This is a genomic window from Rhodoferax sp. ZS1R25, assembly GCF_056521335.1.
The window spans coordinates 618,849-675,674 of the sequence record NZ_JBWMAZ010000001.1 but is presented as its reverse complement, the minus strand read 5'-3'; the positions used below and the strand labels follow the sequence as shown (position 1 = coordinate 675,674).

Genomic DNA, 56,826 nt, shown 5'->3' with positions numbered 1-56,826 from the left:
AAACTGCACTTGGGTGATCTGGTTGTTGTGGTCCAGCGTGAACCACGAGCCCAGCTGCAGCTCCTGCGCCCAAGCCAGCATGGCAGCGGTGGGTTTGGAGCCCCCATTGGCCACCACCTCCAGCGCAGAAGCGTCAATGCCCAGCATCATCTCGATGCTTTCGGCATCCAATGGCAAATCGCCCATGCCGTCCTCAGACACGAAGTCTTCCAGGTTGCCCAGGCGCTGCGCCATGGCATCGATCTTGGCCTGCGGAATGGCCTGGGTCTTGGACATGAAAGCGTCGGCCAAGGTATCGCTGATGCGTTTCACATGGCCTTCCTGCTCGCTGGGCGCCATCGCCAACAGCGTCATGCCAGAGCGCAGACGCAGCAGCAAATTGGGCAAGTCCTGAATCACCTTGGCACGGTCGGCGCGGTTGGGCTTGGCACTGGCCGCCCAGATCAGGTCAGTGGCCGATTTTTTCAGCACGAGCGTGTCGGCATGCTGCGGGCCCTTGCGCACGGCAGCCACGGCCAGCACCTCGGCCCAGACCTTGAACAGGAAATCACGGATTTCTTCGCGCACCGGCATGTCTTTCAACATGTTGCGCATTTCGATGGTGTACTGGATGGCCAGGGTCTCTTTTTGCTCGACCTGCTGCGCCACGCTCACCACCTTTTGGGTCGGACCCTTTTCCGTGAGGAACTTGGAGAGGAATTTCTGGAATTCCTCGAACACGATCTGGTAGACCTTTTTGCCGGTCTCGGGGTATTGCTCGATCACTTGCACAATGCGCTTGATCTCGGTCTCCATGGCCTTGCCCTGCACGCCTGCGGCGTCAAAGCCCATGACGCAGGAACCCATGCGGTCGATCAGCTGGCGTGCCGGGTGATCGGCGGTGCCAAAAAAGTCCGGGTCTTCCAGCGCCACACGCAGCACCGGCATTTGCAACCGCGCAAACCAGACCCGAATACCGGGGGGAATGCGCTCCTCGGCCAGAATGGCCTGGAACATCAGTGCCACGATTTCGATCGTGGCCTTCTCGCCCTTGGTTTCGGCTTTTTTCTTGAGCTCGGCCGACTTCTCGCGCAGGTCGCCAGCCACCCGGACCACGCCGGCCGGGCTGTAATCTTCATACAGTGTGCCACCCACGGCATAGCCCATGCCCCCACCGCCCTCCATGCGCGGCGCCATGGCCGCAGCCAGTGCGGGCGATGGGCTGTGGTGGGCGGTGCCCACAAAATCACCACCACCATGGCTGACAAACAGACGGCGGATCTGGCCGATCATGCCCTGCGCTCGGCTGCGGGCACGGGCAATGGGCGTGTTGGTGGTCAGCATACGCGTCTCTTCCGACGCGCCATACGCCTGGCCCGGCATGCTGTTGGAGCCTGAGGATTGGCGCCAGAACGGTGTAGGAGTCGAAGGTGTGACGCCTTGTGGACCCGTCGAAGCGGCCTGTGCAGGTCCAGCAGGTGCTGCGCTACCGCCACCGCCCCAGCCCAAGCGCCCGCCAAAAAAACCGCCGCCGGAGCGCGGCGCACCGCCTCCTGCAGGTCCTGGGCCAGCAGCATCAACGCCGGCAGGGCCGGCATGTCCTCGACCACCACCCTGGGACGACCCAGCGCCACTGCCACTTTGCATTCCGCTACCACCACCCTGGGAGCCACTATCTAAACCTGCGTGGCCCGTGGGTGCATAGGCTTGTTGGTACCCACCACCGCCCTGCGGGCCGCCGCCATAACCCCCCACGTCACCATAACCGCTCGGCCCCATTTCACCCGGCTGGGGGGGCTGCGGCTGCGCACCAGGTGCGGCGGGGCGGGGGCGGTTAGCCCCCATTTGGCGCACGGGCGCCTTGACGCGGTCTTTCAGCTCGATCGTAGGCATCACGCCCTTGCTGATCAATACGTCGTTCGCATTCTTGTAGGCAATCACCAGCCGTTCAATCAGCAGCTTCTGCACCACCTCATTCACCATGGACCAGGACTCGCCGGGCATGCCCGATTGCGCCCACTGCTCGACCATCAACAGCACCAGCACCTCAGGGCGCAGCAGGTCGTTGCCTTCCAGGTCTTCGGTGCCTTCGAGGTACTTGATGCGCACCCGCAGATCGTCCAGCTGGGGCAGCACTTTTTCATTAACGGCCAGCACCAGGCGCGACGCCAGAATCTTGTTCTCCACCACCTCGGTGCCCACCAACTCCAGGCCCGCACTTTCCAGCGATGCCGCTTTCTTCTGCTTCGCGGGCTCCAGACACTCGCGCCAGGCCTTCATTGTCCCGTCCAGCCACAGGGGGCGGCAGCGCTTGTAAGCCATCCAGGTGTCACGGCGCGTCTGCGCATCGCGGGCATTGGCCAGCTCGTCCATCAGCGTCGTCAAACGCTCCTGCACAGCACCGCTGATTTCCAGCGCGGCTTTGCCGGCTTCCGCCAAAAATCGCTCGCGCACCGCGCGGGCGAGTTGCAATCGGGGGGAAAGAGCAGGTCCGGTCGCCATGGGTTGTACCGCTTAAACGGTTGCGCCCGCGTTGGGGTCGTTGGGGTCGGTTTCCTTCTTGGGGCCGCCCTTGACCAAATCTTCGCGCTGGATACCCAGCCACATGGCGATGGCCGCAGCCACAAAGACCGAGGAGTAAATACCGAACAGAATCCCGATGGTCAGCGCCAGCGCAAAGTAATGCAGCGTGGCACCACCGAACAGCAGCATGGACAGCACCATCATTTGGGTCGCACCATGGGTGATGATAGTACGGCTGATGGTGGAGGTGATCGCGTTGTCGATGATCTCTTCGGTGTTCATCTTGCGGTAACGGCGGAAGTTTTCGCGAATCCGGTCAAAAATCACCACCGATTCGTTCACGGAGTAGCCCAGCACCGCCAGCACGGCGGCCAAAACAGGCAGTGAAAACTCCCATTGGAAGAAGGCGAAAAAACCCAGGATGATGACCACATCGTGCAAGTTGGCGATGATGGCAGCCACGGCGAACTTCCACTCGAAGCGCACCGCCAGATAAATCATGATGCCGGCCACTACAAAGGCCAGGGCCTTGAGGCCATCGGCCGCCAACTCATCCCCCACCTGGGGACCGACAAATTCGGTACGGCGCAGGGTGGCAGACGGATCACTGGCTTTCAGCGCCTCCAGTACCTTGTCACTTTGCTGGCTGGAGGTGCTGCCCTTTTGCACGGGCATGCGGATCAGCACGTCCTGGGCCGTGCCAAAGTTTTGCACCTGCACATCATTGATACCCAGCTTGTCCACGGCGCTGCGGATCGCATTGAGGTCGGCAGGCTGGGAGTAGCTCACCTCCATCAGGGTGCCGCCGGTGAACTCGACCGACAGATGCAGGTGGCGGGTAAAGAGGAAGAACACCGCTGCCACGAAAGTGATCAGCGAGACCAGATTGAATACCAAGGCATTCCGCATGAACGGAATGTCGCGGCGAATTTTGAAGAATTCCATGCCCGTTTCCCTTTAATTGGTCGTCACCTGATTGCCGGAATCAGGCCGCCACACCGTGCCAATGGACACAGTCTTGAGCTTCTTTTGCCGACCGTACCACAAATTGACCACGCCCCGGGAGAAGAACACCCCGGAGAACATGCTGGTCAAAATGCCCAGGCAGTGCACCACCGCAAAGCCGCGCACCGGGCCGGAACCAAAGGCCAACAAGGCGAGACCGGCGATCAGGGTGGTGACGTTGGAGTCGATGATGGTGGCCCAGGCGCGGTCGTAGCCGGCGTGGATGGCGGCCTGCGGCGAGGCCCCGTTGCGCAGCTCTTCGCGTACGCGCTCGTTGATCAGCACATTGGCGTCAATCGCCATACCCAGCACTAAGGCCATGGCAGCCATGCCAGGCAAGGTCAGCGTAGCCTGCAGCATGGACAGCACGGCCACCAGCAGCAACAGGTTGAATGCCAGCGCGACGCTGGAGATCACGCCAAACAGCATATAGTACACGCACATGAAGACCGTCACGGCCAAGAAGCCCCAGGTCACGCTATGGAAACCCTTGGCAATGTTCTCGGCACCCAGGCTGGGGCCAATCGTGCGCTCTTCGATGATTTCCATGGGCGCGGCCAGGGAGCCAGCGCGCAGCAACAGAGCCGTGTCGGCCGCTTCCACCGTGGTCATGCGGCCCGAGATTTGCACCCGACCGCCGCCGATTTCGGAGCGAATTACCGGCGCCGTCACCACTTCGCCCTTGCCTTTTTCAAACAAGAGGATGGCCATGCGCTTGCCGATGTTCTCACGCGTCACGTCACGAAAAATGCGCGAGCCCTTGGCGTCCAGCGACAGGTTGACCGTGGGTTCCTGGGTCTGGCTGTCAAAGCCAGGCTGGGCGTCGGTCAGGTTTTCACCCGTCAGGATGACCTGCTTCTTGACCACCACGCCCTGGCCATTGCGCTCCAGGTAGCGTTCCGAGCCAAACGGCACCGCGCCGGCGCCAGACTCGGCCACACGTGCCTCGGAGCCTTCATCCACCATGCGGATTTCCAGCGTGGCGGTGCGGCCCAAAATGTCTTTGGCCTTGGCCGTATCCTGCACGCCAGGCAGTTGCACCACGATGCGGTCCAGTCCCTGCTGCTGAATCACGGGCTCGGCCACGCCCAGTTCGTTGATCCGGTTGTGCAGGGTGGTGATGTTTTGTTTGAGCGCTTGGGTCTGCACGGCGCGGGCGGCCACGGGCTTGATGGAGGCGACCATCTTCACATCGGTGCCGTCGGCGGTTTCCACGGTGTCGAGGTCGGCAAACTGGTCCTGGATGATGCGCTTGGCGGCTTCCGCCGTCGCTGCATCGCGGAAACGGATTTCGATGGTCTGGGCGTTGCGCGTAATGCCACTGTGGCGCACATTCTTTTCACGCAAGGTGGTGCGGATGTCACCGGCCAGTGACTCGGCCTTTTTGGTCAACGCGGCCTGCATGTCCACCTGTAGCATGAAGTGCACGCCACCACGCAAGTCCAGCCCCAGGTACATGGGCGAGGCGCGCAGCGAGGTCAACCAGGCGGGCGAACGCGACAGCAGGTTCAGGGCCACCACATATGCGGGGTCGGCCGCATCGGGATTCAACGCCTTTTGCAGCGCGTCTTTGGCCTTGAGCTGGGCGTCGGTGTCGGCAAAACGGGCCTTGATGGAGGTGCCATCCAAGCTCAGCGCCTCGGGGACCAAACCAGCCGTCTTCAGAACCTCTTCCACCTTGGCCAGGGCCACGGTGTCGAGCTTGAGGCTGGCCTTGGCCACAGACACCTGCACGGCAGGGGATTCACCAAACACATTCGGCAGGGCGTACAAGCCCCCCACCACGAGCGCGATCAGGATGATCGCGTACTTCCACACCGGGTAACGGTTCATGATCGCGCGTCGCTTTGAGAAAAATTACTTGATGGAACCCTTGGGCAGCACTTGCACTACGGCGCTGCGCTGCACTTGCACTTCCACGCCATTGGCCACTTCCAGGCCAACGTAGCTGTCGCCCATCTTGCTGACTTTGCCGAGCACGCCACCAGCGGTCACGACTTCGTCGCCCTTGGCCAGCGCGTCAATCATGGCGCGGTGGTCTTTTTGCTTCTTCATTTGGGGGCGGATCATCACGAAATACAGCACCACAAACATCAGCACCAGAGGCAGCATGCTCATCAGGGTGGATTGCATGTCACCGCCAGCGGCGGCAGGGGCGGTTTGGGCAAAAGCAGAAGAAATAAACACAGGCAAACTCCACAAAAATGGACCAAATACAAAAGCGCTTTCGCCTCAGGGGCAGCCGCGCACGGCCATGCCGACCCAAGGCGGGCAGCCGGTCATTGTAAGCGGGGGAAAAGGCCCGCCCGGGTCGGGCGGGCAAGGCCCTAGGCGGCCTGGGTTTGCTTGACAGCGGGCGTCTGGCGGTACTTTTCCAGCAGCAGGTCCCACTGCTGGCGTGCAGCCTGCAGATGGCGCGCCTTGACGTGGCCAAAACCACGGATCTGTTCGGGTACACGGGCAAAGGCGGCAGCGGCATCGCGGTTGCCAGCGCCCAGCGTGGGCAGCAGCGTCTCAATCGCCTGGCGGTATTCCCCTGCCAAGGCGCGCTCCTCGCGGCGCTCGTGCGTGTAGCCAAACACATCCAGAGCCGTGCCGCGCAGCACCTTCAGCGGTGCCAGCAAGCCAAAAGCCACACGCATCCAGCTGCCAAAGCGCATCTTCTGCAGCTCGCCCAGGTCGTTCTTGCGGGCCAGCAGGGGCGGAGCCAGGTGGTAGGCCAGCTTGAAGTCACCCTCGAACATGCCCTCCACCTTGGCGCGGAAGGCCGTGTCGGTGTGCAGGCGGGCCACCTCGTACTCGTCTTTGTAGGCCATGAGCTTGAACAGGTAGCGGGCAACGGCCTCGGCCAGTGGCTGCTTGTCGCCGTCCACCGCCGATACCTCTGCCGCACGCACCTTGGCCACAAAGTCAGCGTAGCTCTGGGCGTAAGCCGCGTTCTGGTAACCGGTCAAAAACTCTACCCGCTTGCTCACCAGGGCATCCAGTGACTGGTGCTGGCGGGGGGTGAACGCAATCACCTGGCCGGGGTTGATGGCTCGCTGCACGGCAGGCCAGTCCACCGCGGCACGGCGGCCCCACTCGAAAGCTGCCTTGTTGTTGGCCACGGCCACGGCATTGAGCTCGATGGCGCGCATCAGCGACGCCAGGCCCAGCGGGATCCAGCCCTTTTGCCAGGCGTAGCCCAGCATCATGGGGTTGGTATAAATGCTGTCGCCCAACAGGTGGCTGGCCGCCGCATCTGCGTCAAACACGCCCACATTGCCTTCGCCCACGGTCTTGGCGATGTCAGCCACGCACTGATCGCCGGGGTTCGTCCAGTTGGCGTTTTTGACAAAGGCGGCCGTGGGTGCGCTGTTGGAATTCAGCGCCACATGGGTACGACCAGGGCGCATGCGCACCAGGGTTTCCTTGCCCGCCACCACGATGGGGTCGCAGCCCAGCACCAGGTCCGCCGAGGCTGTACCCACGCGGGTGGTGCGGATGGCGTTCTGGTTGGCGCCAATCAGCACATGGCTCCAGGTGGCACCGCCCTTTTGGGCCAGGCCGCCTGCGTCCTGCGTGACGATGCCCTTGCCCTCCAGGTGGGCAGCCACGCCCAGCAGTTGGCCAATGGTGATGACGCCCGTGCCGCCCACACCGGCGACGATGGTGCCCCAGACGCCGCCGGGCGCGGTGGCCACATCGGGAATCAGCGGATCGGGCAAGGCCGGCCAGGAGGCGACCTGCGACTCGCCCGCCTTGGGCTTGGCAGCCTTCTTCAAGCTACCACCCTCCACCGTGACAAAGCTGGGGCAAAAGCCCTTGACACAGGAGAAGTCCTTGTTGCAGGTGCTCTGGTTGATCTGGCGCTTGCGGCCGAACTCCGTCTCCAGCGGCTCCACGCTCATGCAGTTGCTTTGCACGCCGCAGTCGCCACAGCCTTCACACACCAACTCGTTGATGACCACGCGCTTGGCGGGGTCCACCAGCGTGCCGCGCTTGCGGCGGCGGCGCTTCTCGGTGGCGCAGGTCTGGTCGTAAATGATGACGGTGGTGCCCTGGATCTCGCGGAACTCGCGCTGGATGCGGTCCAACTCGTCGCGGTGTTCGATCGCAGTGCCTTCAGGCAGTCCCTGCACGTCATCGTACTTTTCGGGCTCGTCGGTCACAACTATGATTTTGATAGCGCCTTCCGCACGCATGCTCTGGGCTATCTGCACTACGGAGTGTCCTTCGGGCCGCTCACCCACCTGCTGGCCACCGGTCATGGCGACGGCGTCGTTGTACAGAATCTTGTAGGTGATGTTCACACCCGCGGCGATGCTCTGGCGCACGGCCAGCAGGCCGCTGTGGAAGTAGGTACCGTCACCCAGGTTGGCGAAGATGTGCTTCTCGTTGGTGAAGGGTTGCTGGCCCACCCAGGGCACGCCCTCGCCGCCCATCTGCGTGAAGCCGTCGGTGCTGCGGTCCATCCAGATGGTCATGAAGTGGCAGCCAATGCCGGCCATGGCGCGCGAGCCTTCGGGCACTTTGGTGGATGTGTTGTGGGGGCAGCCCGAGCAAAACCAGGGCTGGCGGTCCGCGCCCTTGGTGCCCGAGAGTTCGATCACGTGCATCGCACGTTCCTTCGCTTCCAGAATCGCCATTTGCGCATCGATGCGCGCACTCGTGTCCGCATCCAGCCCCAGCTTCTTGATGCGCTGGGCAATGGCGCGCGCAATGATGGCGGGCGACAGGTCGGCGTTGGCACGCAACAGCGTGTTGGCCATGGGGTTGGGCATGGACCATTCGCCGCCGGCGCCGTAGTGGTCGGGCGTTTCCACCTCGTTGAACTTGCCCAGCACCGTGGGCCGCACGTCGGCGCGCCAGTTGTACAGCTCTTCCTTCAGCTGGTATTCAATGACCTGGCGCTTCTCTTCCACCACCAGAATCTCTTGCAGCCCAGTGGCGAATTCGCGGGTGAGCTGCGCCTCCAGCGGCCAGACCACGCCCACCTTGTGCAGGCGGATGCCGATACGTTGGCAGGTCGCGTCGTCCAGCCCCAGGTCCAGCAGGGCCTGGCGCGTATCGTTGTAGGCCTTGCCGCTGGCGATGATGCCGAAGCGGTCGTGCGGGCCTTCGATGACGTTGTAGTTGAGGCGGTTGGCGCGGATGTAGGCCAGCGCCGCGTACCACTTGTAGTCCATCAGCCGGGCTTCTTGCTCCAGCGCATGGTCGGGCCAGCGGATGTGCAGGCCGCCGGGGGGGATTTCGAAGTCGGCGGGCACGCGGGTGATCACGCGGTCCGGGTCGATCATCACGGTGGAGCTGGACTCCACAATTTCCTGAATCGTCTTCATGCCCGCCCACACGCCCGAAAAACGGCTCATGGCAAAGGCATGGAGGCCCAGGTCCAAAATCTCCTGCACATTGGCCGGAAAGAACACGGGCGTGCCGCAGGCCTTGAAGATGTGGTCGCTCTGGTGCGCGGCGGTACTGCTCTTGGAGATGTGGTCGTCACCCGCCACTGCAATCACACCGCCCCAAGGGGTGGTGCCCGCCATGTTGGCGTGCTTGAAGACGTCGGAGCAGCGGTCCACGCCCGGACCCTTGCCGTACCAGATGCCAAACACACCGTCGTATTTGTTGCTGCCCGGGGGCGCAAAGCCCAGTTGCTGCGTGCCCCACAGCGCGGTGGCCGCCAGTTCTTCGTTGACGCCAGGCTGGAAGTGGATGTGGTGGGCCTTGAGGTATTTCTCGGCCTTGACCAGGGACTGGTCGTAGGTGCCCAGCGGCGAGCCGCGGTAGCCGCTGATGAAGCCGGCCGTGTTCTTGCCCACGCGCTGGTCGCGCACGCGCTGCAACATGGGCAGTTTGACCAGGGCTTGCACCCCGCTCATGAAGGCGCGGCCGTAGTCCAGCGCGTATTTGTCGTCCAGGGTGACCGTGTCCAGCGCCGTGCGGATGTGCTCGGGCAGGTCGCGGCTGAGGGGTGCATTCATAGTGCTTGTCTCCGTTATAGCTGCAGCAAAGTGTATGCCTGCAAGGCGGATATGTCTTTGCGTTCTTTGCCCTCATATGGGCTTTTAAAGAACGATTCTTTCTCCATAATGCTATTTATGGAAACACTTGACCGATTTGACCTCGCCATCCTGAACGAACTGCAAAACGATGGGCGCCTCAGCAACGCCGAACTCGCCAACCGCGTGGGCCTGAGTGCCGCGCCCTGCTGGCGCCGCGTGAAGGCGCTGGAGGACAGCGGCTTCATCACCGGCTACCGTGCCGAGATCAACCGCCAGAAAATGGGCCTGGGCGTGCTGGCCTTTGTGCGGCTGGACGCCAACCGCAACAGCGGCGACGTGCTGCACGCGCTGGAAGAGGCGATCCGCCAGATTCCCGAGGTCATCAGCTGCCACTACATCAGCGGCACCGGCACCTTCGAGCTGCAGGTGGTGAGCCGCGACCTGAACACCTTCAGCCAGTTTGCGCGCGAGGTGTTGATCAACCTGCCCAATGTCAAAGACGTGCACACCAGCTTCTCACTGGGCGAGGTGAAGGCCAGCAGCGCCCTGCCGCTAGGCCACCTGCAGCCCCAGCCCACCACTGCCACCCCACCCCGGAGCCGACCATGAACCGCCGCCACGCCCTGGTTTTTGCATCATTTTTGCTGCTAGCCCCCGTCGAATATGCGCAAGCAGCTCCTGATTCAATAGCAAACCCGGCGCCACTGCCGATGCGCAACCTGCTCATCGAGGTGCGCCAGGTGCAGTCCGACGACAGCCAGCGCAGTGGCGTGGAGCTGGGCAACCGGGGTGGCGTGCAGATGAACCAGTCGCGCAACAGCGGCTCGGCCACGCAGCAGGCGCTGGTGCTCAACGGCCGGCCCGTGCGCCTGGGCCTGCAGACCACCACCCCTATCCGCCTGCTGCAGGGCTTTGTGCGCAATGGCCGCGTGGTGACCACCGTGGGCACGGTGCTGCTGGAGGCCGGCACCGGCTTCAGCGCCACGCCGCGCTGGGACGGCGGCACACTGGTGGAGCTGGAACTGGCGGCGCAGCAGGCGCTGCGGTCCGGCAACGCGATCCCCGGCGCCGTGGCGTCCTCTAGCACCAGCAGCGTGCTGGCGTTGCCGCTGGACGAATGGACCACCGTGGGCGAGTCGGAGCAGAGCAGCCAGTCCAGCAACAGCGGACTGACTGGAGCGCAGCAGCAGAGTGGGCAAACCCACACCGAGGTGCAGGTGCGCGTTACGCTGCGCTAGCGATCCACTGCGCGTGGTAGGCGGGCAGGCCTGCCACTTGCGCAGCGTCTACCGGCACCAATGCGGAAGTCGCCGGGGCGCCCCAACGCGACAACAGCCAGGCACCACGCGCCGTGCCCTCCATCGCGTCGTGGCTAGCCAGGCAACGCGCTTGCGGCAGCAGGGCCTGTAGCAGCGCCAAGTACAGCGGGTTGTGCGCCAGAGGACCTTCCAGCACCACGGTGCGCGGCAAGGCCACGCCATTCCACAGCCGGTCTACCAACCAAGCCGTGGTCTGCGCGCAGTACAGCGCAGCCAAAGCGGCGCGCTGGCCGGACGGCAAGGCCTCCGACAAAGGCTGACCGCCACGCACGATCTGCCCTTGGCGCCCCATGAACGGGCCGCCGTGCTCCGCAAATGACGGCGTGGCCAGCGTGCCCGCATCCACCAGCGCCTGCACATCGGCCAGCGTGCCCGCATCAGGCGCGGCGCCGTCCAGCAGCGCGGCAAACTCGCGCCCGCCCATAAAGCGGGCCGTGGGCGTCGCGCGGCCCAACACATCCACATTGGCGAGCATGTCGCGCTCGGCCTGCAAACTGGCCGTAGGCGCGCCAGGTGCCATGAGCACGGTCCACGTGCCAGACGACACCACGGTCAACGCAGAGGCATCCGCCACCGACGCATCCAGGTAGCGCGCCAGGCAGGCATTGCTGTCGTGCACGCCCACGTGCACCTGGCAGTGCGCGGGCAGGCCCCAAGCTTCGGCAATATCAGGGCTCACCGTGCCCAACACCTCCCAGGCGGAGCGCAGCGGCGCAAACAGCGCGGCCCAGCCCTTGGCCTGCGCCAGTGCGGAGAAGCCGCCGTCCTGCGGGCGCCATAAGTGCGTGTGGCAACCCAGCGACGAGACCTCGCTGGCCCGTTCTCCGCACAGGCGCCAGGCCCAGTACTGCGCGTAGGGCAGCAGGCAGCGCGTACGCCGCCAGGCCTCGGGGTGCAGGTTTTGCACATAGCAAAGCTGGCGCGCGGCGTTCAGGCCGGCGGGCAGGTCGGGAGACAGGGTCCGCGCAAAGCCATCGGCCGCGGCGTCAAACGCCTGGGCCAGCAAGGGGTGCTGTGCCAGGCCGTCAAATTCGTAGTCCACCGGGGCCCAGGCCAGGCCCTCATCCCCCAGCGCCACCAGCGCGGCGCCGTGTGTGGAGGCAATGGCGCGGCGACAGCGTGCGGTATGGGTAGATGCGCGCAGGGTCTGCGCCATCCAGTCTTCCAGCCCGTGCACATCCAGCGCGGGGTAGCCCAGGGGCGATGGCACGCTGGCGTTGTCGCGCCCATGGCGCTCCACCACCGTGCCCTGAGCATCCACCATCAGCAGCTTGGCGTGGCTTTTGCCGATGTCGATCACCAGCGTCAGTGCGTCGTTCACAGCCACACCTCTACGCCATGTGGAACAGGCAGGACAGCGACTCGGCCACCGGGGAACCATCGGGGTTGGCGCGCATGATGTCGGCCATGTGGGCCCACCAGCGCTGCATCACTGGGTGGCTGGGCAGCGCATCCATGGTGTGGCCCAGCCTGCGGCGCAGCACGGCGAACAGCACGTGGTGTTCTTCATCCAGGTAGATGCTGTAGTCGCTGACGCCCGCATCCTTCAGCAAGGTGCTGAGTTCGGGCCAGATGTCGTCGTGGCGCTTTTTGTACTCGGCCACGCAGCCGGGGTTCAGGAACATGCGGAAGGCATATTTCTCCGTAGGTGCTGCGGCACTCATGCGTGCGCCCCCTGGCGCTTGAGCAATCGCGGCAAGACCATGGAGACGATCAACAGAACGCCGATCACCATGGACATCACGATGCCGGTCACGTTGGCCATGCCCATGGCGAAGGTGAACAAGCCCAGCAGCAGCACGGCCAGCATGGTGCCCACGATGCTGCCGCGCCCGCCTTCAATGGCCACGCCGCCCAGGATCACCATGGTGATGGCGTCCAGCTCCCAACCCATCGCAATGTTGGGGCGCGTGCTGCCAATGCGGCCGGTCAGCATGATGGCCGCCAGCGCCGCCATCAGGCCGGCAAACACAAACAGCGCCATGCGGTAGCGGTCGGCCTCGATGCCCGAGAAGCGTGCGGCCACGGGGTTAGCGCCAATGGCATACAGGCGCCGGCCCAGCACCGTGCGGTGCAGCGTGACGCCCACCACAATGGCGCCGACCAGCAACACGGCAAATTCAATCGGGATGATGAGCCAGCGCACACCCACCACCTCGCCCACATAGCTATTGCCCAGCGTGGAGAACACCTCGGGGTAACCGGAGATGGCTTGGTCGCCCAGTGCCACCATGGCCAGTCCGCGGTACAGCGACAGCGTGCCAATGGTCACCACGATAGAGGGCAGCTTGTAGCGCGTGACCAGCACGCCGTTCACTGCACCGGCCACACCGCCGGTCACAAAGGCCGCCAGCGTCATGCCCAGCGGGCCCGCACCAGCCTTCATCGCGTAGCCCATGGCCAGCGAACTGAGCGCCAATATGGCGGCGATGGACAGGTCAATCTCACCGGTGATGATGAGCAGCGCCAGCGCTAGTGCGAGGATGCCTTTTTCGCTGAAGTTGAAGGTGCTGTCGGCCAGCGCGTCGGGCGTCATGAAACCCGGCTGCGCAATGCCGAACACCACCAGCAGCACGACCAAGAGCGCCAGCAATACCCGCTCCCATGTATTCCAGGCCTTCATGCCAAAGCTCCCTTGTGTTCCAGAATCTGGCGCCCTGCGCGCCGCTCGGCACGGGCATTCACCGTCACCGAAATCAAAATCACGGCGCCGGCAATCGCCTGCTGCCAAAACGGTGACACCTGGATCACCGGCAGCGCGCCGTTGACCACGCCGATGAACAGCACACCGAGTGCCGCACCGAGCACCGAGCCCACGCCGCCGCCAATGCTCACGCCGCCAATCACGCAGGCCGCAACCACGGTCAGCTCGTAGCCCGCGGCCAGCTCGGTGTAGGCGATGGAATACCGCCCCACCCACAAGAGCCCGGCCAGGCCGGCCAGCATGCCCGACAGCGTGTAGACCATCATCAGTCGCTTGTTGGCCGAGATGCCCACATAGGCCGCCGCATGCGGGTTGCCGCCCAGCGCATAGATCTCGCGGCCTTCACGGCGCAGCTTCAGAAACACGGCCGTCAGCGCCAGCACCACTAGCGCAAACCACACGAGCGCTGGCAGACCCAGCCAGACTTCGCGTGGCAGGCCCTTGATGACCGCATGGATATCCTGGTCCGACACCCAGGCACCCTTGCTGGCCACAAAGATGGCACCACGGTAGGCCGACAAGGTGCCCAGCGTCACCACAATCGGTGGCAGCTCAAAGCGCGTGATGAGCCAGCCATTCACGGCACCCAGCAAGGCGCCCACGCCCAGCGCCAGCACCAGCAACACGGGTACCGAGGCACCCGGCCAGGCCTTGCCGATCAAGGCGCAGACCATGCCGGTGAGCGCGAGGTTGGACGCGACCGACAGGTCAATGCCACGCGTGAGCAACACCAGCATCTGGCCCATGACAAGGATGGCGAGGATGGCAGAATCGTTGGCAATGTCCATGCCATTGCGCCAGGTCAGAAACACCGGCGCACGGGCCCCCACGGCCAGTGCGATGGCCACGATGATGGCCAGGAGCAGCCATTCGCGGCGAATCGATTTCAGGGATGTCATGCTGCAAGCGCCTCCTGCGCGGTGGCGGGTGCGGGCGCACAGGCCACCGGCATGGCGGCCAGGCCCGAGGCCGCGGCCACGATGTGTTCTGCGTGCGCATGCGCACGGTCAAATTCCGCCACCTGCACGCCGCGGCGCATCACGATGGTGCGGTGCGCCAGGTGCATCACCTCGGGCAGTTCGCTGGACACGAGGATCACCGCCAGGCCTTGTTCGACCATCTCGGCAATCAGCTGGTAGACGGCCTGCTTGGCCCCCACGTCGATGCCCTTGGTGGGCTCGTCCAAGATCACGATGCGGGGGTCCAGCCCCAGCCACTTGGCGATCACCACCTTTTGCTGGTTGCCGCCCGACAGGCCGGACAACAAGGTGTCCGGCGAATGCGTCTTGATGTGCAGGCGCGCAATCATGCGCTGGCACAGGGCGGACTCGCGCACCTTGGACAGCCACACGCCGCGTGCGAAGCGACTCAGGCCGGCCAGGCTGATGTTGTGCTCCACCGAGAAGCCCAAAATGCCGCCTTGGCGCTGGCGCTCTTCGGGCACATAGGCAATGCCGGCCGCAATCGCGTCGCCGGGACGGCGCGCATGCAACGTTTGGCCGCAGACCACAAACTCGCCACGGGCTGCGGGATTCAGGCCCATGATGGCCAGCATGGCCTCGCTGCGGCCCGAACCCACCAGGCCATAGAAGCCCAGAATCTCGCCACGGCGCAGCTCGAACGCCACATTGTTGAATTCGGTGGGGTGCGACAGGTTCTTCACCGTCATTACCACCTCGCCGGGGGTGGAGGCGATATGCGGGTAGATCTGGTCGATGGCGCGCCCCGCCATGAGCTTGACCAGCTCCTGCTCGGTCGCATCGGCTATGGCGCCGCTGCCCACGGCGGCGCCATCGCGCAGCACCACGTAGCGGTCCGCCACGGCAAAGATTTCGTCGAATTTGTGGGTGATGAAAATCACGCCCACACCCTGGTCGCGCAGCTGGCGCACGATGCCATAGAAGTCACGAATCTCGGCCTGCGACAACGCCGCAGTGGGCTCGTCGAGGATGACGACCGAGGCCTTTTGCGACAAGGCCCGCGCAATCTCTACCAAGTGCCGCTCGGCCAGGCTCAGGTCTTTGACCAGCGTCACCGCCTTGAAGCGCGCACCAATCTGGTCCAGCACGGCCTGGGCGTGCGTGTTCATCGCCGACCAGTCGATGAAGGGGCCGCGCATCAGGTGGCGCCCCACGTAAATGTTTTCGGCCACGCTGAGTTCTTCGAACATCACCGTTTCCTGGTGCACCGCCAGGATGCCTGCGGCCTGCGAGGCCTGTGCGTTGGCAAAGCTCTGCACCTTGCCGTTCAGCGTGATCACGCCTTCGTCCACCGGCACCACGCCAGTGAGCATCTTGACCAGCGTGGACTTGCCCGCGCCGTTCTCGCCCACCAGGGCCAGCACTTCTCCGGCCCGTAAATCCAGGTCCACCCCGCGCAGCGCATGGGTTGCGCCGTAGCGCTTGTGGATGGTGCGCAGACTCAGCAATACATCAGACATGATGAGAATCCAACATTCCAAAAAAAGGGGGCCACCCCAACCAGGCAGGGTTGCCCCGTCGACCTCAGTGGCCTGCGCCGAGGGGCGCAGGCACACGCCGCCTCATTAGAAAAATTTCGCGAACTTCTCGACGTTGGAGGCATCGTACGTGAAAGGCTCGGACATGGCGGCTTCGCCATTCGCGTCCAGTGTCACGGTGCCAACGCGGCCCAGAGACACCTTGTCACCTGCCTTGCCCGTGACCTTGCCAGAGATGAACTGGCTGGCCGCGTAGATGGAGGAGTAGCCCAGGTCAATGGGGTTCCAGATGGCGAAGGACTTGACCGCACCGCTCTTCACGTGGCCGGCCATTTCCGAGGGCAGACCCAGACCGGTCACGAAAATCGCGCCGACCTTCTTTTCATCCTGCACAGCCTTGGCCGCAGCGGCTACACCTACAGTGGTGGGGGCAATGATGGCCTTCAGGTTGGGGTAGCTCTTGAACAGGCCTTGGGCTTCGCGGTAGCTCTTGTCGGTCTGGTCGTCACCGTAAACCACGCTGACCAATTTCAGACCCTTGTAGGCGGGCTGGGCCAGCACCTTCTTGGCTTCTTCGATCCAGATGTTCTGGTTGGTGGCTTGTGCAGTGGCAGACAACACGGCCACTTCACCGGTGGCGCCGATGGCGTCAGCGGTCATCTTCACCAGCTTTTCGCCGATCAGCGGGTTGCTGGAAGGGTTCAGGTGCATCAGGCGACCGTCTTTGCGCACGCCGGAGTCAAACGAAATGACCTTGATGCCGCGGTCCATGGCGCGCTTGAGCACGGGGGCCAGGGCGTCGGGGTCGTTGGCGGAGATCACGATGGCGGAGACCTTTTGCGCGATCAGCGAATTCACGATTTCGATCTGGCCTTCGGCCGTTGCCTTGGCGGGGCCGGTGTAAATGATCTCGATGTTCTTGAGTTCCTTGGCGGCTTCTTGCGCGCCTTGGTTGGCGGCGTCAAAAAAGCCGTTGCCCAGACTCTTCACCACCAGGGCGATCTTGTCGGCCGCAAACGCGGGGCTGACCAGCGCCGCGCTCAAGGCAACGGTCAGCAGGGTTTTGAGTTGTTTCTTCATGCGTGTCTCCTGGAATTGTTAGTAGAAAAATGTGACCCGAAGGCCGGTCTCGATACCGACTGCACACACCAGGACGTGGTGGTGTGAACCGGGTTCGATAGGGGAAGCACCACTGCACATGGCCATGGTGTTTAAACGATGCCGCTGCTGGGGCCACTGGCAGGGCGAATGGCCGCCATCTGTTTGCGGTAGCCGCTGGCGCGGTAGGCCTGGACCGGGTCGGCAGCGCCGCCCGCGTCGATGCGGATCTTTTGCAGCAGGGGCGTCACATCGGTGTGGAAGGCCTGCTTCAGGGTCTGGGCGGCCATCAACACGTCGTTGCTGTCCTGGTAGGCGGTCAGCGCCTTGCGGTCCACCAGCAGGGCCTGGGCATAGCAGCGCTGCACGGTCACGGCGCTGGTCATCAGGCTCTCGATGGGGTCGGTCACGTTGTGCGACTGGTCCAGCATGTAGGCGGGGTCGAACTCGGCCGCACCGGTTTGCGCCGCGTCCACCAACTCATTGAACACCAGGAACAGCTGGAAGGGGTTGATGCTGCCGCTGTCCAGGTCGTCATCGCCGTACTTGCTGTCGTTGAAGTGGAAGCCGGCCAGCTTTTGCGCATGCACCAGGCGCGCCACGATCATCTCGATGTTGGTGTTGGGCGCATGGTGGCCCAGGTCCACCAGGCAGCGCGCCTTGGGGCCCAGGGTTTGCGCAGCCAGCAGGCTGGAGCCCCAGTCCTGGATCACGGTGGCGTAGAAGGCAGGTTCGAACATCTTGTGTTCGAGGAACATGCGCCAGTCGGCGGGCAATGCGTCGTAAATCTGGCGGTTGCTGTCCAGGTAGCGCTCAAATTGGCGGCGGAAATGGCTTTGGCCGGGGAAGTTGGCACCGTCGCCAATCCACACGGTCAGCGCCTTGCTGCCCAGCTGCTTGCCAATCTCGATGCACTCCAGGTTGTGCGCCACGGCCTGGGCGCGCACGCCAGCGTCGGCATGGGTCAGGCTGCCGAACTTGTACGACAGCGGCTGGTCTTTCTGGTCCGAGAAGGTGTTGGAGTTGACCGCATCAAAGCCGACGCCGTTGGCCTCCGCATGCTGGCGCAGCTCCTTGTAGTCGTTCACCTTGTCCCAAGGGAAGTGGGGCGACACGGTGGGCGTGCAGCGCACCAGCTGCTGGATCACGCCGCAGTCCTGGATCTTGTCAAACACGTGGCGCGGCTCGCCCAGGCCGGGAAAGCGCGCAAAGCGCGTGCCGCCCGTGCCCACGCCCCAGCTGGGCACGGCCACGGCGAACTTCGCCACATCGGCCTTGAGGACGGCGATGTCCACACCGCGGCGGGCCAGTTGCTCGCCCAGGGTTTCGTAGTCCAGGTTCACGCGCGCTGCGGCCTGGGCGTTGTGGTCGGCGATCAGCCCGGTGTTGATCTGTTGTGTCATGGTGTGTCTCGAATACGTGCGGGGTTCAGCGTGGGAAGGCAGCCAGGTTGCCTGCGTCCACGTTGAGGATGTTGCCGGTGGATTTGGCCGCGAGTTCGCTGGCCAAAAAGTAGGTGGCCTCGGCAATGTCTTCGGGGAAAACGCTGCGCTTGAGCATGGAGCGGTCGCGGTAGAAGGCTTCGAGTTCTTCCTCGCTCACCTTGTTCGCCGCGGCACGTTCCTGGCTCCAGGTACCGGTCCAGATTTTGCTGCCACGGATCACGGCGTCGGGGTTCACCACGTTGCAGCGGATGCCCAGCGGTGCGCCTTCCAGCGCAAAGCTGCGTGACAGCTGGATCTCGGCAGCTTTGGCGGCGCAGTAGGCCACGGCCTGGTTGCTGGCCACCATGCCGTTCTTGCTGGCGATGAAGACCATGGAGCCACCGATGGCCTGTGCCTTCATGAGGCGGAAGGCTTCGCGGCCGACCAGGAAATAGCCCGTGGCCAAAATGCTCTGGTTGCGGTTCCACAGCGCCAGCGTGGTGTCTTCCAGTGGTGCCGCAGAGGCAATGCCTGCGTTGGACACCAGAATGTCCACACCACCGTATTCGATGGCGGTGCGGGCATAGGCCGCAATCACCGACTCTTCGCTGGTCACATCGCAGACCACGCCGCGCACCACATCCCGGCCATACTTCTTGGAGAGTTCGGCCACGGTAGATTCGAGCGCGGCGGCATCGATGTCCAACAGCACGGCACATACGCCCTCTTGCAGCTGGCGCTCCACGATTGCGCGGCCGATGCCACCGGCACCGCCGGTAACCAGGGTCACCTTACCCACCAATGGCTTGGCCTTGGGCATGCGCTGCAGCTTGGCTTCTTCGAGCAGCCAGTACTCGATGTCAAAGGCCTCCTGCTCGGGCAGGCCCACATAGGTGTCGATGGCGTTGGCATCGCGCATCACGTTGATGGCGTTCACATAGAACTCGCCAGCAATACGGGCCGTGGCCTTGTCTTTGGCGATGGCCACCATGCCGATGCGCGGCAGCAGGATGATGACGGGATTCGGATCGCGCAGCGCCGGGCTGTTGGCGCGCTTGCAGCGCTCGTAGTAGGCGGTGTAGTCGGCGCGGTAGTCGGCCAGCTTGGCGGCAATGGCCTTGGACAGCTCGGCACCGCCCAGGGTGTAAACCGATTCATCGAGGATCAATGGCTTGATCTTGGTGCGCAAAAAGTGGTCGGGGCAAGAGGTGCCCAGCGCCGCCAGCGCTTCGAGCTGCTGGCTGTTCACAAACTCCATCACCACGGCCTGGCGGTCCACATGCAGCAGCTTGTGGCCGCTTTGCGAGGCCTGGCCGCGCAACACGGGCAGCACGCGGGCCAGCACCTCGTCTTGCGCCGCAGCATCCAGCGCGTTGACCTTGGCGCCACCGAAAGGCACAGCCTTGCGGGCCAGGGCTTGCGCGGCGAGCCAGGTTTGCGCTTGCGCAATGGCCGCTACCGTGTTGTCATAGCAGCTGCGGGAATCATCACCCCAGGTGAACAGGCCATGGCCACCGAGCACCAGACCCTTGAGGCCGGGGTGGGCTGCCACGTAGCGTTGCAGTTGCAGGCCCAGCTCGTAGCCGGGACGGCGCCAGGGCAGCCAGCCAATGGTGCCGCCAAAGGCTTCCTTGGTGATGGCTTCGCTATTGGCCATGGCCGCAATGGCGATGACCGAATCGGGGTGCATATGGTCCACATGCGCAAACGGCAGGTAGGCGTGCAGGGGGGTGTCGATGCTGGCGGCGCGTGGGTTCAGGTTGAAGGTGCAGTGCGGCAGGTAGCCCACCATCTCGTCTTCAAAGTCGGAGCCGCGGTAAATGCCTTGCAGCGCGTTGAGCTTGTCCATGTACAGCGTGGAGAAGCCATCGAGCTTCATCGAGCCCACGTCGCCGCCCGAGCCCTTGACCCACAGCACCGACACGTCTTTGCCGGTCAGCGGATCCTTTTGGGTGATCTTGGCCGAGGTGTTGCCACCGCCGTAGTTGGTGATGCGCAGGTCCGAGCCCAGCAGGTTGGAGCGGTACAGCAACAGGTTGGCGGGGTCCAGCTTGGCGGCATGGTCCTGGTTCCAGACAGGAAACGGGACGGGTTGAGAGCGAGTGGTCATGTGCGGTGCAGTTACGAAGAATTGGAGTGACTGTAGACAGCCTGAGCTATAGGCACAACGCAGACTTTTTTATGAAATTCATCAGAAAACCTGATAGATCACTAGAATGCGGCGCAGGCCCTGCATCCACCCCCGGCCGCCTCTGGGGCGCAGGGCTGCCACCTGCTGAATCCCTAGGGAAAACACCGATGAAAACCCGCACCCCCGCCCAGGCACTTGCCCGCAAACCCCTAGGGATATCCCGCAGGTCCCCGGCCCTTGCGCCCGAGCCGCAGGGCGGCAAACGCGACCACCGGCTCAAAAACCTCACCCTGCGCCAGCTGCGCCTGTTTGAGGCCGTGGCCACGCAGCTGAGCTACTCACGGGCCGCGGAGCAGATGAGCGTGACGCAGCCCGCCGTGTCCATGCAGGTGCAGCAACTGGAAGCCGAGCTGGGCCTGCAGCTGCTGGTGAAGGCCGGCAAGAAGGTGAGCCTGAGCCAGGCCGGCGAAGAGATGCTGCGCCAGGCCCGGCGCATCCTGAACCAGGTGACCATGGCCGAGGAGGCCATCGGCGCCTTCCACGACACCGAAGGGGGTTTGGGTGGCCTGCTGCACCTGGGCGTGGTGTCCTCGGCGCACTACTTTGCGCCAGCCTTGCTGATGGCGTTTGCCGAGCACTGGCCCGGTGTGAAATTCAAGCTCACGGTCGACCGGCGCGAAACCATTCTGGCCATGCTGCAGGACCACCAGCTGGACGTGGCGATTGCGGGCTACCCACCCTCGGAGGCCGATGTGGAGGCCGAGACCTTTGCGCAGAACCCGCACTGCGTGGTCGCCGCCGCCAACCACCCGCTGGCCAAAAAGCGCCGCATCCACTGGGATGCACTGCGCGACGAGCCCTTCATCTTTCGCGAACCGGGCTCGGCCACGCGGCAGTTTTTTGACCACCTGCTGCAGGCCCAGTCGCTGCCCGTGCGGGTAACCATGGAGCTGTCAGGCAACGAGACCATCAAGCAGGCGGTGATGGCGGGCATGGGCATCAGCTTTCTGTCGGCCCATACCTTCCAGGTGGAGATCGAGGCGGGCAAGCTCGCCGTGCTGCACATGGAGGACATGCCCAAGATGCTGGACTGGTGCCTGCTGCATCGGCGCGACTCCGCGCTCAGCGGGGTAAACGGCGCCTTCCGTGAATTTGTGCTGGAGCATGGATCGCGGCTGGTGCAGTGCCGCATGTAAAAAGGGGCCACGAGGCCCCTTTTTTTGGCTTGCGAAATGTCGGCTAGCGCTGCAGCACGTCGCGGATCGTTGCGGCCAGCTCTTCTTCCACAAACTTGGCGATGTAGGCATCGGCGCCCACGCTCTTCACGTGGCTCTCGTTCGTCGAGCCGGTGAGGGACGAGTGGATGATGACCGGCACCTTGCTGAAGCGGCCATCCTGCTTGATGTTGCGGGTGAGCGTGAAGCCATCCATCTCGGGCATTTCCAGGTCCGTCAGCACCAGTGCCACCTTGTCTTTGATGGACTTGCCTTCGGCCGTCGCGGTGTCATGGATGGACTGCAAACGTTCCCAGGCTTCCTTGCCAGTCTTGGTCATGATGTAGGGCACATCCATGCCCTTCAGGCCCTTCTCGATCATCATGCGCGCCACGGCCGAATCGTCGGCCGCCAAAATAATCTGACCCGGCTCCAGGCGTACCTTGGCAACGGTTTTCGCATCGTCGGACTTGACCTCTTGGGGCATCACGTCGCGCAGGATTTGTTCCACATCCAGCACCTGGGCCAGACGGGTGTTTTCGGCGGCGCCATCCAGGCGCGCAATGCTGGTGACCAGCCCGCCACCCGAGTTCTCGGCGGACAGCACATGCTTCCATTCCAGGCGCACGATCTCGTTGACTTCTTCCACGGCAAAGGCCTGCGTGGTGCGTGCAAACTCGGTTACCAGCAGGATGCCCAGGCCCTTGGTGGGCTTGCAGCCCACGACCATGGGCAGGTTGATCACGGTGATCATCTGGCCGCGGATATTGGCCACACCCATCACCTCGGGGGGGGAATTCACCATCGCGGTGATCTCGGGCATCACCAGAATCTCGCGCACCTTGAACACGTTGATACCGAACAACTCGCGCCTGTCGTTGTTGGCGGCCTCCCCCAAGCGAAACAGCAGCAGTTCAAACATGCTGTTGGCGGCCAAGTTGGTCCGCTCGTCAATCTCGCGCATCTCTTTGCTCATGGGGTCCGTCCTTTTGAAGGCTTCAAGGTTGATGTGGTGCCATGGTAACGCCATCCAGCCTATTTAGGCCAGAGCACCCACATCTGCAGTGGCTGGCGCAAACGGCCGGCCAGATCGCCCGCCTCGGCGCCCCAGCCCGCGAAATAATCGGCCCGCACGGCGCCGGTGATGGCGCTGCCCGTGTCCTGCGCCAGCACCAGCTTTTGCAGGCTGGTTTGCGGCCCGGGCGAAGCCAGCCACACCGGCGTGCCGTAGGGAATGCTGCCGGGGTCCACCGCGATGGAGCGGCCCGGCGTCAGCGCCACGCCCTGGGCACCGCGGGGGCCAAAACCGGACTCCAGATCGGACAGGGTCTCCTCCTTGAAAAACACCACGCGCGGATTACTCCACAGCAGCTCCTGCTGGCGCCCCGGGTTTTGGGCCAGCCAGGCCTTGATGCCGGGCCAGGATGCGTCCTTGACCAGGCCCTGGTCCAGCAGCCAGCGGCCCACGCTGCGGTAGGGCTGGTCGTTGGTGCCGGCATAGGCCAGGCGCACCCAGCGCTGGCTGCCATCGGCCTGGGCGATGCGCACGCGGCCCGATCCCTGGATCTGCAGCACCAGCGCGTCCACCGGGTCGGCCATATAGGCCAGGGCCCGGCCCTTGAGCGCGGCCTGCGCCTCGGGCAGGGTGTCGATTTCCTGCCGCGTGTACCAGGGTTTGCGCTGGGCCAGCGTGGCCGGCGGCTGGTACAGCGGCACGCCAAAGGCAGCCGTCGGCACGCGGCTGGCCTCGATCACGGGCTCGAAATAACTGGTTAACAGGCCCGTGGACTCGCCTTGCAGAGTCTCCACGCGGTAGGGCTGCAGGCGCTGCTGCACCCAGGCGCGCTGTTCGTCGGCGGTGCCAATGCTCAGACGCCGCACTTCGGAGCACAGCGCGGCCAAGGGGGCCTGCGGCTTCTCGCAACTCTTGATCCAGGCGTTCCAGGCCTCAAACAGGTTGTCCTGGCCCCAGCCCGGCAGATCGGCCCAGGGCACGGGCACCCAGCGCGCGCGCGGCTGGGCCAGGGTGCCGGGCACCACGGCCACGGGGGGCGCCGCGCTGCGCGGGCTCTCGACCGGGGCGGGCTCCTGCAGGGGCACGCTGCCACAGGCCGCCAGCATTCCTACAATGGCGGCCATTGCGCCATGCGCCAGGACACGAACCATGACACTGCTATTGCTGGAAGCCCTGGGAGCCGGGCTGATTTTTGTTGCCATCATTTGGTGGACCATGTTTTCGGGCCGCCAAGGCGGTGAACTGCCTGGCGCGCACCCAGAAGAGAAGCCCACCGACGCCACACCGCAGGACAAGGACCAATAAGGTCTCTGCCCCGCGCAGAATATGCGCGAGCAGCTTCTGTTTTTATAGCAAACCGCATCACAGCACGCGGTGCTGCAGCGACGGCAGCTGCGCGCGGCACTGCTGCAGGTGCGCATAGTCCAGCTCGGCCAGCACCACGCCCGGCCCCTGTGCCTGCTCAGCCAGCACCTTGCCCCAGGGGTCCACCAGCAGCGTCTGGCCCCAAGTGCGCCGACCGCTGGGGTGCACCCCCCCCTGGGCCGCAGCGGCCACAAACGACAGGTTCTCAATCGCGCGGGCGCGCAGCAGCACCTCCCAGTGCGCCTGGCCGGTGGTGTGGGTGAAAGCGCTGGGCGCCAAGATCAGATCCACGCCCTGCTGCGCGTAGGCGCGGTACAGCTCGGGGAAGCGCATGTCGTAGCACACACTCATGCCGACCTGCCAGGTGCGGCCATCGCGCGCTGGCAGCGCAAACACCGTGGGCGTGCTACCGCGTTCCAGCACGCGTGACTCGTCGTAGCTCTCCACGCCGTTGTCGTAGCGGAACAAATGGATCTTGTCGTAACGCGCCACGCACTGGCCTTGCGGGTTGTAGGCCAACGAGCTGTTGAACACCCGGTCTGGCAGGTCTGCGCGCAGCGGCAGCGTGCCGGCCACGATCCAGATGCCCAGCGAGCGCGCGGTCTGCGCCAGAAAGTCCTGCATGGGCCCGCTGCCATAGCTCTCCTGGATGGCCAGCTTGTCCGTATCGCGCTGGCCGATCAGGCAAAAGTACTCCGGCAACACAGCCAACTCGGCACCGGCTTGGGAGGCCTGGGCCAGCAGCTTGCCGGCCTGGTCAAGGTTGTCCGCCAGCACGCCGGTGGACACCATTTGGATGGCAGCAACTTTCATATCAACACACTCCTGCAATCAACACTACATACGCGCTAGCGGCGCTCTACCTTGGTCATGCGCGGTTCCAGCCAGGTGCCGTCGACCATGAACTCCTGGGTCGCCGCATTGACCAGGGGCCCGCGCAAAATCAGCTGGGCCAAAAAGGTGCTCAGCCCCACTACGGGGTTGATGATGCTGGCGATCACCGAGGCGCTGCCCGCATTGATCTCGGGCACCACCACCACGCGCAGGTTTTGCGTTTCCTTGGCAATGTCGGCCTGACCGTCCATCAGCACGGCGGCGTTCACGCCCTTCATCTGCAGGTTGGTGGTGCGCGCAATGCCCTGCTCGATGGCGATGTCACCGCGGAAGAAATCAAACGCAAAGCCCTCGCTGAACACATCTCGAAAATCCAGCGTCAGACGGCGCGGCAGCGACTGCAGGCTCAACACGCCCAGCAGCTTGGCAATGCCCGGGTCGGCCTTGAGAAACTGGCCGGTCTCCACGTTCACATTGAATTTTCCCGCCATGCTGGGGTAATCCACAGTGATGGGAGAGCCCAGCCAGGCCACTTGTCCCTCGATTTTTCCCTTGCCCCGGCGCACCACGCCAGTCACGCCAAAACGGTTCAGCAGCTCGCCCGCATCGTTGATGTCGAGCGTGAAGTTCAGCACCGTGCGGCGGCGTTCCCGTGCAGTGCGACCCGCTCCGGCGGCGGCGCTGTTCATATTGGCCCAGTTGCCGCTGGCGGTCAGGCTGGCCTCGGGGGTCTGGATGTTGAAGCGGTTCAGCCGCCATTCGCGCGCACCCGTGGTGCCCAGATTCACCGCCTCAATGTCCACATGCCCCAGCTTCTTGCCACGCAGGTCGAAGTCTTCCACTTCGATGTCCAGCGCGGGGATGGTGGTGGGCTGCTCGTCGAGCAGGCTTTCCACATCCTGCGCCGTGCTCTGGCCCACGGCCAGGCGGGCCAGACGGGCATACAGGCGCCCGGCATTGCTGCCTGTGGGCTGGCGGTATTCCAGGTAGCCGCTGAGCTCGGTGGCATCCACGTTGGCGCGCCAAACCAGGCCATCGCGCCCGCCGCCCACCACCACGTTGTTGAGCTTGCGGCCCGACAACCGCAGCTCACGTGCGCGCACCGCCATCACCGTGGGCATATAGCCCATAAAGGCCGACGCCCCAGGCCCTGCCGGGCCGCTGGCGGAGCTCTCGCCCGTGGTGCGCGACAGCACTTCGGTCCAGGCGTCCACGTCCACGCCGGGCACGTTCAGGTTGGCCACCACGCCCTCATCGGGCAGGGGTGCCGACTCATCCGCGGCCAACCCCACTGCAATGGCGCCGCGCAGCACGCGCGCATCCGTACCCGAAATGTCACGCTGGTAAATCACCGAGGCCAGGGTGCCGACCGTAAGCTGCAGCTGGTCTTGCAAGCGCACTGGCGCACCCGCGGCCTGCGGGGTGCGCAGCAGGGCCGTTTCCAGCCGAACCGGCAGCGTGGCTTCGACCGTCTTGGCAAACGGCACCGGCAGACTCAAGGCCATACCGGTCAGCGGGCTGCTGATCTGCAACTCGGGCACGCCGCTGCGCAGGCCCAGCACCGCGGTGTACGACGTGCTGCCGTTGGCATAACCGGCCAAGCGCGTGGCCAGACCCAGTTCCTTGGCTTGGCGCAGCCCTTCGGAGGTAACGGTGCCCTGCATGCGCAGTACCGGTGCAGCGGCTACACGCGCAGAGCCTGGAACGGGCGCCGTGCTGTGCATGTTCAACCCACCCTCAATGCGCACATCGCCGCCCAGCGCCCGGGCCTGGGTGCCGGTGACGGTGAAGCCCGATTCGGTGAAGGCCAGCGTGCCGCGTGCGCGGGTCAGGCGCGGCGTGTCGGCGGTGATTTGCAGCTCGTTGCCGGCCAGCGTCACCTGGCCCTGCACCGTGGTGCGGTTTACGTCGGTCAGCGGAACGCCCAGCTTGAGCCGGTAGTCCGCATTGCCGGTGGCCGAGGCCTTGGCCAGCACCCCGCCCAGCATGCCGCCCAGTGGGGAGGTATTCACGATGCCCAGCACGTCGGCCACGGGGCCCGTGGCCTCGGCGTTCACGGCCAGCGTGGCGCCCTGGAACAGGTGGCTGATGGTGGCGTCGGCCTTGTTGATGCGCAGCCCCGCGCTGTTGGCAAAGCCACCCTTGGCGCCATTGACCTGCAGGGTTTCATGGTCGATCACCAGCTCGCCCGAGAGCTGCGACAGCACGGGCCAGGGCGGGCTGTCCTTGGGCAGCAGAAACGCGGGGGCAAACGCAAAACTCGCGTTTTGCACATTGCCAGAGATGCGGAAATCGCCCTGCTTGGCATCGGTGAACGGGAACTTGGCCAGGTCGCCCTTGACCTTGAACTTCACACCATTGGCCACACCGCCCACGATGGCGGTCTGCAGGTAGGTGCGCACGTCTTTTTCGATCACGTTGGGCAGGTAGCGGTACAGCCGCGTGCCCACCACCTGGCTGGCCGTGCCCTGCAGGTCCAGCACGCCGGGGTAGCGGTTGTGGGGCTTGGCGGCCACCGGGCCGGGGTCGGCGGTTTGCCATTTCACCTGCAGATCGGCCTGGCCATCGGCATTGCTGAAATGCAGGTTGGAGATACTGACCTTCAAGTCGTCGCCCTTGCGCGTCCACTCCACCGCAGCGCTGAGTTCGTCCACCGCGACCAGGGGCTCGTCCATCACGCCCAGCAGGTCCAGCTCGCCCTTGTGCATGGCCACGCTGGCTTTGCCACCCAGCTGGTTCAGGTCAAAGTCCAGATCGGCACCGCGAAAACCCTGGGTCGGCACGCCGTTCAGCGTGCCCGCATTGAGCGCCAGGCGCACCACCCGCCCCTTGGCCGCATAGACGCTGGGCTGCTCGGGCGGACCTTGCCAACTGGCCTGCAGGCTTTCCACCAGGCCCTGTGGGCTGTAGTAGCCCATCTGCGCGCGCAAGGCTTCATCCAGCGGCAGGCGTTTGGCAATCTCGCCCATGGCCGCCAGATCCAGCCGGTCGGCCGACAATTCACCACGTGCCGGGGTCTTGGCACCGGCTGCAAACAGGGCCAGCCGCACATTGCCACCGGGCCAGTGCAAGCCGTCCTGGGTGTCAAAGGCCAGGGATTCGGTGGACACTTCAACGCCCCCGTCCAGGCGCCGCGCACCCAAGCGGCCCGCCACGCGGGTCAGACTCAGCGCGCCCAGCTTGGGGTCCACCGTGGCATCTACGTCGCGCAACAGCACATCGGCCGTGGCCCCCAGAAAATCGCCACGCGCCACATCGGCCCACACGCGCAGGCTGCCCACGCCCTTGGCCACGTCCACGCCCACATCGGCATAGGGGCGCAACAGCGACACATCGATCTGCGGGAGGTTGGCATACAGCTGGCCGGTCCAGGCGCGCCAGTCGCCCGCATTGACCGAGAGCAGGGGCTGCTTGAAGACCCCCATGATGCTGAGCCGCTGGCCCCATTGCGCCGGTGGGTCGGCGTCCAGGCGCAGGGAATGGGTGTGCAGGCGGTTGCGCAGCACCACATCCACATTGGTGAGGGCCAGCGGTGGGGCGCCACGCAGCTCGTCGGTCCAGCGCACGGTGCCGTGGCGCAGCGCCACCTCGGTCTGTGAAAACACCCAGTCCGCCGCGGTCGTGTCATGGGTGTCACTGGCGGGCAGTGGCAGCCCGGCAATCCAGACCTGGCCGTCAGCTGCGCGGCGGATGTCCAGCACCGCGCCATCCACATACAGCTGCTCAAACCCGAGGTTCAATAGCGAGTGGGGCGACAGCGCCGCGATGACGGAAGGCAGCCGCAAAGCCTCGCGCCCTTGCGGGTCCAGCAGGCGCACATCGGTCAGCTCCACCGAGGGAATCAGGCCATTGGATTTGGTGTCGATGGCACCAATGCGCACGGCAACACCCAGCACGCTGGAGGCCCGTTGCTCCAGCCACGGGCGAAGTTCGCCAATTCGCGGCACAATCAGAAAATGCAATCCCCCCCACACCAAGGCCATCGCAATCCATGCTGACGCGAGCAAGCGAAGCGCCCATTTCGCGCTCACCGCAAGCGCTTTGAGCCAAGGCGAAGGGACAGGTGTCAAATCATTCATCGTGCATCGGGACTATGTCAGGAATTATGACCCGCATTGAGTCTTCACCCTGGTTGGAGGGCTCCCGCTTTGGCCAGCGCATTCGGCGCCGCTACGAGGCACAACTCTCCCTGCTTCCCCCCGGGGCGCCTGACCGCGCTGCGCTGCAGGCCCTGTACCAGGCCCTGCGCGCACAACAACCCGATGCCGCCACCGCGTTGCGCATCACGCGCCAGCTGGTGCTGGAGCGCCTGGTAGAGCTCGATTGCGGCGGCGTGGCCGATCTGACCAGCGTGACCCGGGTGATGACGGAGCTGGCCGAATGGGCCCTGGAAGTGGCCTACCACGAGAGCTTTGCCACCCTGCACACCATCCACGGTGCCCCCCTGACCCCGCAGGGCGAGCTGTGCCAGCTGTGCATCATCGGCATGGGCAAGCTGGGCGCGCGCGAACTCAATGTCTCCAGCGACATCGACCTGATTTACGTCTACGACCAAGACGGCGACACTGCCGGCAACGCTGAGGGCCGGGGCCGCATCTCCAACCAGGAATTCTTTGCCAAGATGGTCAAAGCCATCTATGCGCTGGTGGGAGACACCACCGAACACGGCTTTGTGTTCCGCGTGGACCTGGCGCTGCGGCCCAACGGCAACTCGGGCCCGCCCGCCGTATCGCTGGGCGCGCTGGAAGAGTATTTCCATGTGCAGGGCCGCGAGTGGGAGCGCTTTGCCTGGTTGAAAAGTCGGGTGGTGGCCCCACAGCAGGCCATTGGCTCCAGCTGCGCGCAGCAGTTGCGCGGCGTGGTGGTGCCCTTTGTGTTCCGCCGCTACCTGGACTACAACGTATTCGACGCGCTGCGCGGGCTGCACCGCCAGATCCGCGACCACGCCTCCAAGCGCAGCGCGGGCCGCCCCGAGCGCAGCAACGATGTGAAGCTGTCGCGCGGCGGTATTCGTGAAATTGAATTCACCGTGCAGCTGCTGCAGGTGGTGCGCGGCGGCCAGTACCCCGAGCTGCGCACCCGCCCCACCGTGAGCGCACTGCAGCGTCTGGTGGTGGCCGGGCTGATGCCACAGGCCACGGCCGACGGCCTGGCCCAGGCCTATGTGTTTTTGCGCTTGGTGGAGCACCGCATCCAGTACCTGGACGACCAGCAAACCCATGTGCTGCCCACCGACGAGACCGACCTGCGCTGGATCGCCAACACCCTGGGCCTGCACGACGGCTGCGCCCTGCTGCAAACGCTGGACCTGCACCGCGAGCTGGTGGCGCAGGAGTTTGACGCCCTGCTGGGCGGCGCGCCCTCGGAATGCCGCGGCAGCTGCAGCGGCAAGGGCGCAGCCGCCACGCCCAGCGATCTGGACACGGTGCTGGAACAGCTGCAAGGGCTTTTCAAGGAGCGCGTGGCCTCCTGGCGCGAGCACCCGCGCGTGCTGGCCCTGAAGGAAGAATCGCGCGCACGCCTGGGCCGCCTGGTGCTGCGCACCGGCCAGTGGCTGGCCGAAGGCCGCGTGGCCGAAGACGCCGCCGTGCGCCTGGTGGACTGGATGGAGCCGCTGCTGCGCCGTGAGAGCTACCTGGCCATGCTGCTGGAGCGCCCCCAGGTGCACGAGCGCCTGCTGCGCATGCTGGGTGCCGCGCGCTGGCCAGCACGCTACCTGCTCAAGCACCCCGGTGTGATTGACGAGCTGGCCAGCAACGCGATTCTGGAAGAGCGCTTTGATGCCGTGGCCTTTGAGCAGGACCTGGAGCGCCGCATGGCCTCGCTGCAAGGCAGCGCCGAGGACGACGACGAGGCGCTGCTAAACCTGCTGCGCCGCGCCCACCATGCCGAGGTGTTCCGCACGCTGGCGCGCGATGTGGAAGGCGTGCTGACCGTCGAACAAGTGGCCGACGACCTGAGCGCGCTGGCCGAGAGCGTACTGCGCATCACCACCCGCTGGTGCTGGGAGCGGCTGAAGAACCGCCATCGCCCCGACCACCAGTTTTCCATCATTGCCTACGGCAAGCTGGGCGGTAAAGAGCTGGGCTATGGCTCGGACCTGGACATCGTGTTTGTCTACGACGATGCCGACGAACGCGCTGGCGAGGTCTATGCCGCGCTGGTGCGCAAGCTCATCAACTGGCTGACCGTGAAGACTGGCGAGGGCGACCTCTACGAGATCGACACCGCGCTGCGGCCCAATGGCAACTCCGGCCTGCTGGTGACCAGCTTTGACGCCTACGCCAACTACCAGCAGCAGCGTGGGAGCAACACCGCCTGGACCTGGGAGCACCAGGCCATGACGCGCGCGCGCTGCGTGTTGGGCACGCCGGCCCTGCAGGCCCGCTTTGACGCGGTGCGTGCCGCCGTGATTGGTGCGGTGCGCGAAGAGGCGGGGCTGCGCCAGGAGATTGGCAGCATGCGCGAGAAGGTGCGCAGCGCCCACCCCGTGAAGGGCACGCAGTTTGACGTGAAGCACAGCCCCGGCGGCATGGTGGACATCGAGTTTGCGGTGCAGTTTCTCGTGCTCTCGCAAGGGTGCAAGCACCCGGAACTGCTGGACAACGTGGGCAACATTGCCCTGCTGCTGCGCGCCCAGGCCTGTGGCCTGCTGCCGGAGCCCGTGGGTGAGAACGCGGCCCAGGCCTACCGGGTGCTGCGCCAGATCCAGCACACGGCCCGGCTGAACGAAGAGCCCACCCAGGTGGACGAAACGGCGGCGCAGCAGGAGCGCGCCGCGGGCCTGGCACTGTGGGCAGCCGCGTTCGGCAGCTTGTGAGTCTTTCAGGCTGCCAGCCCCCGCAAACATTGCGCAAGCAGCTCCTCTTTTCATAGCATCTCATCGGGCGCGAAGGGCGCGATCAGCGTGGTGATGAACTGCAGCCCCAGGCTGGCGTCGGGCTCCGACGACGTGTCGGGGAACGCCGCACCCGGCGGCGCACGCCACCACAGCTGCTGTTCCCGCAGTTCCACGCGGTAGGCGCCGTGGGCTAGCGTAGGCTCCACCAGGCGCGTGGCTTCTGCAGAAATCGCGCGGTTGCGGATGGCGATGGCCACCTCGCTGTTTTGCAGCTGCGAGCGCAGGTCCAGGTTCATGGAGCCGACCACCAAGAGCGCGTCGTCCATCACCACCAGCTTGGAATGCAGGCTGGCGCGTGAGCCCGCATTGCCGCTGCCCAGTGCGGATGCGCCAAAACTGCGGAAGGTGCCCTGCTGCTCGGCCCGCATTTCGTACAGCTCGATGCCCAGCGCCAGCAGCGCACGGCGGTAGCGCGCGTAGCCCACGTGGGCGGCCGGCGCGTCGTTGGACGCCAGGGAATTGGTCAGCACGCGTATCTGCACATCGCGCCGGCGCAGGTCGGCAAAGGCCTTGAGCATGCGCTCGCCCGGCACAAAGTAGGGCGACACGATCAGCAGCGTGCGCCGCGCCTGCGCCATGAGCTGCAGCAGCCCGTCGACCGTGGTGTCCTGCGCGGCCTCGGTGGTGTCGGCGTCGACGGCGATTTTGGACGGCTTGTCCACCAGCAGCGCAGACGGTGCCCAGGTCCAGGTCAACAAACGCAGGTCGGTGGTGCCGGGCAGGGTGCTGGCGGTGGACTCGGCCCCTGCAGGTGCGGCGGCCAGCGCCAACGAGTTGGTGGCGTCGATTGCAGCGTTGGCTACCGCGGGCGCCGGCATGGGTTTAAGAGCATCAATCTCCCGCACCGTCATCAGCGACTGCACCGGGTAGGCCAGGGGGTTGTTCCAGTACTGGTCGAAGCTGTGGGAGAGCTCACGCACGATGCGGCCCGCAGCCAGTACGTCCAGGTCTACAAAGTTGCTGTCCTGGCCCTGGCCAAAGTAGGTCTCGCCCAGGTTGCGCCCGCCGGTGATGGCCACCGCGTTGTCGGCCACCAGCATCTTGTTGTGCATGCGCCGCTGCATGCGCGCCGTGTCCTTGAGGTTGCTGAGTACCCGCCCCACCATGGAGCCGCGCCCGCCCGGCAATGGGTTGAACAGGCGCAATTCAATATTCGGCTCAAACGCGAGCTTGAGCACCTGGGCGTTCTTGCCCGAGGTGTTGAAGTCATCCAGCAGGAGGCGGACGCGCACGCCGCGCGCCGCCGCCGCGCGCAGCGCGTCGAACATGCGCTCAGTGGTTTCGTCGGCAAAGATGGCGTAGTACTGCAGGTCCAGCGTCTTTTGCGCCGCCTGGATCAGCGCCATGCGGCTGCTGAAGGCCAGCTCGGCACCGCCCACCAGCGCGAAGCCCGAGTCGTTGCGCGTACCCGCCTGGCGGGCCTGCGCCGCCACCGCCGCGCCCAGCCGTGTCTCAGCCGGGTTGGCCAATGCGGAGGAGACCGGTCGGTCCGCCGAACTTGGCAGTGACGCACACCCGGTGAGCACCGCGCACAGCAGGCCCCCGGCCAGCCTGCGCCAAACACCCGCCTCCACCCCACGCTGGCGCGCTACGGCCAAGGAAGGGGGAAGGCACAGGGACAGCATGGTGCCGACCACTGTAGCGAAAAGCTCGGCAAACAGCGTGCGACGCCGCACCATCCAACCACTTGTGATAAAAATAGGCGTCTAGCCCCCGTCGATGTTGCGCGAGCAGCTATATTTTTCGTAGCAACCCGCCGAAACACCTGGCTGGTTGCCGTCAAGCCTTTCACCCTTTTCTTGTTGTCTGAATCCCATGCGTGCTTTTCTGTGGATGACCGGTGCCCTGGTCTCGTTTTGCCTCATGGCCATTGGCGGGCGCGAGCTGGCCGGTGGCATCAACACCTTCCAGATTCTGCTGTCGCGCAGCGTGATCGGGCTGGTGGTGGTCAGCGCCATCATCTGGCGCACCGGCAAAACCGAACTGTTTCGCACCCAGCGGCTGAAGCTGCAGGTGGGGCGCAACCTGTTCCACTTTGTGGGGCAGTACGGCTGGTTTCTGGGCATTGGCCTGTTGCCGCTGGCACAGGTGTTTGCGCTGGAATTCACCACGCCGCTGTGGACGTTGTTGATTGCGGCACTGTTCCTCAAGGAGCAGCTGACCGCGCGCAAGGCCGTGGCGATTGCGCTGGGCTCCATTGGCGTGGTGCTGATCCTGAACCCCGGCGGCGACATCGTGAACCCGGCGGCCCTGTATGTACTGGGCGCCGCGGTCTGCTATGCCCTGTCCTATGTCGCAACCAAGGCGCTATCGACCACCGAAGCCCCGCTCACCATCCTGTTTTACATGTGCCTGGTGCAGCTGCCGCTGGGCCTGCTGCTGAGCGCCAGCCATTTTGTGGTGCCCACGCCGCTGCAGTGGGTGTGGCTGACGCTGATTGGCCTCAGCGCGCTCAGCGCCCACTTTTGCCTGACCCACGCCATGAAGACCGCCGAGGTGAGCGTGGTGGTAACGCTGGACTTTCTGCGGCTGCCACTGATTGGAGTGGTGGGCATGCTGCTCTATGGTGAGGGCTTCAAACCCATGCTGCTGGTGGGTGCATCGCTGATGTTGGTGGGCAATCTCGTCAACGTCTACAAGCCGCGGGCCAAGGCGGCGGGCTAAGGGCGTTTCAGCTGGCGCGGGTGCGCTGGTGTTGTGTTTCATCCTGCCTAGTGGGGGGCCGGTTTGCGGCGTAAGCGGTCATCCCGCAGTGAGGCTCAGTTTGATACGATTCCAATGAGTCCTACTTACATTATTCGTTAGGCGCGCCACGGCATGAATCAACTTATTGGCACCTGGGTCGGACCAGATGAATACACATCTGAGGTGGCTTATACCGTTTCGGAACATCAAGGCTCAATTTCAGTCACTGCAGTTGATCCCGGCGATGGGGAGTCTGCACAAGTCAGTAAAGTGCAGTTATCCAGCCAAAAGCTAAGCTTCGTTGCGCTGTGGCCTTCGACAGGCCGCAGATCGAGTTGCCTATTGGAGATTCAGGAAAACGGCGAGGCCCTTCTCACCTTCACTTACACAGATCATGCGCGTCTTGTTCGAAAGCTCGACTGACCAGGAATTTCAGCGAACCGAATGTCTGCATTCAGTCTGTTGGCGCCTCGGCTCTGCGGCGATTGCCGACAGTCGCCACTGCCCGGTTCCGGGTAACCCATGTTCACGGTTTTCGAGACCGACCAGCAGTCGTTCTCGGTGGTCGCCAAAGTGCCAAATGCGGAAACAGGGGTTCGCTATATTTTGCGTTGAAAGGTACAAACCAACTCATTCGTTGACGGCACTTTCGCTAAACGTGGTTCGCTAATTGGTAACCCCAACAGCTATTTTTGGCATTTCGGAGGGAGGAACTACAAGTTCAAAGTGGAATTCCTGCAAAGCAGTGGCCACACTCGGTTTCCCCCAAAAGTGTCCAAAAATAACGAGTTCGTTATCAACTAGACGGACTGCTTCAACGCTGAACTCGCACCTGTTCTCATAGTCATTGCAGACCTGAGCCTCCTCTGGCAAGGCCTTCGGGGTAACTCCAAAATTCCAAAAAACATCTCCCTCGAATGACCGGGCGGCAACATTGACCCGCATCTGAAATTTTGAAACCCGCCCATCATCAAAGGTAATGATGCCGGCGCTATCAGAAATGGTCGTTATCACGCCAAACTCCGAAAGGAATTGCTTTGAAAAATCACATCGACGCCGATACGGATTTGCGCACGCGGGACCAATCAAATTTGTACTGGGAACAATGAGCATTGAGTTGTTAAGCAGAACAGGCTTTCCAGTCCTGTAGGCCCGCTCATACCCACTTTCCCAGCTTTCACTACCGGCTCCATTGGCGGGCATTTCCCATGTACCTTGAACCGAACGAAATGTACCGCTGACTTCCCGTCTTGATAGCCTGCCGTCTCGACGCTGGTCAGGCTCTTTGAACCATTCCATAGCGTAGGGATGCGGATTTGCATCAGGATCGTTTTCACCGGGCTGGCCAATTGGCCTCAGTTTGTTCACGACTTTTCCAAACGGATCGATGCCGCGCCTAACCGTAGGAACTACTCGCAGTGGCCGCCCCTCGATTTGACTCTCCCAAAATGGCAAAGACAGGTACAACTTATCTGTAACTTGATCGACTACATCCCAGCGCAGTTCACGGCTACTGACTTTTGCCGCATTCACCTCTATGCGAATATTGCTCCTCCATTCATTTGCAAAGACTGCGATAAGGCAAGTACCCGGCCTCACTGGTGGCTTCTTGGTAAAGTCGTTGTAGTCACTCTTCCATTGAAAACAATCTGGGCTACTACGTTGGCCTAAAGAGAGGCGAAGTACTTTTGATTGCTTTGCGAGGCCCTGAAATGCCAGTGGATCTTTTGACTCGGACATCAACCAATCCACAGATCCCCCAGCACCAATTTCCACAAACGGGATGCGGCTGTTCACCAGCAATTCACTGAGCGACCAACGAACATCAAGAGGCCCTAGATTGAGCCCTTTAAGCGGCAAGTCGTCCTTGAATGCATCAAGGATCTGATCAGCTACTTTTTCGGTTGACTTGCGGGCTCCTTCATCAGATCCAAAAAGTAACTTCTTCACCATGATGAATGGGCTCGCAACGATGATTGCTGGCCACAACAAGCTCTCTGCGCCGGTGCTAATTCCCTCGCTACGAGCTGAGGCACTTAGGAACAGGAACAGTAATGCAGCTGCGCGAAATTTGCGGTCTCTCAAGCCTGTTTCCTTGCGGTCTGCCAATTCGATGCGCGGATGGTAATCGACTCTAATAAAATTCAGAGAGGTTTCCCTTCTGAGGTGCACTGTAAAAAAGCAAATGACGGCTTTGTCCAACGTTGCGTGCCTAATCTAAGGTCCGCCTTCAGTCTGACACGGCCGCTCCCCCAAGCGACATCGGCCGCCCAACCCAAGTTAGCGAAGCGCAACTTAGCCCCGACAGACATCCATAACCATGCCCACGGTCAAACCACTTCCCAGCACCCCAACATAGGAATAGACTGGTTCGGTCGCGCCACGCAGCTTTGCGGACGCCTACGCCATGAACATCAACGACTTTGTAAAAGCCCATTTGGCCACCCAGTACCTGGGGGCTAGCGCCAGCACGCAGGCCACGGGTGGTTTGAGTTTGGTGGCGCAGGCGGGGCTCAAAAAGGCGGACCAGCGCATTCAGGCGCAGGTGGATACGACCACCGCGCAACTCTCCACGTTTGGCAAACTGCAGTCCGCCGTGTCAGGCACGCAGATGGCCGCGCGTGGCTTGGGTGTTTTGGGCAATACCAGCACGGCGGCGGCGCAGAAGTCGGCTGCCGGTGATTTCACCAGCGCTTTCAACGCGGCCCTGGCTGGCGCCAAGACCAGCGCCGCGCAGCCCGGGGAACCCGCCGCGGCGCAGAGTGCCAGCCGCACCGGCGCCAACCTGCTGCGCGCGGTGGGCGCGGACTCGGCCACGGTGGAGGCACTCAAGAAAGTGGGCTTCAGCCTGAACACGGGCGGCAGCCTGGTGCTGGACACCAAACAGCTGGATGCCGCACAAAAGGCAGACCCGGCCGCTGTGCGGGCCACCTTGAACAAGCTGGGCCAACAGGTCTTCAACGCGGCGACGCAGGAGCTGGCTGGCAATGGCAATGTGGGCTTGTCTTTGACCACGCTGAACCAACGCTCCGGCGTTCTCAAAAGCCAACAAGCCACCTTGAGCGCGCTCGGGCAGGGCGCCAACCCCACGCAGAGCAGCACGGGCTTTGGCAGCTGGACAAACTGGGGGGTGTCGGCCTACCAGCGAAGCAGCTAGGTGCGCCCCGTGTTCACCGCCGTACCTCAGCCCGCCCGAATCCTCTGCACCAGCTTGGTGGTGGAGTAGCCCTGCACAAACGGCAGCGCCAGCGCCCGCCCGCCCCAGGATTCCATCAGTGCCGTCTCGGGCAGCTTGGCCATGTCGTAGTCGCCGCCCTTGACCAGGATGTCGGGGCGGATCTGCGCAATGATCTCTACGGGTGTGTCCTCACCAAACCAGGTCACCAGGCTCACGGCCTCCTGGCTGGCCATGACGATGGCGCGGTCGGCCTCGGCGTTCAGCGGGCGGTCGTCGCCCTTGCCCAGGCGCTTGACGGAGGCATCGGTGTTCAGCGCCACGATCAGGCTGCCGCCCAGCGCGCGGGCCTGGGCCAGGTACATCACATGGCCGCGGTGCAGCACGTCAAACACGCCGTTGGTGAACACCCAGGGCCGGGGCAAATCCGCCAAGGCGGCCGCCAAAGCATGCGACGGCACGATTTTTTGAAGAAAAGCGGGAGACTGGTCGATAGATTCCATGACGAAGATGCTAGCAGCACGCCGTTTTGCCGAATCGCCGGCCGGGCCACGCGTGCGCGCATTGCATAATTCGCCGACTTCTATGCACCTTGTTCCCGTCAACGTTGAGTCCATCCGCATCGGCCAGCCGCTGCCGTTCCCCTTGATGGACAAGAACGGCGTTTTGCTGGCCAAAAAGGCCTTTGTGGTGGCCACACGCCAGGATCTGGACGAAATCTCCCAGCGCGGCGGCGGCCTGTACATCGATGTGGCCGACTCCGAAGCCCACCACCGCGCCTATGTGGAGCGCCTGCACGGCCTGGTGCGCGACGAAAAAACCCTGGGCCAGATTGCCGGCACCCAAATCACCAACGACCCCAGTGCGGCCGAACGTGCCGCGGCCGCGGACGACCGCATGGACTGGCTGGACCTGCAGGAGGTGGCCAACTCCCTGCTGCGCGAGACCCAGCCCGCGATGTTCCGCGAACGCATGGTGCGCCTGTTGCGCCAGCTGCAGCGCAATATGCAGCGCAATGCCGATGGCACCCTGTTTGCGCTGATCTACCTGTCTGCCACCGACACCCGCATGTACAGCGCCACCCACGCCATGCTGGTCAGCGTGATGTGCAACCTGGCCGCCAAAGAGGTGCTGAACTGGCCCGAAGCCGACCAGATCCTGGTGGCCCAGGCCGCGCTGACCATGAACATTGGCATGACCGATCTGCAGGACCGGCTGGCCATCCAGCTGGAGCCACCCACGGCGACGCAACGCGCGGCGATCGATACCCACGCCGAGCGCTCGGCCCAGATGCTGCAGGCCATGGGCGTGGGCGACCACGACTGGTTGGCCGCCGTGCGCGACCACCACCGGCAGGCGCCCGGCCGCCTGGCGGACCGCACCCGGCCCCAACGCCTGGCGCGCCTGATCCAGCGTGCCGACATGTTTGCCGCCCGCCTGGCGCCGCGCGCCGCACGCGTGCCGCTGGCCCCGGCCGCGGCCATGCAGGCCTGCTACTTTGATGAAGTGAAGGCGATTGACGAAGCCGGTGCAGCGCTGATCAAGGCGGTAGGGATTTACCAGCCCGGCTCCTACGTGCGGCTGGCGACGAACGAGATTGCGGTGGTGATCAAGCGCGGTGCCAATACCACCACGCCACGCGTGGCCGTGCTGGTGAACCGCAGCGGCATTCCGACGGTGGAGCCCACCATCCGCGATTCCAGCCTCAAGGAATACCGCATTGTGGCCAGCGTGGCGCACCGCGATGTGAAGGTACAGATCAACCTGGAGCGGCTGCTGCCGCTCACCGCCGTCCCGTCCTCAGACCGACCGTGGTGAGGCCACGGCCTCCATGGAGGCCCCCAGCTCACGGGCCAGCTCTTTGCGGTACTTGTTGAGCTCTTGCACGGTGGTGAAGCTGCGCTCCATGAGCAGGCTCAGGTTGTGCAGGATGCGCTCGACCACCTTGGTTTCCCACACGGCGTCGAAGTTGATTTGCTTGTCCAGCCAATGCTCCAGCCACTCAGGGTTGGGCAGGCGGCTTTGCACGGTGTCGCGCGGGAACAGCGCCTTGTTCACATGCAGGTTGGTCGGGTGCAGGGCCTGGGCAGTGCGGCGGGCCGATGCCATCAGCACGCCCACTTTGGCAAAGGCGCTCTTGGCCTCCACACCGAAATTACTGATCGCGCGCTTCATGTAGCGCAGGTAAGCGCCACCATGGCGGGCTTCGTCCTGGCTGAGCTTGGTGTAGATCGCCTTGATGACGGGTTCGGTGTGCCATTCGCTGGCACGGCGGTACCAGTGGTTCAGGCGAATCTCGCCGCAAAAGTGCAGCATCAGCGTTTCCAGCACGGGCGCGGGGTCGAACTCAAAGCGCACGGCGTGCAGCTCTTCCTCGGTGGGCGCCATGTCGGGGCGGAAGCGGCGCAGGTACTCCATCAGCACCAGGGAGTGCTTTTGCTCTTCAAAGAACCAGATGGACATGAAGGCGGAAAAGTCGCTGTCGCCGCGGTTGTCACGCAAGAACATCTCGGTGGCCGGCAGCGCGGCCCACTCGGTGATGGCATTCATCTTGATGGTGGCCGCCTGCTCGTCGGAGAGCTGGCTGGCGTCGAACGATGCCCAGGGAATGTCCTTGTCCATGTCCCAACGGACCGATTCCAGCTGTTTGAAGAGTTCAGGGTAGAGCATGGCAACCTTTCAATGCGTTTGAATTTTAGTCGGGCCGTATGTCAACACCTTGACACAGCTATGGCTTTTTCGTGACAAACCAAGGCCTTAGCCTCGATTGTGACCCGTCAATCCGATAAATTACCACACAGTCACAAAATTACTTTATAGTTCAATTCATGAAAATCGCCATCGTTGGTTCCGGCATCTCCGGCCTCGCCGTCGCCCACACGCTGCGTGGACAGGCCGACCTCACGCTGTTCGAAGCCGGCAACTACTTTGGTGGCCACACGCACACCGTGGATGTGACCCTACCCAGCCCCCTGGGCCCGGTCACCCATGGAGTAGACACCGGCTTTCTGGTGTTCAACGAACGCACCTACCCCCATCTCATCGCTTTGTTGGCCGAACTGGGCGTGGACACCGCCAAATCCGACATGTCGTTCTCGGTGCAAGTGCCTGGTGCCAAGGCCGGTGGCCCGCTGGAATGGAGTGGCTCCACGCTCAGCACCGTCTTTGCCCAGCGCAGCAACCTGGTCAACCCGCGCTTCTTGCGCATGTTGAGCGACGTGCTGCGCTTCAACCGTCTGGCAACGCACATTGCCGAGCGCAACGCCGAGGCCGAGCTGATGCAGCCCCTCAGCGCATTTTTGGACCAGCACCAGCTCAGCGCCGAGTTCCGCGACTGGTATTTCCTGCCCATGCTGGGCTGTATCTGGAGCTGCCCGACCGACCAGATGCTGCAGTTTCCCGTGGCCACCATGATCCGCTTCTGCCACAACCATGGCCTGATCCAGGTCAGCAACCGGCCCCAGTGGTGGACCGTGACCGGCGGCGCCAAACACTATGTGCAAAAGATCGTGGCGCAGGTGACCGACAAACGCCTGAACACCCCCGTGCAATTGGTGGAGCGCATGGCCGACGGTGTGCTGATCACCAGCAACGGCCAGACCGAGCGCTTTGACAAAGTGGTATTGGCCAGCCACTCGGACCAGTCGTTGGCGCTGCTGGCCGATGCCACAGCGCAGGAGCGCGCCACGCTGGGCGCCATCCGCTACCAGGCCAACCACGCCGTGCTGCACACCGACACCACGGTGCTGCCGCGCGCCCGCCGCGCCTGGGCCGCCTGGAACTACGAACGCAGTGCCGACGGTGCACACGACTCCGCGCGCGTCTGCCTGCACTACCTGCTCAATATGCTGCAACCGCTGCCGTTTGCGCAAAGCGTGGTGGTGTCGCTGAACCCGGTGCGCGAGATTGCGCCCGAACATGTGCACGGCAGCTTTGACTACGCCCACCCGGTGTTTGACCTGGCCGCGATTCGCGCGCAGGGCGAGGTGGGCGCACTGCAGGGCCAGCGGCACACCTACTTTTGTGGCGCCTGGACGGGCTATGGCTTTCACGAAGACGGCCTGAAGTCTGGCCTGAAGGTCGCCAAGCGCCTGCAGGCCGTGCTGGCGGGCGGAGCCTGAGCCATGGCCCCAGCCGCGCACGCATCCCCAACGGCGCACGCAGCCCTGCTGGGCTTTGGGCAGGTGCGTCACACGCGGCTGCGGCCCGCCCACCACGCCTTTGCCTACGGCACCTACTTCCTCATGCTGCCGCTGCGCAGCCTGCAGGTGCAGGGCCCGGGCGCACTGGCACGCAACCGCTGGGCACCGCTGAGCTTTTATGACCGCGACCATGGCGATGGCCGCGGCCCCGAACAGGGCGGCGCATTGGGCTGGCTGGACGCGCTGCTGCACGCCGAAGGCATTGACGATGCCGATGGCGAGGCCTGGCTGCACTGCTACCCCCGCGTGCTGGGTTTCACCTTCAAACCCGTGAGCTTTTGGTACTGCCACCGCACGGATGGCAGCCTGCGCGCCATCGTGGTGGAGGTGAACAACACCTTTGGCGAACGCCATTGCTACCTGCTGGACCAGCCAAGTTATGGCGCAGAGCTGCGCGCGGACAAGGTGTTCCATGTCTCGCCCTTCTGCCCCGTGGAGGGTGGTTACCGCTTCCGCTTTCTGCTGACCGCTGACCTGCAGCGCACCGTGGCGCGCGTCGACTACGACGACGCCCAAGGCCCGCTGATCGAAACCAGCGTGAGCGGCACGCTGGAGCCATTGAACGCCCAGAGCGTGCGCCGCGCGCTGTGGACCTACCCGGCCATGACGCTGGGTGTGGTGGCACGCATCCACTGGCAGGCGCTGAAGCTGTGGCTCAAAAGAGTTCCGTTCTTTCGCAAGCCCGTGCCGCCCACGACCTTGACCACCCGCTAACCCCTTTTTTGCATGACCGCGTGAGAAGCCCCATGGACACCAACAGCATCACCTCCACCGCACCCTCGTTCACGCTGCCCCGCGGCACACCGGCCGCCGCGCGCACCGTGCTCAAATTGCTGCAGCACCTGCGCCACGGCAGCCTGACCGTGCAGCTGCCCGACGGCAGCATGCAGCGCTTTGGCGGCGAGGCCCTGCCCCACGCCAGCCTGCAGCTGCACAACTGGAATGTCTGCAGTGCGGCGCTGAAATCGGGTGACATCGGGTTTGCAGAAAGCTTTATCGCGGGCGACTGGAGCACGCCCAACCTGACCGAGTTACTGCGCGTCCTGGTGAAGAACCGCGCCGAGGTAGAAGGCGTGATTTACGGAACCTGGGCCGGGCGGCTGCTGTACCGCATCAAGCACCTGCTGAACCGCAACACCAAGACCAACAGCCAGAAAAATATCCACGCCCACTACGACCTGGGCAACGCGTTCTACACGCTGTGGCTGGACGAGACCATGAACTACTCGTCCGCCATCTTCGCGGGCAACACGGACCAGCCCATGGCCGAGGCGCAAAAGGCCAAGGTGCGGCGCGCGCTGTCCATGGCCGGCGTGCAGGCCGGTGACCGCGTGCTGGAGATCGGCTGTGGCTGGGGCGCACTGGCCGAGATGGCGACCACGGAGTTCAACGCCTCCATCACGGGCGTGACGCTGAGCACCGAGCAACTGGCCTTTGCGCGCGAGCGCATGCAGCGTTTTGGCGTGCAAGACCAGGCCGACTTGCGGCTGCAGGACTACCGCGACATTGCGGACGCACCCTTCGACGCCATTTGCTCCATCGAGATGGTGGAGGCCGTGGGCCGCGAGTACTGGCCGACCTACTTCGCCAGCGTGGCCCAGCTGCTCAAGCCGGGTGGCCGTGCGTGCGTGCAAAGCATCGTCATCGACGACGCACTGTTTGACCGCTACATCACGTCTACCGATTTCATCCAGCAGTACATCTTCCCCGGCGGTTGCCTGCCCTGCCCGCGCGAGTTCCGCGCACAGGCCCGCGCTGCGGGGCTGGAGGTGGTGGACGAATACGCCTTTGGCCCCGACTACGCCGAGACGCTGCGCCGCTGGCGCGATGCCTTCCTGGTCGAGCGTGACCGTGTGATGGCCGCTGGCTTCGACCAACGCTTCATGCTGATCTGGGAGTTCTACCTGGCCTACTGCGAAGCCGCCTTCGATGAACGCAACATCGATGTGGTGCAGTACACGCTGCAAAAGCGCGCGGCCTAAACGCCGGCAGCCCCCGCCATGCGCCACACCCCGCCCACCCGCCGAAGCTTGCTGCGCTGGGGCGGGAGCGTGGGCGCGCTGTGCCTGGCCGGTGTGGCCAGTGCACAGGCAGCGATGCCCCCGGAAGTACAAGCCCAGCTGCCGCAGGCCAAGGCCGCCGGTGGTACGCGTATGCGGTTTTTCGGCCTGTCGATTTACGACGCGCAGCTGTGGGTGGCGCCGGGCTTTGATGCCACGCAGTACGCCGCCCTTCCGATGGCACTGGAGCTGCGCTACCTGCGCGCGCTCAAGGGCCAGGCCATCGCGGAGCGCTCGCTGCAGGAGATGCGCCGCGGCGGCCCCCTGGACACCGCCACCGAACAGCGCTGGCTGCAGGCCATGGTGGAGGCCTTTCCCGATGTGAAAGAAGGCGACCGCCTCACGGGCCTGCACGCGCCGGGCGCGGGCACCCGCTTTTTCTTCAACGGCACGCTGCGCGCCACCGTGGTCGACCCGGCGTTTGGCCCGCAGTTTTTTGGCATCTGGCTGGCGCCCTGGACCAGCGAGCCACGCCTGCGTGCTGAGCTGTTGGCGGGGTTGGCGCCATGACCCGCAGCACCGTGCGCACGGCCCCGTTCGACTGGCATGCCGGTTGGCGCTATGGCCTCATGGGCCTGCCGCTGGCGTTTGTGGCGCTGCCGCTGTACGTCACGCTGCCCAACCATTACGCCACGGCCTTTGGTGTGCCACTGGCCACGCTGGGCGCGGTGCTGCTGGCGGCGCGCCTGTTCGACGCGTTGATCGACCCGTTGCTGGGCCGCTGGAGCGACCGGCTGTTTGCCCAGTCGCTACGCGCCGTGCTGGCCTGGGCCGCACTGGCCTGCGTCGTGCTGGGCGCAGGTTTTGCACTGCTGTTTTTCCCACCCGTCAAAGGCCTCGGTGCCCTGGTGCTCTGGGCCACCGCCTGCCTGGTGGTCACCTACGCGGCCTACAGCACTTTAAGCATCCTGCACCAGTCGTGGGGCGCACGGCTGGGTGGGGACGAGTTGCAGCGCAGCCGCGTGGTGGCCTGGCGCGAAGGCCTGGGCCTGCTGGGCGTCGTTTTGGCATCGATTGCGCCGCTAGCCCTCGGATTACCTGCGACAGCAGCTCTGTTTTTGATAGCACTTGGTGCGGGTTGGGCCGCTTGGCAGGTGGCACACCAGCCCCCGGTGGGTGCGGCCAGCGCAGCCGAAGCAGGCTTCTCCGCCGGCCGGCCCGCATCGGTCTGGCTGCCGTTCACGCGGCCCGCGTTTCGCGCGCTGCTGGCGGTGTTTGTCGTCAACGGCATTGCCAGCGCCGTGCCCGCCACGCTCATCCTGTTCTTTGTGCAAGACCGCTTGCAGGCCCCGGCCAGCCAGCAGCCGCTGTTCCTGGGCAGCTACTTTGTCTGCGCGGCACTGGCGCTGCCGCTGTGGCTGCGCGTGGTGCCACGCCTGGGCCTGGCGCGCACCTGGCGCTTGGGCATGCTGCTGTCCATGGCGGTTTTTGTCTTCGCCACCCAGCTGGGCGCGGGCGACAGCACGGCGTTTCTGGCCGTGTGCGCCCTCTCCGGCGTGGCACTGGGCACCGACCTGGCCCTGCCCGGCGCACTCCTGGCCGGCACCATTGCCGCCGCGGGGGACCGCGGCCGCACCGAGGGCGCCTACTTTGGCTGGTGGAACTTTGCCACCAAGCTCAACCTGGCGCTGGCCGCCGGCGTGGCCCTGCCCCTGCTGGGCCTGTGGGGCTACACACCCGGCACGCGCGACCCCGGCGCGCTGCAGGCGCTCACCGCCGCCTATTGCCTGCTGCCCTGCGCGCTGAAAGCTGTGGCCACCGTGCTGCTGTCCACCCTCATCATCCGGAAGACCCCATGAAACGACGCCTGCTCCTGAGCGCCGCCACCGCAGCCAGTGCACTCGCGCTGGGCGGCTGCAGCACCCAACGTATTGATAGCTACGCCAACGAAAAACCGGTGCTGGACCTGCAGCAGTACTTCAGCGGCGTGCTGGATGCCTATGGCGTGTTCACCGACCGCTCGGGCGCGGTGGTCAAGCGCTTCACCGTGGTGATGCGCTGCAGCTGGCAGGGCGATGAGGGTGTGCTGGACGAAGACTTCAGCTACTCCGACGGCACGACGCAAAAGCGCATCTGGCGCCTGAAAAAGCTGGCCGATGGCCGCTACACCGGCACCGCGGACGACGTGGTGAGCACGGCCCAGGGCCAGGCGCGTGGCAACGCGTTTTACTGGACTTACACCTTGAGTCTGCCAGTGGATGGTTCCGTCTATGACGTGAAATTCGACGACTGGATGTACCTGATGACCGACACCGTGATGCTCAACAAGGCCACGATGACCAAGTTCGGCGTGCGGCTGGGCGAGGTGACGCTGTCGTTCACCAAACGCCCGTAGTTACACGCAAAATCGGCACCTAGCCCCTATATCCATTGCGCGAGCAGCTATCAAAACAAGAGCAAAGGTTGTTCCCATGCCCTTCTTTCAACCCCTGAATCCCCCGCTGCGCGACTGGCACGGCAAGACGGTCTGGATCGTCGGCGCCTCCAGCGGCATCGGGCTGGCCACCGCGGCTGCCCTGCATGCCCAAGGTGCGCAAGTGGTGGTGTCGGCCCGCAAAGCCGCGGCGCTGGAGGCGTTTGTGGCGGCGCACCCCGGCAGCACGGCGCTGCCGCTGGACGCAACCGATGCCGCCGCCGTGCACGCCGCGGCCGACCAGCTGCTGGCGCGCGGTCCGCTGGACTGCGTGCTGTACTGCGCGGGCCACTACGCCGCCATGCGCGCCACGGCGCTGGACCTGGCCGACCTGCAGCGCCACACCGCGGTGAACTACACCGGCGCCCTGTATGTGCTGAGCGCCGTGCTGCCCGCTTTGCTGGCGCGTGGCGCCGGACACATCGCGCTGGTGGGCAGCGTGGCGGGCTACCGCGGCCTGCCCAATAGCCTGGCCTATGGCCCGACCAAGGCGGCATTGATCAACCTGGCCGAGACGCTGTACCTGGACCTGCATGACAGGGGCATTGGCGTGTCGCTGATCAACCCCGGCTTTGTGCAAACCCCGCTGACCGCGCAGAACGACTTTGACATGCCCGCGTTGCTGACCCCAGCCCAGGCGGCCCAAGCCATTCTGGCGGGCTGGGCGCGGGGCCGCTTCGAGGTCCACTTCCCCAAACGGTTTACGCTGTGGCTCAAAGCCCTGCGCGTGTTGCCGTACCGGGCCTACTTTTACCTAGTTAGCCGCGCCACCCTATGACCACCCCCACCCTGCCCAGCGACGAGGCCGTCACCCGCGTGGTGGCCTTGTTTGAAACCCTGACACCCGCCTCGGTCGCGACCCTGCCCGCGTTTTACGCAGCCGATGCGCGCTTCAAGGACCCGTTCAACGACCTGATCGGCATCAGCGCGATTACGCATGTCTTTGCCCACATGTTCGAGGCGCTGGAGGCACCCCGCTTCGTGGTGCGCGAGCGCATCGTGCAGGGGCAACAGTGTTTTCTGACGTGGGAGTTTCGCTTTCGCTTCCGGCGCTTTCGGCCGGAGGAGGAGCAGGTGATTTTGGGGGGATCGCACCTGGTATTTGACACCACCGGCTTGGTGACACTGCACCGCGACTACTGGGACGCAGCGGAGGAGCTGTACGAGAAATTGCCCGTGGTGGGCGGTGTGATGCGCTGGCTCAAGCGGCGAGCCAACAGTTAGACGGCGAAATCAGCGCCCGGTGGCGTTCGCCTGGTTGCCGAATTTGCTGCCTTGAAAGTCCTGGTGAAACTCTACGGGGCGCCGCGGTTCCCACCAGGCGCGCAGGGTGGCAAACACGTTGCGGCAGCCGGTGCATTTGTACTCACCGGTGGGCTTCAAGGCCCCATTGGCGGCACGATCAATCACCGGCTGGTAGCTGGTAGCGCCGCATTCGCGGCATTTGTAAATGGTCTTGAAAGTCGCCATGGTGGGCAGACTGTAAGCACTGGCGCGGGTTTTGACCAGCGTTTTTGTGAAATACCGCACAAAAAGAGGCTTGCAGCCGCTTTTTGGCCGCAAAGCCGCACCAGCCTTAGGCCGGCACAGTGTCGGCAAAGCTGGGGCGCTGCGCCAGTTTTTCGGCCAGTTTGGCCAAATTGGGGTTGTCGGTGCGCCAGTCGATCTGGGGGAAACGGAAGTCCAAGTAGCCCAGCGCACAGCCCACGGCAATGTCGGCCAGGCTCAGATGAATACCTGCGCAAAACGGCTTCTCGCCCAGGCCGCGGGCCATGGCCTTCACCGCGTCGTTCACCTTGACCATCTGGCGGTCAATCCAGGTCTGGCTACGCTGCGCCTTGCTGCGGCCGGCCCAGGTGGCTTCCAGGCGCGCCAAAATGGCGGCGTCCATCAGGCCATCGGCCAGGGCTTCCCAGGTCTTGATTTCGGCGCGCTCGCGGCCCACGGACGGGATCAGCTTGCCCACGGGCGAGAGGGTGTCCAGGTATTCGACGATAACGCGGGAGTCAAACAAGGCTTCGGCGCCTTCCATGATCAGGCATGGCACCTTGCCCAGCGGGTTCGACTCGGCGATGGTGGTGTCTGCCGCCCAAACGTCTTCGGGGACGAAGGCGTAATCGAGCTTCTTCTCGGCCATCACGACGCGGACTTTGCGAACATAGGGGCTGGAAGTGGATCCGAGTAATTTCATGGGGTCTTGGCAGTTGCTTGAGGGTTGATTCTATCCAGCGGGGTTTGCCAGAACGGCCCCTGGGGTCGGGCGTGGCGCACAACCTACAATTCGGGGATGACTTTCTCCGCCATTTCCGCCCTCTCCCCGCTCGACGGCCGTTACGCCCCCAAGCTCGCCGCCCTGCGCCCCCTCACCAGCGAACTGGGCTATATGCACCGCCGCGTACAGGTGGAGGTGGCGTGGTTCATTGCCCTGAGCGATGCGGGCTTTGCCGAGTTCAAGCCACTGACGCCGGGAGCCCGTACTTACTTGCTGGGCCTGGTGAAGAATTTCTCGGAAACCGACGGCGAAGCCATTAAGACTATTGAAAAGACCACCAACCATGATGTAAAGGCGGTGGAGTACTGGATCAAGTCCAAGTTCGAGGCGCGCCCCGAACTGGAAAAGGCTGGCGAGTTTGTGCACTTTGCCTGCACCAGCGAAGACATCAACAACACCAGCCATGGCCTGCAGCTGCGCTCGGCCCGCGATGTGGTGGTGCTGCCCGCGCTGGACAAGATCGTGCTCAAGCTGCGCGACATGGCCCATGCCTACGCCGATGTGCCCATGCTGAGCCGCACGCACGGCCAGACCGCCAGCCCCACCACCGTGGGCAAGGAGATGGCCAACGTAGTGGTGCGCCTGCAAGCGGCCTGCGACCGCATTGCCAGCGTCAAGATCCTGGCCAAGATGAACGGCGCCGTGGGCAACTACAACGCCCATCTCTCCGCGTGGCCCGACTTTGACTGGGAAGCCTTCAGCCGCAAAGTGGTGGAAACGCCCGAGCCGCTGGGCCTGGGCCTGACCTTCCAGCCCTACAGCATCCAGATCGAGCCGCATGACTACATGGCCGAGCTGTTTGACGCCGTGGCGCGTACCAACACCATCCTGATTGACCTGAGCCGCGACATCTGGGGCTACGTGAGCCTGGGCTACTTCAAGCAACGCCTGAAGGATGGCGAAGTGGGCTCCAGCACCATGCCGCACAAGGTCAACCCCATCGACTTTGAAAACGCCGAGGGCAACCTGGGCCTGGCCAACGCCATGCTGCGCCACTTGAGCGAGAAGCTGCCCATCAGCCGCTGGCAGCGCGACCTGACCGACTCCACCGTGCTGCGCAACATGGGCGTGGCCCTGGGCTACGCCGTGCTGGCCTACAGCTCGCTGATGACCGGGCTGAACAAGCTGGAAATCAACGAGGCCGCGATTGCCGAGGACCTGGATGCGTCGTGGGAAGTGCTGGCCGAGCCCATCCAGACTGTGATGCGCCGCTTTGGCCTGCCCCAGCCGTACGAGCAACTCAAGAAGTTCACGCGCGGCGCGGCCATGACCAAGGAGCTGATGCAAGGCTTTATCGCCGGGCTGGAGATTCCCCAGGAAGAGAAAGACCGCCTGCTGGCGATGACACCGGGCAGCTATACCGGCAAGGCCTCGGAACTCGCGAAACGCGTCTGATGGCACTCAAATCCACCATCTACAAGGCCAACCTGCAGATTGCAGACATCGAGAACAGCTACTACGCCGACCACGCGCTGACGCTGGCGCGCCACCCCAGCGAGACCGATGAACGCATGATGGTGCGCCTGGTGGCGCTGGCCTTCAATGCCTACAAGCTGCAAAGCGTGTGCAATGGCGACGGCGTGCTGGCCTTTGGTGCAGGCTTGTCGGATGTGGAAGACCCCGACGTGTCCTTGACCGACTTCACAGGCCACAAGCGCCTGTGGATCGAGGTGGGCCAGCCCGAGGACAAACCCATCAGCAAAGCCTGCAACAAGGCCGATGCGGTGCTGCTCTATCCCTTTGCCCATTCGGCCGACATCTGGTGGAAGGGCATGGAGAGCAAGCTCAGCCGGCTGGACAGGCTGCAGGTGTGGCGCATTCCATCGGTCACATCGCAGGCCCTGGCCAAGCTGGCGCAACGCAGCATGCAGCTCCAGGCGACGGTGCAAGAAGGGGTGCTGATGCTGGGCGACGGCGTGAACACCGTGGACATCGAGCCGATTCGCTGGAAGTAAAGACGGGTGGTTCCATGCTGCCGCCTCAAGCACAATAGGCCTCTAGCCCCCGTCGATATTGCGCAAGCAGCTATTCTTTTGGTAGCAAATCGACGACAGGGACGTTGCGCCCCTCGGCCGCACGCTCGGAATATTTGTTGAAGCGCCAGGACGTGGCGTCCAGCGTGATGCGCCGCCAGGTGGCGCGCTTGGCGGCCGGGCCCATCTCGGGCCAAAACTGCACCTCTTCAAAGGTGCGGCCACAGCCTTTGCACAGATCGTCTCCCTGGCTGGTGGAGCAAATGGCGATGCAAGGCGTGTCGGGCGTGCTCTCATACCAGGTCAGCCAGGCGGCCAGTGCCTTGGGCGGCATGGTGGCTTCGTCGGCCTCGGTCTCGTGGTAGTAGACCAGCAGGGCGTACACCTCGGCCAGCGCGCGCGTAGGCGCGGGCAAGGCCACCCCATCGGGCGAGGGTTCGCGGGCTCGCCAGTAGTTGATGGCCGACTCGATGTCGGTGATGTGGATGCCTGCCATAGATTCCCGTAGAAGGGGGCGCATCATATACCGGCAGGCCCAAAGCCCCCTTTATTTGCAGGCCCTTCCCGCACCTCAGTACACTGCCGCTCACGAAGGGGAGTAGCTCCCGCCCGCTGCCATCCAGCGGTTTTCAGCAAGTCGTCAATACGAAGCTTTTTGCTTCCGGCTTGTTGGGCAAGGCACCATACCTTGCTGAGCAAGACCTTCGATTGGAGCCCACCGCGGGCTTGATCGAAGTGTGCTTGTGGTGTCCCCCACCCCATTCCCCCAGATCCAGAACGCGGTGTGCAAAACATCGATTTCAACCTGGATCTGTCATGGAATTTCTCTCTACCTCCTGGTGGTCAGCGCTGCTGGCTATCGTGCTCATCGACTTGGTGCTGGCTGGCGACAACGCCATCGTCATCGCGCTGGCGGCGCGCAACCTGCCCGAGCACCTCAAACGCAAAGCCATTGTGTGGGGCACCGTGGGGGCCATCGTGGTGCGCTCGGTGATGACGGTAGGCGTGGTCTGGCTGCTGAAGATCCCCGGCCTGATGCTGGTGGGGGGCCTGGGGCTGCTGTGGATTGCCTACCAATTGCTGGCCGACCAGGGCGGGAATGAGCATGACGGCCCCATGGCCAGCACCTTCTGGGGTGCGATGAAGACCATTGTGGTGGCCGACGCCCTGATGGGCATCGACAACGTGCTGGGCGTGGCCGGTGCGGCCCATGGCGCGTTTGACCTGGTCATCATCGGCCTGTTGATCAGCGTGCCGATTGTGGTGTTCGGCAGCACCGTGGTGCTGCGCCTGGTGGAGCGCTTTCCTCTCATCATTCAGTTGGGCTCTGCCGTACTGGCTTTCACCGCGGCCAAGATGGTGGTGAGCGAGGCGCTGCTGCGCTCGGTATTTGGCGATGCATCGGGCATCGACGGCACCCAGACAGCTGCACGCTGGGCGGTCTACATCGTGGCCGTGGTTGGCGTGCTGGCAGCAGGCTGGTGGAGCCAAAAGCGGGCCCAGGCCGCCGTGCCACACAACGGCTAAGCGCGCTGCACCCGCCAGCCCGGAGGCTCTGGCCTCTGGGCGGTGACACAGCCCGGTGCTATGCTGTGCCACCATGAAATTACTCGTCAAATGGCTCCTCAGCGCCACCGCCTTGCTGGCGGTGGCTCACCTGTACAGCGGCGTGGAGGTGAAGAGTTTCACCTCCGCCTTGATCGCCGCCTTTGTGATCGGCCTGCTCAATACTGTGGTGCGCCCCCTGCTGGTGGTGCTGACGCTGCCATTCACGGTGCTGACGCTGGGCCTGTTCCTGTTTGTCATCAACGCACTGATGTTCTGGTCCGCCGCAGGCGTGCTGGACGGCTTCCACGTGCAGGGCTTTACCGCGGCGTTGATCGGCTCGCTGATCTACACCCTGCTGGGCCTGATCATCGAATCAGCGCTCGAGCGCCTGTTCTCGAAGTAACTGCTCCACCTGGCGTGTGCGGGTGTCCACGATCGACGCCTCAAAATGGTCGGCACCTTGCGTACCGCTGCGCGCCACGTCCTGTGCGGCCTTCAAGCGCGCCAACGCGGCCGGATAGTCCAACTGGGCGATATTGACCTCGGCCTCGGCGCGGATGGCCGCCAGGGTCTTGCCCTGCGCTGCTGATGCACTGGCCAAGGTCTGCCAGGCCATCGCATCCAGGGGGTTGTCAGCCAGCCAGGTTTGCAATAGCTGGCCTGCCTGGGCCGCCCGGCCGGCCTGGAACTGGGCTTGGGCCATCAGCAGCAACTCAGCACGGCTACCAGCCTGCCACTGCTCTCCCAAGGCTGCCTGTGCTTTGGCGCCATCACCTTTGGCCAGCGCCAGCTCTGCGGCCAGCAAACGCACTTGGCGTGCGGCCTGCGGATCTCCCTTCGCAACACTGACCAAACGACCCAGCGAGGCGTCGGCCAGCGCAAAGTCGCGCAGCTTGGTGGCAGCCAGGGTGGCGCCATACAGCGTGGCGGCCTGCTGCATCGGGCCTTGCCGCGCCAAACGGGCCGGCTCGGCTTCCGAATACCAATTGCGCAGCGCATCGACCGCCGAGTTGGAGAGCACGCGTGCGCGTGCAGCGATCAGCGCGTGCTCCCATTGCGGCATCGGCGCGGCCGTGCCGTTGGCTGGCACACGCGCCTGCATGTCGGCCATGCGCTCGGTGGTGAGCGGGTGGCTGCGCAGGTAGGGGAAGCCACCCGAATCGTTGAGGCGGCTGGACTGTTGCAGCTTTTCAAACATGCTGACAAAGCCCTGCGGCGCAAAACCCGCCTGCGAGGCCACGCCAAAACCGACGCGGTCCGCCTCGCGCTCCATGTCGCGTGAAAAGTTGAGCTGGGTCTGGATCGCCGCAGCCTGCCCGCCCACGATCACGGCATTGGCCGCCCCTGGGTTTTTGCTGGCCGCAAGCGCACCCAAAATCATGGCCCCGATCAACCAGGGTGTTTGCTCGCTCTGGCGCGAGATCAGGCGCGCAATGTGCCGCTGCGTCACGTGGCTCAACTCATGCGCCAGCACCGCGGCCAATTCGTCCCGACTGGTGACCACCCCCACCAGGCCCAGATGCAGTCCCAAGTAGGCCCCCGGCAGTGCAAAGGCGTTGACGGTGCGGTCCCGCCCTAACAAGATGGTCCAGGCGTACTGCTCGTCCAGTTCAGGCGGCAGCTCCCCGCGCGCGCGCGCCGCAGTTAAGAGCTGCTGCCAGATGCCCTGCACGTACTCCATGATGACGGGGTCATCGAGATAGTCCGGGTCGCGGTACAGCTCGCGCGCTATGCGGTTGCCTAGGCGGCGTTCGGCGCTGGGGGTGATGGAGGCGGTGTCGCCGAGGTTGGGGAGAAAACTAGTGCTTACAGAGGCCTGCTGCGGCAATGCCGTGGCAGCGAATAGTGTCGCTATGCAAAGAATAGCTACTTGCGCATATTTCACGTGGAGTATGGAAGTTTTTTGACCCTGCAGGAACTAGAAAGAGTCAAGCGGCATAGTCGTCAGGACCTGTGCCGTGACGGGATCCAGAAATACGGTCCAGTATGATTTTCTACCTACCAGAGGCAAATAGACAACCTCGCTGGGTTTGCGACTAATTTTCGTCAATACCAACTCAATCTCCGCGGCATTGGCCGCAAATCGGAAAAGCAATTGGGTCGCAGGCTTGGCCTCTTTTAGAACGTCCGCTGTCGCCTCTTCATATGGACGCCAAAGGTCTGGACGAGAAGCTAACGACACACCCTGCAGCGCGGCAATAGTCGCATCCACGCGCTCTTTGTCACTCTTGAAAGGACGTACAGCGAGCAGTGTTGGACCGTCAATCGGTAACGCTTGGACCGAGCGTGGAGTTTGCGGCAACAAAGACTCGTCCACATCAATCGCTTGCACCACACGAAACCGGTCAATTTCAAACACCATATGCACGGGGCGGGCTACGGACACAGTCCATAAACCATAGCCCAACGCGGCCAACTGAAGTAGACCGGTCATTGTCAAATCTCGCCTCAATTCGGTGCGCGGCTTTCGGCGATTGAACACTGCCATAGTTATTAGTGGCCCAAGAAATACGTCTACGGTTACCACGAGCGTGAATAGCTCACGTCCGCCAGAAATCTCTCGGTAAGGGTATGGGTACCAAATGCCAAATACCAACAATGCGGCCAATGCAGCAATGCATAGGCTTAAACCCAAGTGAATCGCGCAAGCAACGAATCGATCGCGCCAAAAATGGGGAGAGTCAGAAAAGAATTGCATTGAACTCATAAGAATATTTCAAACTAAGCGCATCACAGTCGAAATATGAAGACCCGGTTTTACAACATCATGGAATTGATACAAGCCCAAGTACCGGATATTTGTCGTCTCGTAATTGCTGGAAATTGCCACTGGCTTCCGCATAAATATCGGCATGAAAGAGACTTTTAATGACTTGCAGTCGCTCACTTGCTTCAATTGGCCTACCGTTCAGCCCGAGTGCCAATGCAGCCCGAAATTGAACAGGCGCCCATGTGTATCGCTTGGCCATTCTGAGCAACAAGTCCACATCCTCACTCGACATTCCAGGTTCAGCGCGCAGACGCATAACATGCAAAATCCCGCCTAGCTGCGTAAGCAAATGAAGTTTAGGAACCTCATACTCTACAGGAGTCACTCCTATTCTTCGATTTTCAAATCGGTTGATGCGGAAATCTTCTTCTGCCTTCGAGTACTCATACCCCATAGTCAACAAAAATGGAGTCCACACACATACAAATGCAGGGATCAGCCATTTAGACATCTTGATTATCAATATCGGCTCAATAGCATCGGCATCGGCATCGATAGCACCCAATAATAGTGCAGCAACGACCAGAAAGTAGGCATACGTATGGGGGAGCTCCAATAGAGAATGCGTGGCAAGTGGAATCAACACGAAGAATCCACAGGTCGTGGTCACCTTGCCCTTACTGCTTTTAACCCTATTCCAAATCCACTGACCAGCCAGCGCTAGCGTTACTCCCCCGATCGGCATCCCAAGAAACAACAGCAGGTCCAGCACAATGTTGTGCGCATAGGCAGTCTGCTCAGCCCCCGGAAAAGCCAATGCCCCGGCTTGCAAGGCCGCAGCCACTTGCAGCCAGCCCCAGCCTATCCAAGGATGTTGAAGCAAGGCTGTTGTCAGTTGCATCCAAATCAAAGGGCGAGTGCCTGTACTGGCCATTTGATCGTGACCTAATGCACTCACACTCGGACCCCAAGTCCAATAGGGAAATGACATTGCTGCAGTCAGCAAAAAAAACAACCAAAGCCATACGACCAGACGATTCAAATTGTCACGGCGTACAGAACCACTCAAAACATGATGGGCCATCGCCAAAAGGACCGCGGCCAGTAGCGCCGTACGCGACTGGGTCAAGGTTAGGCCTAAGCCCAAAACAACCAAGATACCCCAGGTAACTGCCACACCAATTCTGGCACGGTACAACAACACTGCCGCCGCCACTGACCCCATAAGTAGCAACGTTGCAGCTTGATTGGGCTGGCCCACATTCGCACGTGGCCGACCATTGGGAAGCCCCTCTAGCACCCAATCGTTCATCGCCAACTCCACTTGGAGCCATTGTGACAATATCTGAAAAGTACTGATCAAACTTGCAAAAACCAACAATAAACAAAGCGATTCCAAAACCTCAGTACGTGGTTTTTTTTTCTGCCATTGAAAACCCCACATCCAGGCGCAAGCGACCATGCCAATGTACGCAATGACAACCAATACATCACCTAAAAAGACCGATTGGAAGGTCAGACCTTGCATGACTGCTGTTGAGGCAAGAACAAGTAACACACCAACACCAACGGGCAATTTGGCAACTGAATCGCCCTTACGCCAGCTGCCCCCTATTCCAATCAGAGCGGCAATAAAAGCAGGTACTTCTGTATGAAATGCTGTCCACGGCGGAAAATGGTCCGGCACGACCCAACACAACAACAATATAAAGAGACCCAATGCATTTGCCACCAACTCGAACTCCAAATGTAAAAGGGGCTCAGTGAGCCCCTTTTTAAAGTTTTTAGGTTTGTTTATGGAAGAAATGTACCGCTACCATAAGTGCCTGCAACC

General features: G+C 63.5%; 49 protein-coding genes (2 of these 49 running past the window's edge). 21 read left to right on the top strand and 28 right to left on the bottom strand.

Features of this window, described 5'->3' with window-relative positions; translation table 11 throughout:
* The 5 genes from AC097R_RS03165 to AC097R_RS03145 all read right to left on the bottom strand — a co-directional run.
* A protein-coding gene (locus tag AC097R_RS03165; RefSeq protein ID WP_479596147.1) for a DUF1631 family protein crosses the window boundary here: on the bottom strand, window positions 1–2,451 show its 5' portion. The gene continues 198 nt to the left of window position 1, outside the view; only the first 2,451 of its 2,649 coding nucleotides appear in the window; the start codon lies at window positions 2,449–2,451; its stop codon lies off the left edge, out of view.
* Between the two features lie 42 nt (window positions 2,452–2,493).
* Window positions 2,494–3,447 carry a protein translocase subunit SecF gene (gene secF / locus AC097R_RS03160; protein WP_479596146.1) on the bottom strand — a complete coding sequence of 318 codons (954 nt, stop codon included), beginning with the start codon at window positions 3,445–3,447 and terminating at the stop codon, window positions 2,494–2,496.
* A 12-nt stretch (window positions 3,448–3,459) separates the two neighbouring features.
* Complete coding sequence (gene secD / locus AC097R_RS03155; RefSeq protein WP_479596145.1) at window positions 3,460–5,340, bottom strand: protein translocase subunit SecD; 1,881 nt, start codon at window positions 5,338–5,340, stop codon at window positions 3,460–3,462.
* Window positions 5,341–5,364: 24 nt separating this feature from the next.
* On the bottom strand, window positions 5,365–5,694 hold the full coding sequence (gene yajC / locus AC097R_RS03150; RefSeq protein WP_310343189.1) for a preprotein translocase subunit YajC: 330 nt from the start codon (window positions 5,692–5,694) through the stop codon (window positions 5,365–5,367).
* A gap of 140 nt (window positions 5,695–5,834) precedes the next feature.
* Window positions 5,835–9,470 (bottom strand): indolepyruvate ferredoxin oxidoreductase family protein, encoded by a 3,636-nt coding sequence (locus tag AC097R_RS03145; protein WP_479596144.1) that lies wholly within the window; start codon window positions 9,468–9,470, stop codon window positions 5,835–5,837.
* A gap of 117 nt (window positions 9,471–9,587) precedes the next feature.
* Here AC097R_RS03145 and AC097R_RS03140 point away from each other — a divergent pair, with 117 nt between their 5' ends.
* Both AC097R_RS03140 and AC097R_RS03135 read left to right on the top strand, forming a co-directional pair.
* Window positions 9,588–10,100 (top strand): Lrp/AsnC family transcriptional regulator, encoded by a 513-nt coding sequence (locus tag AC097R_RS03140; protein ID WP_479596143.1) that lies wholly within the window; start codon window positions 9,588–9,590, stop codon window positions 10,098–10,100.
* Window positions 10,097–10,729 (top strand): hypothetical protein, encoded by a 633-nt coding sequence (locus tag AC097R_RS03135; RefSeq protein WP_479596142.1) that lies wholly within the window; start codon window positions 10,097–10,099, stop codon window positions 10,727–10,729. The genes AC097R_RS03140 and AC097R_RS03135 overlap by 4 nt, the downstream gene beginning before the upstream one ends.
* On the opposite strand, the gene AC097R_RS03130 is transcribed toward AC097R_RS03135, so the two are convergent.
* The 8 genes from AC097R_RS03130 to AC097R_RS03095 all read right to left on the bottom strand — a co-directional run bounded on the left by AC097R_RS03130 (window position 10,716) and on the right by AC097R_RS03095 (window position 20,604).
* The gene (locus tag AC097R_RS03130) at window positions 10,716–12,131 is read right to left on the bottom strand and encodes an FGGY-family carbohydrate kinase (protein ID WP_479596141.1); all 1,416 of its coding nucleotides are present in this window, start codon (window positions 12,129–12,131) and stop codon (window positions 10,716–10,718) included. The genes AC097R_RS03135 and AC097R_RS03130 overlap by 14 nt on opposite strands.
* Window positions 12,132–12,141: 10 nt before the next feature.
* Window positions 12,142–12,474, bottom strand: a complete 333-nt coding sequence (gene rhaM / locus AC097R_RS03125) for an L-rhamnose mutarotase (RefSeq protein WP_479596140.1) — start codon at window positions 12,472–12,474, stop codon at window positions 12,142–12,144.
* Window positions 12,471–13,433 (bottom strand): ABC transporter permease, encoded by a 963-nt coding sequence (locus AC097R_RS03120; protein WP_479596139.1) that lies wholly within the window; start codon window positions 13,431–13,433, stop codon window positions 12,471–12,473. Before AC097R_RS03120 ends, rhaM begins: the two co-directional genes overlap by 4 nt.
* Complete coding sequence (locus AC097R_RS03115; protein ID WP_479596138.1) at window positions 13,430–14,413, bottom strand: ABC transporter permease; 984 nt, start codon at window positions 14,411–14,413, stop codon at window positions 13,430–13,432. Before AC097R_RS03115 ends, AC097R_RS03120 begins: the two co-directional genes overlap by 4 nt.
* Window positions 14,410–15,954, bottom strand: a complete 1,545-nt coding sequence (locus tag AC097R_RS03110; protein ID WP_479596137.1) for a sugar ABC transporter ATP-binding protein — start codon at window positions 15,952–15,954, stop codon at window positions 14,410–14,412. The genes AC097R_RS03115 and AC097R_RS03110 overlap by 4 nt, the downstream gene beginning before the upstream one ends.
* A 105-nt stretch (window positions 15,955–16,059) precedes the next feature.
* A complete protein-coding gene (gene rhaS / locus AC097R_RS03105) occupies window positions 16,060–17,052 on the bottom strand; it encodes a rhamnose ABC transporter substrate-binding protein (RefSeq protein WP_479596136.1) in 993 nt (330 codons plus the stop codon).
* A gap of 131 nt (window positions 17,053–17,183) precedes the next feature.
* The gene (gene rhaI, locus AC097R_RS03100) at window positions 17,184–18,473 is read right to left on the bottom strand and encodes an L-rhamnose catabolism isomerase (protein WP_479596135.1); all 1,290 of its coding nucleotides are present in this window, start codon (window positions 18,471–18,473) and stop codon (window positions 17,184–17,186) included.
* Window positions 18,474–18,498: 25 nt separating this feature from the next.
* Window positions 18,499–20,604: a bifunctional rhamnulose-1-phosphate aldolase/short-chain dehydrogenase gene (locus AC097R_RS03095; RefSeq protein WP_479596134.1), complete on the bottom strand. Its 2,106-nt coding sequence runs from the start codon at window positions 20,602–20,604 to the stop codon at window positions 18,499–18,501.
* A 188-nt stretch (window positions 20,605–20,792) separates the two neighbouring features.
* Here AC097R_RS03095 and AC097R_RS03090 point away from each other — a divergent pair, with 188 nt between their 5' ends.
* Complete coding sequence (locus AC097R_RS03090; RefSeq protein ID WP_479596133.1) at window positions 20,793–21,821, top strand: LysR family transcriptional regulator; 1,029 nt, start codon at window positions 20,793–20,795, stop codon at window positions 21,819–21,821.
* A 43-nt stretch (window positions 21,822–21,864) separates the two neighbouring features.
* Here the strand turns inward: AC097R_RS03090 and AC097R_RS03085 are convergent, their stop codons facing one another.
* Window positions 21,865–22,815 carry a chemotaxis protein gene (locus AC097R_RS03085; protein ID WP_479596132.1) on the bottom strand — a complete coding sequence of 317 codons (951 nt, stop codon included), beginning with the start codon at window positions 22,813–22,815 and terminating at the stop codon, window positions 21,865–21,867.
* A gap of 59 nt (window positions 22,816–22,874) precedes the next feature.
* Window positions 22,875–24,071 (bottom strand): murein transglycosylase A, encoded by a 1,197-nt coding sequence (gene mltA, locus AC097R_RS03080; RefSeq protein ID WP_479596131.1) that lies wholly within the window; start codon window positions 24,069–24,071, stop codon window positions 22,875–22,877.
* On the opposite strand from mltA, the gene AC097R_RS03075 reads away from it, so the two are divergent.
* Complete coding sequence (locus AC097R_RS03075) at window positions 24,004–24,159, top strand: hypothetical protein (protein WP_479596130.1); 156 nt, start codon at window positions 24,004–24,006, stop codon at window positions 24,157–24,159. The genes mltA and AC097R_RS03075 overlap by 68 nt on opposite strands.
* A gap of 57 nt (window positions 24,160–24,216) precedes the next feature.
* Here the strand turns inward: AC097R_RS03075 and AC097R_RS03070 are convergent, their stop codons facing one another.
* Together AC097R_RS03070 and AC097R_RS03065 are read right to left on the bottom strand one after the other, a co-directional pair.
* Entirely contained in the window at window positions 24,217–25,032 is an 816-nt protein-coding gene (locus AC097R_RS03070; protein WP_479596129.1) for a carbon-nitrogen hydrolase family protein, read from the bottom strand.
* A gap of 35 nt (window positions 25,033–25,067) precedes the next feature.
* Window positions 25,068–29,132, bottom strand: a complete 4,065-nt coding sequence (locus AC097R_RS03065; RefSeq protein ID WP_479596128.1) for a YhdP family protein — start codon at window positions 29,130–29,132, stop codon at window positions 25,068–25,070.
* 26 nt (window positions 29,133–29,158) lie between these two features.
* Between AC097R_RS03065 and glnE the strand changes: the two genes are divergently transcribed.
* The gene (gene glnE / locus AC097R_RS03060; RefSeq protein ID WP_479596127.1) at window positions 29,159–31,873 is read left to right on the top strand and encodes a bifunctional [glutamate--ammonia ligase]-adenylyl-L-tyrosine phosphorylase/[glutamate--ammonia-ligase] adenylyltransferase; all 2,715 of its coding nucleotides are present in this window, start codon (window positions 29,159–29,161) and stop codon (window positions 31,871–31,873) included.
* Between the two features lie 50 nt (window positions 31,874–31,923).
* Here the strand turns inward: glnE and AC097R_RS03055 are convergent, their stop codons facing one another.
* A complete protein-coding gene (locus tag AC097R_RS03055) occupies window positions 31,924–33,633 on the bottom strand; it encodes a phospholipase D-like domain-containing protein (protein ID WP_479596126.1) in 1,710 nt (569 codons plus the stop codon).
* 136 nt (window positions 33,634–33,769) lie between these two features.
* Here AC097R_RS03055 and AC097R_RS03050 point away from each other — a divergent pair, with 136 nt between their 5' ends.
* Window positions 33,770–34,618, top strand: coding sequence for a DMT family transporter (locus AC097R_RS03050; protein ID WP_479596125.1), 849 nt, complete (start codon window positions 33,770–33,772; stop codon window positions 34,616–34,618).
* Between the two features lie 153 nt (window positions 34,619–34,771).
* Window positions 34,772–35,062: a hypothetical protein gene (locus tag AC097R_RS03045; RefSeq protein WP_479596124.1), complete on the top strand. Its 291-nt coding sequence runs from the start codon at window positions 34,772–34,774 to the stop codon at window positions 35,060–35,062.
* Window positions 35,063–35,305: 243 nt separating this feature from the next.
* On the opposite strand, the gene AC097R_RS03040 is transcribed toward AC097R_RS03045, so the two are convergent.
* On the bottom strand, window positions 35,306–36,841 hold the full coding sequence (locus AC097R_RS03040; protein ID WP_479596123.1) for a hypothetical protein: 1,536 nt from the start codon (window positions 36,839–36,841) through the stop codon (window positions 35,306–35,308).
* A gap of 205 nt (window positions 36,842–37,046) precedes the next feature.
* Between AC097R_RS03040 and AC097R_RS03035 the strand changes: the two genes are divergently transcribed.
* Window positions 37,047–37,796, top strand: coding sequence for a hypothetical protein (locus AC097R_RS03035; protein WP_479596122.1), 750 nt, complete (start codon window positions 37,047–37,049; stop codon window positions 37,794–37,796).
* Between the two features lie 26 nt (window positions 37,797–37,822).
* Here AC097R_RS03035 and AC097R_RS03030 read toward each other — a convergent pair whose 3' ends face one another.
* Window positions 37,823–38,317 (bottom strand): adenylyltransferase/cytidyltransferase family protein, encoded by a 495-nt coding sequence (locus AC097R_RS03030; protein ID WP_479596121.1) that lies wholly within the window; start codon window positions 38,315–38,317, stop codon window positions 37,823–37,825.
* Between the two features lie 82 nt (window positions 38,318–38,399).
* Between AC097R_RS03030 and AC097R_RS03025 the strand changes: the two genes are divergently transcribed.
* Window positions 38,400–39,632 (top strand): HD-GYP domain-containing protein, encoded by a 1,233-nt coding sequence (locus AC097R_RS03025; RefSeq protein ID WP_479596120.1) that lies wholly within the window; start codon window positions 38,400–38,402, stop codon window positions 39,630–39,632.
* Here AC097R_RS03025 and AC097R_RS03020 read toward each other — a convergent pair.
* Window positions 39,615–40,484 carry a ferritin family protein gene (locus tag AC097R_RS03020; RefSeq protein WP_479596119.1) on the bottom strand — a complete coding sequence of 290 codons (870 nt, stop codon included), beginning with the start codon at window positions 40,482–40,484 and terminating at the stop codon, window positions 39,615–39,617. The genes AC097R_RS03025 and AC097R_RS03020 overlap by 18 nt on opposite strands.
* 158 nt (window positions 40,485–40,642) lie before the next feature.
* On the opposite strand from AC097R_RS03020, the gene AC097R_RS03015 reads away from it, so the two are divergent.
* The 8 genes from AC097R_RS03015 (at window position 40,643) to AC097R_RS02980 (ending at window position 47,713) form a co-directional block, all read left to right on the top strand.
* Window positions 40,643–41,935, top strand: coding sequence for an NAD(P)/FAD-dependent oxidoreductase (locus AC097R_RS03015; RefSeq protein ID WP_479596118.1), 1,293 nt, complete (start codon window positions 40,643–40,645; stop codon window positions 41,933–41,935).
* A 3-nt stretch (window positions 41,936–41,938) separates the two neighbouring features.
* The gene (locus tag AC097R_RS03010) at window positions 41,939–42,730 is read left to right on the top strand and encodes a DUF1365 domain-containing protein (protein WP_479596117.1); all 792 of its coding nucleotides are present in this window, start codon (window positions 41,939–41,941) and stop codon (window positions 42,728–42,730) included.
* Between the two features lie 32 nt (window positions 42,731–42,762).
* Complete coding sequence (locus AC097R_RS03005) at window positions 42,763–43,998, top strand: class I SAM-dependent methyltransferase (RefSeq protein WP_479596116.1); 1,236 nt, start codon at window positions 42,763–42,765, stop codon at window positions 43,996–43,998.
* A gap of 18 nt (window positions 43,999–44,016) precedes the next feature.
* Window positions 44,017–44,586, top strand: coding sequence for a chalcone isomerase family protein (locus tag AC097R_RS03000; protein ID WP_479596115.1), 570 nt, complete (start codon window positions 44,017–44,019; stop codon window positions 44,584–44,586).
* A complete protein-coding gene (locus tag AC097R_RS02995; RefSeq protein WP_479596114.1) occupies window positions 44,583–45,875 on the top strand; it encodes an MFS transporter in 1,293 nt (430 codons plus the stop codon). The genes AC097R_RS03000 and AC097R_RS02995 overlap by 4 nt, the downstream gene beginning before the upstream one ends.
* A complete protein-coding gene (locus tag AC097R_RS02990; protein ID WP_479596113.1) occupies window positions 45,872–46,411 on the top strand; it encodes a DUF3833 domain-containing protein in 540 nt (179 codons plus the stop codon). Before AC097R_RS02995 ends, AC097R_RS02990 begins: the two co-directional genes overlap by 4 nt.
* 76 nt (window positions 46,412–46,487) lie before the next feature.
* Window positions 46,488–47,267 carry an SDR family NAD(P)-dependent oxidoreductase gene (locus tag AC097R_RS02985; protein ID WP_479596112.1) on the top strand — a complete coding sequence of 260 codons (780 nt, stop codon included), beginning with the start codon at window positions 46,488–46,490 and terminating at the stop codon, window positions 47,265–47,267.
* Entirely contained in the window at window positions 47,264–47,713 is a 450-nt protein-coding gene (locus AC097R_RS02980) for a nuclear transport factor 2 family protein (protein ID WP_479596111.1), read from the top strand. Before AC097R_RS02985 ends, AC097R_RS02980 begins: the two co-directional genes overlap by 4 nt.
* A 9-nt stretch (window positions 47,714–47,722) precedes the next feature.
* Here AC097R_RS02980 and AC097R_RS02975 read toward each other — a convergent pair whose 3' ends face one another.
* Both AC097R_RS02975 and AC097R_RS02970 read right to left on the bottom strand, forming a co-directional pair.
* Window positions 47,723–47,959, bottom strand: a complete 237-nt coding sequence (locus tag AC097R_RS02975; RefSeq protein WP_310343275.1) for a hypothetical protein — start codon at window positions 47,957–47,959, stop codon at window positions 47,723–47,725.
* A gap of 106 nt (window positions 47,960–48,065) precedes the next feature.
* Window positions 48,066–48,680: a glutathione S-transferase N-terminal domain-containing protein gene (locus tag AC097R_RS02970; RefSeq protein ID WP_479596110.1), complete on the bottom strand. Its 615-nt coding sequence runs from the start codon at window positions 48,678–48,680 to the stop codon at window positions 48,066–48,068.
* Between the two features lie 96 nt (window positions 48,681–48,776).
* Here AC097R_RS02970 and purB point away from each other — a divergent pair, with 96 nt between their 5' ends.
* Both purB and AC097R_RS02960 read left to right on the top strand, forming a co-directional pair.
* Window positions 48,777–50,156: an adenylosuccinate lyase gene (purB, locus tag AC097R_RS02965; RefSeq protein ID WP_479596109.1), complete on the top strand. Its 1,380-nt coding sequence runs from the start codon at window positions 48,777–48,779 to the stop codon at window positions 50,154–50,156.
* On the top strand, window positions 50,156–50,716 hold the full coding sequence (locus tag AC097R_RS02960; protein ID WP_479596108.1) for a YaeQ family protein: 561 nt from the start codon (window positions 50,156–50,158) through the stop codon (window positions 50,714–50,716). Before purB ends, AC097R_RS02960 begins: the two co-directional genes overlap by 1 nt.
* Before the next feature lie 70 nt (window positions 50,717–50,786).
* Here AC097R_RS02960 and AC097R_RS02955 read toward each other — a convergent pair whose 3' ends face one another.
* Window positions 50,787–51,230 carry a DUF3717 domain-containing protein gene (locus AC097R_RS02955; protein WP_479596107.1) on the bottom strand — a complete coding sequence of 148 codons (444 nt, stop codon included), beginning with the start codon at window positions 51,228–51,230 and terminating at the stop codon, window positions 50,787–50,789.
* 320 nt (window positions 51,231–51,550) lie between these two features.
* Here AC097R_RS02955 and AC097R_RS02950 point away from each other — a divergent pair, with 320 nt between their 5' ends.
* Both AC097R_RS02950 and AC097R_RS02945 read left to right on the top strand, forming a co-directional pair.
* Window positions 51,551–52,261: a TerC family protein gene (locus AC097R_RS02950; protein WP_479596106.1), complete on the top strand. Its 711-nt coding sequence runs from the start codon at window positions 51,551–51,553 to the stop codon at window positions 52,259–52,261.
* Window positions 52,262–52,334: 73 nt separating this feature from the next.
* Window positions 52,335–52,685 carry a phage holin family protein gene (locus AC097R_RS02945; protein WP_479596105.1) on the top strand — a complete coding sequence of 117 codons (351 nt, stop codon included), beginning with the start codon at window positions 52,335–52,337 and terminating at the stop codon, window positions 52,683–52,685.
* Here the strand turns inward: AC097R_RS02945 and AC097R_RS02940 are convergent.
* The 4 genes from AC097R_RS02940 to AC097R_RS02925 form a co-directional block, all read right to left on the bottom strand.
* Window positions 52,656–54,110 (bottom strand): M48 family metalloprotease, encoded by a 1,455-nt coding sequence (locus AC097R_RS02940; protein ID WP_479596104.1) that lies wholly within the window; start codon window positions 54,108–54,110, stop codon window positions 52,656–52,658. The two genes, AC097R_RS02945 and AC097R_RS02940, sit on opposite strands and share 30 nt — an antisense overlap.
* A 90-nt stretch (window positions 54,111–54,200) precedes the next feature.
* Entirely contained in the window at window positions 54,201–54,980 is a 780-nt protein-coding gene (tfpZ, locus tag AC097R_RS02935; RefSeq protein WP_479598084.1) for a TfpX/TfpZ family type IV pilin accessory protein, read from the bottom strand.
* A gap of 67 nt (window positions 54,981–55,047) precedes the next feature.
* Complete coding sequence (locus AC097R_RS02930) at window positions 55,048–56,724, bottom strand: PglL family O-oligosaccharyltransferase (protein WP_479596103.1); 1,677 nt, start codon at window positions 56,722–56,724, stop codon at window positions 55,048–55,050.
* 62 nt (window positions 56,725–56,786) lie between these two features.
* Window positions 56,787–56,826, bottom strand: the end of a protein-coding gene (locus AC097R_RS02925; protein WP_479596102.1) for a pilin. The gene runs 482 nt beyond the window's last position; the window shows 40 of its 522 coding nt (coding positions 483–522); the start codon falls outside the window, past its right edge; the stop codon is at window positions 56,787–56,789.

What these genes read in the sequence shown, in the direction of transcription:
- AC097R_RS03095 (WP_479596134.1), bottom strand. Translation starts at nt 20,604, where the DNA reads ATGACCACTCGCTCTCAACCCGTCCCGTTTCCTGTCTGGAACCAGGAC.
- AC097R_RS03035 (WP_479596122.1), top strand. Translation starts at nt 37,047, where the DNA reads ATGAACATCAACGACTTTGTAAAAGCCCATTTGGCCACCCAGTACCTG.
- AC097R_RS03030 (WP_479596121.1), bottom strand. Translation starts at nt 38,317, where the DNA reads ATGGAATCTATCGACCAGTCTCCCGCTTTTCTTCAAAAAATCGTGCCG.
- AC097R_RS03050 (WP_479596125.1), top strand. Translation starts at nt 33,770, where the DNA reads ATGCGTGCTTTTCTGTGGATGACCGGTGCCCTGGTCTCGTTTTGCCTC.
- AC097R_RS03075 (WP_479596130.1), top strand. Translation starts at nt 24,004, where the DNA reads ATGACACTGCTATTGCTGGAAGCCCTGGGAGCCGGGCTGATTTTTGTT.
- AC097R_RS03065 (WP_479596128.1), bottom strand. Translation starts at nt 29,132, where the DNA reads ATGAATGATTTGACACCTGTCCCTTCGCCTTGGCTCAAAGCGCTTGCG.
- AC097R_RS03070 (WP_479596129.1), bottom strand. Translation starts at nt 25,032, where the DNA reads ATGAAAGTTGCTGCCATCCAAATGGTGTCCACCGGCGTGCTGGCGGAC.
- AC097R_RS03020 (WP_479596119.1), bottom strand. Translation starts at nt 40,484, where the DNA reads ATGCTCTACCCTGAACTCTTCAAACAGCTGGAATCGGTCCGTTGGGAC.
- secF (WP_479596146.1), bottom strand. Translation starts at nt 3,447, where the DNA reads ATGGAATTCTTCAAAATTCGCCGCGACATTCCGTTCATGCGGAATGCC.
- AC097R_RS02950 (WP_479596106.1), top strand. Translation starts at nt 51,551, where the DNA reads ATGGAATTTCTCTCTACCTCCTGGTGGTCAGCGCTGCTGGCTATCGTG.
- purB (WP_479596109.1), top strand. Translation starts at nt 48,777, where the DNA reads ATGACTTTCTCCGCCATTTCCGCCCTCTCCCCGCTCGACGGCCGTTAC.
- rhaI (WP_479596135.1), bottom strand. Translation starts at nt 18,473, where the DNA reads ATGACACAACAGATCAACACCGGGCTGATCGCCGACCACAACGCCCAG.
- AC097R_RS02980 (WP_479596111.1), top strand. Translation starts at nt 47,264, where the DNA reads ATGACCACCCCCACCCTGCCCAGCGACGAGGCCGTCACCCGCGTGGTG.
- AC097R_RS02945 (WP_479596105.1), top strand. Translation starts at nt 52,335, where the DNA reads ATGAAATTACTCGTCAAATGGCTCCTCAGCGCCACCGCCTTGCTGGCG.
- AC097R_RS03115 (WP_479596138.1), bottom strand. Translation starts at nt 14,413, where the DNA reads ATGACATCCCTGAAATCGATTCGCCGCGAATGGCTGCTCCTGGCCATC.
- AC097R_RS03010 (WP_479596117.1), top strand. Translation starts at nt 41,939, where the DNA reads ATGGCCCCAGCCGCGCACGCATCCCCAACGGCGCACGCAGCCCTGCTG.
- AC097R_RS03110 (WP_479596137.1), bottom strand. Translation starts at nt 15,954, where the DNA reads ATGTCTGATGTATTGCTGAGTCTGCGCACCATCCACAAGCGCTACGGC.
- AC097R_RS03140 (WP_479596143.1), top strand. Translation starts at nt 9,588, where the DNA reads ATGGAAACACTTGACCGATTTGACCTCGCCATCCTGAACGAACTGCAA.
- AC097R_RS02960 (WP_479596108.1), top strand. Translation starts at nt 50,156, where the DNA reads ATGGCACTCAAATCCACCATCTACAAGGCCAACCTGCAGATTGCAGAC.
- AC097R_RS03005 (WP_479596116.1), top strand. Translation starts at nt 42,763, where the DNA reads ATGGACACCAACAGCATCACCTCCACCGCACCCTCGTTCACGCTGCCC.
- rhaM (WP_479596140.1), bottom strand. Translation starts at nt 12,474, where the DNA reads ATGAGTGCCGCAGCACCTACGGAGAAATATGCCTTCCGCATGTTCCTG.
- rhaS (WP_479596136.1), bottom strand. Translation starts at nt 17,052, where the DNA reads ATGAAGAAACAACTCAAAACCCTGCTGACCGTTGCCTTGAGCGCGGCG.
- AC097R_RS02995 (WP_479596114.1), top strand. Translation starts at nt 44,583, where the DNA reads ATGACCCGCAGCACCGTGCGCACGGCCCCGTTCGACTGGCATGCCGGT.
- AC097R_RS03015 (WP_479596118.1), top strand. Translation starts at nt 40,643, where the DNA reads ATGAAAATCGCCATCGTTGGTTCCGGCATCTCCGGCCTCGCCGTCGCC.
- AC097R_RS03055 (WP_479596126.1), bottom strand. Translation starts at nt 33,633, where the DNA reads ATGGTGCGGCGTCGCACGCTGTTTGCCGAGCTTTTCGCTACAGTGGTC.
- AC097R_RS03045 (WP_479596124.1), top strand. Translation starts at nt 34,772, where the DNA reads ATGAATCAACTTATTGGCACCTGGGTCGGACCAGATGAATACACATCT.
- AC097R_RS02985 (WP_479596112.1), top strand. Translation starts at nt 46,488, where the DNA reads ATGCCCTTCTTTCAACCCCTGAATCCCCCGCTGCGCGACTGGCACGGC.
- AC097R_RS02955 (WP_479596107.1), bottom strand. Translation starts at nt 51,230, where the DNA reads ATGGCAGGCATCCACATCACCGACATCGAGTCGGCCATCAACTACTGG.
- AC097R_RS03025 (WP_479596120.1), top strand. Translation starts at nt 38,400, where the DNA reads ATGCACCTTGTTCCCGTCAACGTTGAGTCCATCCGCATCGGCCAGCCG.
- AC097R_RS02970 (WP_479596110.1), bottom strand. Translation starts at nt 48,680, where the DNA reads ATGAAATTACTCGGATCCACTTCCAGCCCCTATGTTCGCAAAGTCCGC.
- AC097R_RS02990 (WP_479596113.1), top strand. Translation starts at nt 45,872, where the DNA reads ATGAAACGACGCCTGCTCCTGAGCGCCGCCACCGCAGCCAGTGCACTC.
- AC097R_RS03145 (WP_479596144.1), bottom strand. Translation starts at nt 9,470, where the DNA reads ATGAATGCACCCCTCAGCCGCGACCTGCCCGAGCACATCCGCACGGCG.
- AC097R_RS03120 (WP_479596139.1), bottom strand. Translation starts at nt 13,433, where the DNA reads ATGAAGGCCTGGAATACATGGGAGCGGGTATTGCTGGCGCTCTTGGTC.
- AC097R_RS03135 (WP_479596142.1), top strand. Translation starts at nt 10,097, where the DNA reads ATGAACCGCCGCCACGCCCTGGTTTTTGCATCATTTTTGCTGCTAGCC.
- glnE (WP_479596127.1), top strand. Translation starts at nt 29,159, where the DNA reads ATGACCCGCATTGAGTCTTCACCCTGGTTGGAGGGCTCCCGCTTTGGC.
- secD (WP_479596145.1), bottom strand. Translation starts at nt 5,340, where the DNA reads ATGAACCGTTACCCGGTGTGGAAGTACGCGATCATCCTGATCGCGCTC.
- AC097R_RS03000 (WP_479596115.1), top strand. Translation starts at nt 44,017, where the DNA reads ATGCGCCACACCCCGCCCACCCGCCGAAGCTTGCTGCGCTGGGGCGGG.
- AC097R_RS02975 (WP_310343275.1), bottom strand. Translation starts at nt 47,959, where the DNA reads ATGGCGACTTTCAAGACCATTTACAAATGCCGCGAATGCGGCGCTACC.
- AC097R_RS03090 (WP_479596133.1), top strand. Translation starts at nt 20,793, where the DNA reads ATGAAAACCCGCACCCCCGCCCAGGCACTTGCCCGCAAACCCCTAGGG.
- tfpZ (WP_479598084.1), bottom strand. Translation starts at nt 54,980, where the DNA reads ATGCAATTCTTTTCTGACTCTCCCCATTTTTGGCGCGATCGATTCGTT.
- AC097R_RS03085 (WP_479596132.1), bottom strand. Translation starts at nt 22,815, where the DNA reads ATGAGCAAAGAGATGCGCGAGATTGACGAGCGGACCAACTTGGCCGCC.
- mltA (WP_479596131.1), bottom strand. Translation starts at nt 24,071, where the DNA reads ATGGTCCACCAAATGATGGCAACAAAAATCAGCCCGGCTCCCAGGGCT.